Origin of the sequence: Amycolatopsis thermophila, assembly GCF_030814215.1 — a bacterium.
In the GTDB taxonomy this organism is placed as follows: domain Bacteria; phylum Actinomycetota; class Actinomycetes; order Mycobacteriales; family Pseudonocardiaceae; genus Amycolatopsis_E; species Amycolatopsis_E thermophila.
On sequence record NZ_JAUSUT010000001.1, the window covers coordinates 2088503 to 2145085 of the forward strand.

The window sequence follows — 56583 nt, forward strand, 5'->3', positions numbered from 1 at the left end:
GATGCCGAAGCGGTCCAGCAGACCGGTGAACCCGAAACCGCCGCTGATCACCCCGATCGAGCCCACCATCGAGGTGCGGTGCGCGTAGATCTCGTCCGCCGCGCAGGCCAGCCAGTAACCGCCGGAGGCGGCGACGTCCTCGCAGAACGCGAGCACCGGCACGCCCGGCTTCTTCGCCGCGAGCTGGCGGATGCGCTCGGCGACCAGGCCGGACTGGGTCGGCGCCCCGCCCGGCGAGTTGATCAGCAGCGCGACCGCCTTGAGCCGGTCGTGGTCGAACGCGCGGGTCAGCGCGGACTCGACGCCGGCGAGGTTGATGGTGCCGCGCGCCAGCGGCGAGGGCGTCGGCGTGATCACCCCGTGCAGCTTGACCACGGCCACCACGTCCGTGCGGTCGCCCCGGTCGCCGATGCGGGAGATCCTGCTGGTCAGCCTGTCCGTCACGCTGGTCATGGCGCCAGGTTACGGACTCCCCCGGTTTTGTGCAGACGACCGTTGCGGGCGGGCTCGGGTGGCGCCGCGGCGTAGTCGGGCAGGTCGGTGCGCACGCCCGGCGCGAACTTCGGCACCCGCAGCGTCACCTTCATCCCGGCGCCCGGTGCCGTCTCGACCATCAGCGCGTACTCGTCGCCGAAGAGCTGGCGCATGCGGGCGTTGATGTTGCCCAGGCCGACGTGCGCGCCGGTGCGGTGCGAGTTGCGCAGGTCCGCCAGCCGGGCCGGGTCCATGCCGATGCCGTCGTCCTCGACGCTGATCAACGCCTCGGTGCCGTAGTCCGACGCGGTCACCGTGACCATCCCGCCGGTCGGCTTGTTCGCCAGTCCGTGCTGGACCGCGTTCTCCACGAGCGGCTGGATGATCAGGAACGGCACCACGACCGACAGCACCTCGGGCGCGATCTTGAGCCGCACCTCGAGACGGCCGCCGAAGCGGGCCCGCTCGATCGTCAGGTAGCGGTCGATGTTGCGCAGCTCGTCGGCGAGCGTGGTGAACATGCCGGAGGTGCGGAACGAGTAGCGCGTGAAGTCGGCGAACTCCTGCAGCAGCTCGCGCGCCTCCTCCGGGTCGGTGCGGATCAGCGCGGACACCGTGTTCAGCGCGTTGTAGATGAAGTGCGGCGAGATCTGCGCCCGCAGCGCCTTGATCTCGGCCTGCTGCAGCTGGTGCTTGGACTCCTCGAACCGGGCCAGCTCGAACTGGGTGGTGACGAACTGGGCCACCGCGTCGGCCATCTGCACCAGGCGCTTGCCGGTGGAGCGGCCGACCACGATCAGCGCGGCCTCGACCTCGTCCTCCACCAGCAGCGGCACGATCACGGCGGTCTTCATCCGGCACGTGCCGCGGTGGTCGCACGGGACGTCGTCGTGCGAGACGACCTCGCGCCGCGCCTTCCGGATCGACGTCATCACCGCGCCGCTGAGGTCGAGGTAGTGGTCGTTGGCCTCGCCGTCCCACGAGACGAGGGTGCCCTCGCTGTCGGTGATGCCGACCGCGACGCACTTGAGCAGCTCGAGCAGCTGCGAGGTGATCCGGTCGGCGCTCGCCTGGTCGAAGCCCTCGCGGAGGTCCGGCGTGGCGCGCGACATGTGGTCGACGGCCTCGAGCACGGCGTCCTCGATGGTGCTGCTCGGCTTGCGGGACCGCACCAGCACGACGATCAACGCGATCAGCAGCACACCCGCAACGCTCCACGGGACGACTTGCGAGATCGGCAGACCGGGCACGGCGTCAATGCTCTGCGCTCGTGCAGCCGGGTGCAAGCTCTTCAGCGCACTTTCTGTGCTGACTTCGCCACCCTGTGGTGTGACGCGCTACTTGAGCAGCCGCGACAGCCTCCGGTCCGCCAGCGGCTTGCCCCCGGTCTGGCAGGTCGGGCAGTACTGGAACGACTTGTCGGCGAAGGACACCTCACGCACCGTGTCCCCGCACACCGGGCAAGGCAGGCCGGTGCGGGCGTGCACCCGCATGCCGGAGCGCTTCTCGCCCTTGAGGCGGGCCGCGTCCTGGCCCACCGACCGCTCGACGGCGCTGGTCAGGATCTCGTGCATCGCCGTGGCCAGCCGGTCCAGCGCCTCGTCGGGCAGCTTGCCCGCGGTCGCGAACGGCGACAGCTTCGCGGCGTGCAGGATCTCGTCGGAGTAGGCGTTGCCGATCCCGGCGATCACGGCCTGGTTCGTCAGCACCCACTTGAGCCGCTCGGTCTTGCCGGCCAGCAGCCCGGCGAGCGCCTCCCGGTCCAGCGACAGCGCGTCCGGGCCGAGCCGGGCGATGCCGGGCACCTCGTGCGGATCGCGGACGACCCACACCGCCAGGCCCTTCTTCGTGCCGGCCTCGGTCAGGTCGAACCCGCGGTCTCCGAAGTGGACGCGCAGCGCGATCGGGCCCTTGCCCGGCTTCGGCGGCGTGGGCGAGAGGTTGTCCGCCCAGCGCAGCCAGCCCGCACGCGCCAGGTGCACCACCAGGTGCAGGCCATCGCAGTCGAGGTCGAGGTGCTTGCCGAACCGGCCCGCGCCGGTGACCTCCCGCCCGTGCAGCTCGGTGTAGGGCGGGTCGAACGTCTTGAGCACGGCCAGCGACGCCACGTCGACGCGGCTGACCAGCCGCCCCACCGCGTGTTCGCGCAGGTGGTGCGCCAGCGCTTCGACCTCGGGCAACTCCGGCATCGCTACTCCATCGGCCGCAGCGGGCCCTCGAAGTCCGGGCCCGCCTCCCGCTGGATCGTCTTGGCGATCCTGGTCAGCTCACCGCGGACGCTGAACATGCCGGAGATGATGCCGACCCAGCGCTCCGGCGGGGGCTCTCCGGTGACGCCGCCGTCGGTCTCCGCGACCACCGTCCACGGCCGGTTCAGCACCCATCGCAGCGGGAAGAACACCACGATCAGCAGCAGGCCGTAGATCACCCACGGCGGCACCACGACGGAGTCGGGCAGCCAGGCCACGAGGATGACGGCCAGCAGGATGCACACGGCCAGCATCGCGATGCCCGGGCCGTAACTGCCGGAGATGTCCCGCTCGAAGTCCTCGGCGGTTGCCGGGCGGCGCCATTCCATCTGCGCCCGGACGACCCACTCGCGGCCGTCGCCTCCCCGCACCACGCGGTTCATCTTCGCTGCCTCCCGCTACGGTCGTTCGCCCGGACAACCGTAGCGTGATCGCGGGCCGGGGCGCGAGACGCGGAAAAAGATCGACTACTCGGAGGACCCCTGGCCGGAGCGGTCGTCACCGCGGCCCCGGTCCTGCTGAAGCCACCACCACCAGCCCGGCCCGTGGTCCGGCTCGGACGCCGTCGGCTTCTGCTTGTCGCGACCCCAGCCCTTGCCCGGCTTGTCGTCGGAGTCCGGCTTGTCCTTGGTCGTGTAGGTGGTGCCGTCCGTGGTCGGCAGGTCGTCGCGCGCGCTACCGCTGGAGGACGGCTCCGACGGCCGCGTGGGCTCGACCGGGTCCGACCGGCCGCTGCCCGTGCTCGTCCCCTCCGCCGTCCGATGCGCGGGCGGGTCGGCGGGCTTCGTCGGCTCGACGGGCGGCGGGGCCTGCTGGTGCTGCTGCACGGGCGCCTCGTCCGCGGGCGCGCCCGGATAGGGCACCGTCACCTCGTCCGGCGCGATCAGCACCGACGGCGGCGAGCTCAGCTGCGACTCCGGCTCCGCGATGCGCAGTTCGACCCCGCCCTGCGCGGGCAGGCCGATCGGCTGGGACTCGTCGACCACCGCCGGCCCGACCGCGAACCCGACGACACCCGCGGCGGTGGTCGAGGCCAGCACGACCCCGATCTTGAGCTTCGACACCAGCATCGTCTTGAGCGTCGTCAGCACCCCGCACGACGTGCCACCACCGGCCGCACCGCCCGCCACGGCCACCGACGCCGGCACCAGCATCGCGACCACACCGGCGTGCGCGCGCAGCGACGAGCACACGTCCCGCAGCTCGGCGTGCATCGCCCGGCACGACGCGCACCCCAGCAGGTGACCGCGGATCCGGCGGGCCTCCGCGCCGGTCACACTGCCGGCCGTGTAACCGCCCAGTTTTTCGATCACCCCGCGACAGCTGACGTCCGAAGTCCGGTTCATCGCCAGGTGCGCCTGCAGGTAGGCCGCGCGCAGACCCTGCCGGGCCCGCCGCGCCAGCGCCGCCGTGGCGTTCGCGCTCAACCCGAAGTTCGGCGCCACCACCGCGGGCTGCTCGCCCTCCACCTCGGTCTGCCACAACACCGTCCGCCAGCGCTCCGGCAGACTCGTGAACGCGGTCGTGATCAGGCTGTGCTCGGCCGTGCGGGCGTGCGCGTCGGCACCCGCGCCCGCGCGGTGCGTCAGCTCGTCATCGGTCACCGGCACATCGCGGCGCGCACCGTGCCACTCCCACGACACGCGGCGCGCCACCGTCAGCAGGTACGCGCGGATGTGCTCCTTGGGACCGTTCCCGCGGCGCAACGCCTGCAGCACGCGGAAGAACGTTTCGGCGGTGATGTCCTCCGCCTCGGACGAATCGGCGGCCAGACCCCGGGCCAGCCGGCGGACGGCGGAGGCATGCAGCTCGAACAGCTCCCGGAACGCGGCGTCCTCACCGGCACGAAGCCGGCCCAGAAGCGCGGCCTCGTCCTCCGATGCCGAGCGCTGTTCCGGCACCGCCGCGTCGTCCATCATGCGGCCAGCCACCTCCTCCCCCGCGGGACTAACCCGTTCGGTTGAATGGAGACACCATACGGAGCGAAACGCTCGGCGTCACCCCTTGTACTCCCGGAGTGACCAGGTTCCCTCCGACAGGCGACACGCCTCCCCACCACCCAAGATCACCCCCGAACGACCACCCCGTCAACCCGGCGAATCGCACCGGTATAGACTGGGCCTCGCCCCGCTCGACGGGGCATGCGGACGTAGCGCAGCTGGTAGCGCATCACCTTGCCAAGGTGAGGGTCGCGGGTTCGAATCCCGTCGTCCGCTCGCACCTGGCGCACCCCTGCTCGCGCTTCACGCTTCGCCGGGGGTGCTCGCCATCGCATTGGGGGTCGAACCCCCAAACCCCCGCCAGGGAGGGCTTCGCCCCCCTGGACCCCCCCGCGGTGCCGGTTTCGTTCGTTGGTGGCCTTGGTTGCCGAGCATCCCTGCCCGGGGCCCACCAGGATGGCTTCGCCCCTCGATTTCGCCGGGGTGCCGGTTTCGTCGTCGGTGGCCTTGGTCAACACCGGAAGGACCGCTTGCACGTCGCCGCGGTGCCGGGCCCGCCCGGGACGCCTTCCCCCTGGACCCCCCGCCGCGGTGCCGGTTTCGTTCGTTGGTGGCCTTGGTTGCCGGGCATCCATGCTCATGTACGCGCAGGGCCGGCCCCACCAGGATGGCTCCGCTACTCGATTTCGACGCGGTGCCGGTTTTCCGTCGTGGCTGGTCGAGTTCACCTCATCGTGTGGGTGGGCGGGTCTCCGGGCTAGGAATCGCGGCGGATCATTCGGCCGGCGCCGGCGGCGACGGTGGTGGCGAGGATCCAGCCCATCGCGGTGAAGCCGTTGCTCACCCACTTGTCCAGGTCGTGCATGTACCAGCGGCCCTTGTTGCCGAAATCCACGATCGGCACCAGCAGATCCGCCGTGTACAACACCGGGTTCCACTCCAGCCCCGTCTCCTGCTGGTCCACCGCGCACCGCGGGCCGCTGACCATGTACCGGCCCGGGTCGCTCGTGCACGGGTCGGTGCCGGCGCCGAAGTAGACGCTGCCGGCCGCGAGCAACGCGATCAGCCACGCCAGCGCCCGCACCGGGCGGTAGCCGTACCCGACCATCCACCGCTGCAGCCAGCTCCACAACCGCACGCCCGGCCCGAGGACGCGGTAGCCCCGGGCGAGGGCCTCGTAGCGGTACTGCTGCTTCTTGAACAGCACCGTCGAGGCGTGCTCCTCGTTGCCGCTGTTGCGCAACATCGCGGCGAGCTGGTCGTAGGGACCCGGCCGGTACCCGGCCATCGCGGTGCGCAGCCGCTCGATGCGGTCCCGCACCGCGGCGTCGTCCTTCATGTCGATCGGCCGCTTGAGGACGTCGTACCGGAAGTCCTCCAGCTCGATCCCGCCCTCCGCCTGCCAGAACGCGTCGTTGTCCTCCAGCGTCTGGCAGTGCGCGTGCCGCAGCACGACAGTGCCGCTGGCGGGCTCGCCGAAGTTGAGCAGGAACTCGTCGGCGCCCACATCGCTGGCGTCGAGCGCGATCGCGTGCTTGTTGAACGAACCCAGCACGGCGCCGGTGAAGTCGATGCGCCGGCCCGCGGTGGCGCCGTCCATGTTCACGCCGCCCTCGGCGTGGAACGGCTGCTCACCGGCGTTGGTGAGGGTGATGTCCCGGCCGACGCGCACCGTGCGCAGGTCCACCGAGAAACTGGTGCGGTTGCGCACCGCGGGTTTGGTGACGTCGGTGCCGTAGAGGTAAACGCTTCCGCCGACCTCGATGCCCTGCAACCGCAGCGTGCCCTCGACGGTCGCCTCGTGCAGGTGGAAGTTGCCGGCCACCTTCATCCGGCGCGCCGACACCACGTCCCGCTTGGCGTGGCTCAGGTGCGCCCGCCCGGCGAGCATGTTCCCGCGCACCGTCACGTCCGCCATGCGCAGCTGCCCCGACGGGATCTCCAGACCGGTCGCCTCCAGGTCACCGCTGATCTGGCAGCCGTCGAGGTGCAGCGCGCGGTCGTAGAACGGCTCGACAGCGCCGCGCGGCACCGTGATCCGGGCGCGGGCGAGCCGCAGGGTGCCGCCGATGCGGGCGTTGATCATGCGCAGCGTGCCGATCGCGGACAGGCCGTCGGACAGCTCCACGTTGCCGTCGACCTGCCAGCGGTCGCCGACCAGCGCCGGCCACGGGTCGACGTAGGGGTCGCTGGACTTCCACGCCTCGACCACGATCCGGCCCTGCTGGTCGCTTTCCAGCTCGGCGGCGCGCAGCACGATGTCGCCGTTGACGCGCATGCTCGGCAGGTGCAGCACGCCGTGCGCGGAGAACGGCTGGCGGGTGCTGGCCGCACCGTAGCTGTCGACCTCGCACAGGAGGCTGCCGCCGATGTGCGCGCCGTTGCCGTCGAGCGCGAAACCGTCCGGGTTGCGCAGGCGGGCGCCGGAGAAGTTGACGTTACCGCCGGTCAGCATGCCCGGGAGGCGGACCTCGCCGTCGGTCTGCATGCGGTAGGCCAGCAGCGCGCCGGCGATCTTGAGCCGGTCGGCCTGGATCGCGCGGCCCTGCGGGTAGTCGACCTCGGTGCGGGTCAGGACCACCGAGCCCTCCACCACGGCGTCGGTGAGGTTGATGGCCGCGTCCGGCACGCCGCGTTCACGGGTGTCGCCGCGCTGCACGGCCGTCTCGTGGTCGACGTTGTCCGGCAGGACCTGCACGACGCAACGGATGAGCCGGACGTCGTTGCGGCTGCGCAGGTTGCGGGCCTTGAGGCCGGGCAGCCAGCAGCGGCGGAAGACCAGCCCGAGGATCTTGGCCTCGCGCACGTCCGGCGGGTACTCGAAACGGCAGTTCTCGAACCGGAACAGGCAGTCCAGGTCCGCGCCGCGCAGATCGAGACGACCGGTGATGTAAGCGTTTTCCACCGCGACGATCGGGGCGTTGCTGGCCTGCCGCCGCCAGCGCAGGAGGCTGCCGCCGCTGCCGGGTTCGAGGAGCGGTTTGAGCAGCTCCTCGGCGGCGAGGTGGTAGCGCCGATCGGGAATTCCGCGGAACGGATCGAGGGCAGGCAGCTCGCGCTCGACCTGACCCGGCTGACCACCCGGCATCCGTGCACCCCTCCCCGCGACGATCGCCACCCGGCTTGGACGATCGTCGCGGACGAGGGGTTCCCGGCGCTACTACTCGTCCACGTGCGCGGGGTTCAGCACGCGCGAGAGGAACGCCTGCGTGCGTTCGTGTTGCGGGTCGCCGATCACCTGGTCCGGTGGGCCCTGCTCGACGACCACCCCGCCGTCCATGAACAGCACGACGTCGGCCACCTCGCGGGCGAACTGCATCTCGTGGGTGACCACGAGCATCGTCATGCCGTCGCGGGCCAGCTGGCGCATCACGGCGAGCACGTCGCCGACCAGTTCCGGGTCCAGCGCGGACGTCGGCTCGTCGAACAGCATCACGTCGGGGTTCATCGACAGCGCCCGCGCGATCGCGACGCGCTGCTGCTGGCCGCCGGACAGCTGTGTGGGCAGCGACCGTTCCTTGCCGGTCAGCCCGACCTTGCGCAGGTTCTCCAGCGCGACCCGCTCGGCCTCGGCCTTGTCCCGCCGGAGGACCTTGCGCTGCGCGATGGTCAGGTTGTCCAGCACCGACAGGTGGCTGAACAGGTTGAACGACTGGAACACCATGCCGATGCCCCGCCGCGCGCGGTCGATGTCGATGTCCGGGTCGGTCACCTCGAACCCGTTCACCACGACCGTGCCGCCGTTGGGCTCCTCCAGCAGGTTGACGCAGCGCAGCAGCGTCGACTTGCCGGAACCGGACGGCCCGATGATGCAGACGACCTGTCCCTGCCGCACCTCGAGGTCGATGCCCTTGAGCACCTCCAGCCTGCCGAACGCCTTGTGCAGCCCGGTCACCTGGACGATCACGTCGCCGCTCACGCCTCGACCTCCAGTCCCCGCTCGCTCTTGCGCCCGGTGCGGCGCTCCAGGTACCGCGACAGGTAACCCAGCGGCAGCGTGATGATCAGGTAGCACAGGCCGGCGAGCAGGATCGGCGTCAGCGACCCCGTCGCGTTGAGGCCCTCGCGGCCGAACTTCGTCAGCTCGTACTCGTCGCGGGCCAGGCCCAGCAGGTAGATCAGCGACGAGTCCTTGGTGAGCAGGATCAGCTCGTTCGTCAGCGGCGGCAGGATGATGCGGAACGCCTGCGGGATCACGATCGACATCATCGCCCGCCCCTGGGACATGCCCAGCGACCGCGCCGCCTCGCGCTGCCCGGCGGGCACCGCCTGGATGCCGGCCCGGATCGTCTCCGCCATGTAGGCGGAGCCGACCAGGCCGAGCGACAGCATGACGGTCGAGTAGATGTCGAACTTCAACCCGAACGCCAGCGGCACACCGAATCCGAGCGTGATGAACACCAGCAGCGCCGGCACACCGCGGAAGAACTCGATGTAGATCGTCGCGATCCAGCGGTACGGCCCGACCGACGACAGTTTCATCAGCGCCAGCACGAGACCGACGACCAGACCGAACACGAACCCCAGCGCCGTGTAGACGATGGTGTTGACCAGCGCCGTCGTGATGATGCCGGGGAACTGCTTGCTCGCGGCGTCCACGTTGAAGAACGCGCGCTGGATCTCGCCCCAGTCGGCCACGAAGACCAGCACCAGGATGACGATCACCAGCAGCGCGTACTGCGCGGCCCGGAACGCCTGGGCGCGCTTACGGCGAGACATCGCCACGGGAGAACTCCTCGCAGAAGCGGTGCGCGGTCACTTGCTTTCCGGCAGCCTGTTGAACCACTTCTGGTAGATCGCGTCGTAGCGGCCGTCCGCCTTGGCGGCGTTGATCACCTCGTTGACCTTGGCCAGGAGCGCACCGTTGCCCTTCCGGACCGCGACACCGTACTGCTCGCCGGTCTTGAACTCGGTGGTCACCTCGACGTCGGGGTTGGTCTTGAGGAACTCGTAGTGCACCGCGTTGTCGTTGATGCCGGCGTCGATCTGCCCGGTCTTGACGGCGCTCTGCTCGAGGGCCAGGTCCTCGAACTGGACCACCTCGTAGCCGTACTGGGCCTTGTTCTGGTTGGCGTAGTCCTCGCCGGTGGTGCCCTGCTGGACGCCGAGCTTCTTGCCGCGCAGCTTCTCCAGGCTGTCGATGCCGGAGCCCTTCTTGACCAGCAGCGCCTGGTTGGCGTCGAAGTAGCCGACCGAGAAGTCCATCACGGACTGCCGGGTCGGGGTGATGGTCATCGCCGCGGCGGCGACGTCGCACTGGCCGGTGTTCAGCGACTCACCGGACTCGATGCCCTCGAAGGGGGTGTCGAAGATCTTCTGCTGGACGCCCAGGTTCTGCGCGACGAGGTCCACGAGGTCCACGTCGAACCCGACGGTCTTGTCACCCTCGGTGAACTGGAACGGCGCGTACGGCAGGTGCGTACAGGTGGTGAGGAAACCGAACTCCTTGAAGGTGATCTGCCCGCCGGCCTGGGTGTCGCCGCCGGAGCCGACCTTCTCGGCGCAGGCAGTCGCGGTCGCGGCGACAGCCAGCGCGGCCGACAGAACAAGCGCATTGCGTAACGATCGACGCGACACGGTTTACTCCTAGTAGGTCATACTTATTGAGTGCACGCATCCTGCCACTACTCGGCGGTCACGGACAGCGTCGAGTGGTCACGGCCGCATTTCGGGTCCACCCGGTAACCGGCCGGTAACACACGGGTGACCAGGAGCGCGGCGGAGCGGCCGGGTCAGCCGCGGGCGTGCGCGTCCAGCATGTGCGCCACCGCTTCCGTCAGACGCTGGGCCTGCGGCAGGTGCAGCCACTCGTTGGGGACGTGGGCGTTCGAGTCGGGGCCGAGCGCACCGGTGACCAGGAACTGGGCCTCCGGGTACTTCTCGCCCAGCAGGCCCATGAACGGGATCGATCCGCCGAGTCCGACGCTGCGCCACGGGGCCCCGAACACCTCGTCGCTCACCTTCTCCAGCGCCGCGGCCAGCCACGGCGAAGCGTCCGGCGCGTTCCAGCCGTCCGCGGCCTCCACTCCGGACAGTTCCACCGCGGCGCCGTACGGGACGTCCGAGGTCAGCGCCTTCTCCACGGCGTTCAGCGCCGCCGCCGAATCCGCGGTCGGCGGGAGGCGGAAGCTCAGTGCCAGCGTCGTCGAGTCGCGCAGGACGTTGCCCGCGTTCGCCGGCTCCGGGAAGCCCGCCGCGCCGATCACGGACAGCGTGGGCCGCCACGACTGGTTCAGCAGCAGCTCCAGCTCGTCGTCCGACACCGGGCTCATGCCGGGCAGCAGCGGGAACGAGCCGCGGATCGCCCCGGGCGCCACCGCCACGGTCGCGGCCGCCTCCTCGCGGCGGTTCGCGGGGATCTCGACGTTGAGCTCGGCCAGCTTGATCGCACCCGTGGCCGCGTCCTCGATGCGGTCCAGCAACTGCCGCAGCACCCGGAACGAGCTCGGCACCACCCCGCTGGCCAGGCCGGAGTGCGCGGCCGCCTCCAGCACCCGCACCGTGACGTGCACCTGCGCGAGCCCGCGCAGGCTCGTCGTCAGCCACAGCCGCTCGTAGTCGTTGCCGCCCGAGTCCAGGCACACCACGAACGTCACGCGCCCCAGCCGCTCGGACAGGTGCTCGAGGTAGACCGGCAGGTCGGGACTGCCCGACTCCTCACCGGTCTCCAGCAGGATCACCGACCGCGCGTGCGCACCGCCGGCCGCGTGCACGGCCTCGAGCGCGGCGGTCGCCGTGTAGCCGGCGTACCCGTCGTCCGCCGAGCCGCGGCCGTACAGCCTGCCGTCCCGGACCACCGGCGTCCACGGGCCGAGCCCCTCGGCCCAGCCGCCGACCGGCGGCTGCTTGTCGAGGTGGCCGTACAGCAGGACCGTGCCGCGGTCCTCCGCGCCGGGCGTCGCCGGGACGTCGACCAGCAGCACCGGGCTGCGGCCGTCCACCTGCACGACGTCGAGCGTCGCGCCGGGCAGCCCGCGGCCGCTGATCCACTCCTGCACGTGCCGCACCGCGGCGGCGAGGTGCCCGTTGGCGGCCCAGTCCGGGTCGAACGCCTGTGACAGGGCGGGGATCTCCACCAGGCCGGACAGGCTCGGCAGAACCTCGTCGGCCCAGAGGCGCTGGACGGTTTCACGCACGGTCGTCTGCTCCACCCGCGTCATTCTGCCAGCCGGCCGCCGGTCGGACTGGCCACGCTCGAGGACAACGTCACGTCACCGGAGGCGCGGCGGTACCAGTTCACCACGGCCAACCCGCAACCGGGGCACGTGACGCAGGTCACCACGGCGAGGACGGCGGGCCGCCTCCGGAGCGCGTGGCGCGACGGAGGTGGCCGCAGGTCGGATCCGGGCAGGTGAGCGCGCGCCCGCACGGCCGAATATCGGTGGCTCGTCCGTCGGGCTTCCTAGCGTTTCCCCAGCTCAGGGGCCGCTTTACGGGCAACAAATCAGGCGCGGATCTGCACTGCGGGGCCGTCTTCGTGTCAGGATGTCCCCGTAAGCCGTCACGGCCGACGGCTGCCGAGCGCTTCGGACCCGAAACGCCGGTGGCCGCCGGTCACAGCCACCAGCGGCCGCCACAAGCGGCCTCGTGGCAGGACACCGAGGAGAACGCCATGCCGTCCCCCGAACAGTGGACGCACCCGGAGCCCGGCGAAGGACCGGCCGCACAGGCCGCCCAACCATCGCGGGAGCAGGTGATCGCCGGTTTGCGAAACACGGACGCGGGTGGTGCTGAGGTGACTCAGCTGCTCACCCCCGAAGGCGAGCGAATCGCCTCACCCCAGTTCGACCGCTACATCTCCGACATCGATCCGGAAGCACTGCGCGGGCTCTACCGCGACATGGTGCTGGTCCGCCGGGCCGACCGGGAAGCCAACGCGATGCAGCGCCAGGGCCAGCTGGGCATCTGGGTCCCGCTGCTGGGCCAGGAGGCCGCGCAGGTGGGCTCCGGCCGCGCGCTGAAGCCGCAGGACATGGCCTTCCCCAGCTACCGCGAACACGGCGTGGCCTACACCCGCGGTGTCGACTTCAAGGAACTGCTGGGCATCTTCCGGTGCACCGACCACAGTGGCTGGGACTTCAAGGCCCACGGCTTCCACCCGTACACCATCGTGATCGGCAACCAGGTGCTCAACGCCGCCGGTTACGCCATGGGACAGAAGTTCGAGGGGCGTGTCGGCAACACAGACGGCGACGGGAACCCGTCGAGCACCGATGAAGCGACGATCGTCTACTTCGGCGACGGCGCCACCTCGCAGGGCGACGTGCACGAGGGCTTCGTCTGGGCCGCGGTCTACGACGCGCCGCTGGTGTTCTTCTGCCAGAACAACCAGTGGGCCATCTCCGAGCCGACCGAGCGCCAGTCCCGGCTGCCGCTGTACCAGCGCGCCCGCGGCTACGGCTTCCCCGGCATCCGCGTCGACGGCAACGACGTGCTGGCCTGCCTCGCGGTGACGCGGTGGGCACTCGAGGAATGCCGCCACGGCAACGGCCCGGTGCTGATCGAGGCGTTCACCTACCGCATGGACGCGCACACCACCACCGACGACCCGACGCGCTACCGGCTCTCCGACGAGCTGGAGGTGTGGAAGCACAAGGACCCGATCGAGCGCGTGCGCGTGCACCTGGCGCGCAACGGTCACGCCGACCAGGCGTGGTTCGACCAGATCCAGTCCGAGGCCGACGCGTTCGCCGCGGACCTGCGCGAGTTCTGCTTCAACATGCCCGAACCCCCGCCGGAACGCGTGTTCGCGAACGTCTACGCCGAACCGTCCCCGGTGCTCGACGCCCAGCGCGACGAGTACCTGTCCTACCTCGCCGGTTTCGTGGAAGCGGGTGAGCGCTGATGGCCGCCCCGGTTCAGTCCCGAGTGGACAGCGCGGCTCCCACCGCGCAGAAGCTGACCATCGGCAAGGCCCTGAACATGGGTCTGCGCGCGGCGATGGAAGCCGACGACAAGGTCGTCATCCTCGGCGAGGACGTCGGCAAGCTCGGCGGCGTCTTCCGCATCACCGACGGGCTGCAGAAGGACTTCGGCGAGCAGCGCGTGCTGGACACCCCGCTGGCCGAGTCGGGCATCATCGGCACCGCGGTCGGCCTGGCCGTGCGCGGGTTCCGTCCGGTGTGCGAGATCCAGTTCGAAGGGTTCATCTTCCCCGGTTTCGACCAGATCTCCTCCCAGCTGGCGAAGCTGCACTACCGGACCCAGGGCAAGATCAAGGTCCCGGTGGTCGTGCGGGTGCCGTTCGGCGGCGGGATCGGTGCCGTCGAGCACCACTCCGAGTCGCCGGAGTCGCTGTTCGCGCACATCCCCGGCCTGAAGGTCGTGTCGTGCTCGAACCCCACCGACGCGTACTGGATGATCCAGCAGGCCATCGCGTGTGACGACCCGGTGCTGTTCTTCGAGCCCAAGCGGCTCTACCACAACGGCCAGCTCAAGTCCGAAGTGGACACCTCGCAGCCGGCCGGGCCGCTGTTCGCCTCGCGCGTGGTTCGGCAGGGCACCGACTGCACGCTGGTCGCGTACGGGCCGTCGGTGAAGGTGTGCCTCGACGCCGCGGCGGCGGCCGCCGACGAAGGCCGGTCGCTGGAGGTCATCGACCTGCGGACGATCTCGCCGCTCGACCTCGGGCCGGTGTTCGAGTCCGTGCGGCGCACCGGACGGCTGGTCGCCGTCAGCGAGGCCTCGGCGGAGTCGTCGGTCACCTCCGAGATCGCGGCGCGCGTGCAGCAGGAGTGCTTCTACTCGCTGGAGGCGCCGGTGCTGCGCGCCACCGGGTTCGACACCCCGTACCCGCCGTCCAAGCTCGAGGAGCACTTCCTCCCCGACCTGGACCGGGTGCTGCACACCGTCGACCGCGCGATGGGCTGGTGAGGCGGGGTGCCCGAGTACAAGCAGTTCCTGCTCGCCGACACCGCCGAAGGCCTGACCGAGGCCGAGATCCTGAACATCCGCGTCCAGCCCGGTGACGAGGTCACGGTCAACCAGATCGTGGCGGAGGTGGAGACCGCCAAGGCCGCGGTCGAGCTGCCGATCCCGTGGGCCGGCGTGGTCACCGAGGTGCTCGCCGAGCCCGGGGCGACCGTCGAGGTCGGGGCGCCGCTGCTGACCGTCGACGTCGACCCCGCCGGCGCTTCGTCCGCTCCGGAGTCCGCGGCGGCCGTGAACGGTTCGGCCGCCGCGCCCGCCGAGGAGGAGATGAAGCCGCTGGTCGGCTACGGGTCGAAGATCACCGAGGCCCGGCGCCGGCCGCGGCGGGCTCCGCAGGCCGCACCCGCCGCCGCGGCGGCACAGGCGTCGCCGACCACACCCGCCCCGCCCGCGCGGGGCGGGTACGTGCCGTTGGCGAAGCCGCCGGTGCGCAAGCTCGCCAAGGACCTCGGTGTCGACCTGTCGACATTGACCGGGTCGGCGGAAGGCGGTGTCATCACGCGCGAGGACGTGGAGCGGGCCGCCCGACCGGCCGCGCCGGAACCGTCCGCCGGGGTCCGCGAGCGCCGGGTGCCCATCAAGGGCGTTCGCAAGGCGACCGCGCAGGCGATGGTGTCCAGCGCGTTCACCGCGCCGCACGTGACGGAGTTCCTGACCGTCGACGTCACGCCGATGATGGAGCTGCGCGAGCGGCTGAAGAAGCACCCGGACTTCGCCGGGGTGCGGCTGACGCCGCTGGCGTTCGCCGCCAAGGCGGTCTGCATGGCGGTGAAGCGGACGCCGGACGTGAACGCGTCGTGGGACGAGGCGGCCGGCGAGATCGTCTACAAGGACTACGTGCACCTGGGCATCGCCGCGGCGACGCCCCGCGGGCTCGTGGTGCCGAAGATCCGGGACGCGGACGCGATGTCGCTGCCCGAGCTGGCGCGGGCGCTGGACGAGCTGACCACGACCGCGCGCGAGGGCAAGACGCCGCCCGCGGACATGCTGGACGGGACGATCACGATCACCAACGTGGGCGTGTTCGGCGTCGACACCGGCACGCCGATCATCAACCCGGGCGAGGCCGCGATCCTGGCCTTCGGCGCGATCAAGGACGCGCCGTGGGTGGTGGACGGACAGCTCGCGGTGCGGAAGGTGCTGCAGCTCTCGCTCAGCTTCGACCACCGGCTGGTCGACGGGCAGCAGGGCTCGCAGTTCCTCGCCGACGTCGGCGCGCTGCTGGCCGATCCGGCGATGGCGATCACGTACTGAGTTCCGCCGGGGCCGCGCCGTGGCCGGCGCGGCCCCCTTGTCATCCCCTTGACGGAGTGAGTGCTCACTCCGCACACTGGGCGGCATGACCGCTCCCCCCAGACGCCGAGCACCCGGCATGAGCCCCGAGGACCGGCGCCGGATGATCGTGCAGGCCGTGCTGCCGCTCGTCGTCGAGCACGGCGCGGCCGTCACCACCGCGCAGATCGCCCGCGCCGCCGGGATCGGCGAGGGCACGATCTTCCGCGCGTTCCAGGACAAGGACGAGCTGATCGACGCCTGCGTGGCCGAGGCGCTCAAACCGGACAGCGCGCTGGCGGCGATCGCCGAAATCCCGCTCGACCAGCCGCTGCCCGGCCGGCTCACCGAAGCCGCGGAGGCGCTGTCGGCGCACCTGGAGCGGATGGGCGCGCTGATGTCGGCGCTGCACTCGTCCGGCCGGCTCAAGCGCGGCGAGCCGCGGAAGGGCTCGCGGACGGCGTCGTTCGCCGCCATGCGCGAGGCCATCGCCGAGCTGTTCACCCCCGAAGACCGGCTGCGGCTGCCCGCCGAACAGCTGGCCGGGGTCTTCATGTCGTTGCTGTTCTCGCGCCGTCGCGACGACCAGACGGGATTGTCCACGGCGGAGCTGATCGACGTGTTCCTGCACGGGGCGGTGAGCGCATGATGCACGGGGGCGGGGCGCCGATCGGGGTGCGCCGGATGCTGCGGAAGGCAAGCAGCTCGGTCGCGCAGAGCGGGCTGACCGGTCCGGTCGACATCCCGGATCCGGTGCGCGAGGACGAGCCGAAGGACCTGCGGTCACGGTGGCAGCGCTTCCGGCGGTCCGCGGGCGGGACGGTCCGCGGACTGCCGCGGGTGATCAAGCTGGCCTGGGAGGCCGGCCCGGTGATGACCGTCCTGATCGCACTGTCCGCATTGGTCAGCGGCCTGATGCCGACGGGCACCGCCTACGTGGCGAAACTGCTGCTGGACGCGGTGGTCGCCGCCGTGCAGGGGCGCAGCGGTACCGGGCGGATCGTCGAACTGGCCGCACTGGAGTTCGGCGTGTTCACGGCGACCGCGATCAGCACGGCCCTGACGAACGCGGCCCAGCAACTGCTGCAGGAACGGATGACGCTGTCGATCCGGCACCGGGTCATGGCCCACGCGAGCCGGCTGGACCTGCAGTTCTTCGAGGACTCGGAGTCCTACGACCAGCTGCGGCAGGCGTCGCAGGAGGCGCCGCAGCGGCCGGTGTCGATGCTGACGTCGGCGCTCGGGCTGATCCGGACGTCGATCACGTTCGCGAGCATGGTGGCGCTGCTGGTGTCGGTGAGCCCGCTGCTGGCGGCGGTGGCGCTCCTCGCGCCGGTTCCGGCGTTCATCTCGCAGTCGAAGTACGGGTCGCGGGCGTTCCTGCTGACGCTGTTCATGTCACCGATCCGGCGGCGCATGGACTACCTGAACTCGCTGGTCACCACCGACACCTACGCCAAGGAGACCAAGCTGTACGGGCTGGGGCCCTACCTGGTGGACCGGTTCCGGCGGCTGGGGCAGAACTACTACGCGCGCGAACGCAGGCTGACGATGCGGCGGAACTTCGTGGGAACGGCCTGGAGCCTGCTGTCCACCTTGGCCGGTTCGGGGATCGCGCTGTACATCGCGCTGGAGGCGGTGGCCGGGCGGCTGACGATCGGGGACCTGGCGTTGTACACGGCGGCCGCGGCGGCGGTGCAGACGTCGGTGCAGGGGTTGTTCAACGGGTTTTCCGGCATGTACGAGAACAACCTCTACCTGGACACGCTGTACCAGTTCCTGGCGACGTCGCCGCGGATCGCGCCGCCACCGGACCCGGTGCCGCTGCCGGAGCCGGTGCGGGGGCACATCGAGTTCCAGGACGTGTCGTTCAGCTATCCGGGTTCCGACGAGCGGGCGCTGGACGGGGTTTCGTTCGAGATCCGGCCCGGTGAGACGGTCGCCGTCGTGGGGCGGAACGGGGCCGGCAAGTCGACGCTGATCAAGCTGCTGTGCCGGCTGTACGACCCGACGGCGGGGCGGATCCTGCTGGACGGGGTGGATCTGCGGGCGTTCGACCCGGACGAGCTGCGGACGCGGATGTCGGCGATGTTCCAGGACCACGTGACCTACCAGGGCACGGCGGCGGAGAACATCGGGCTGGGGCAGCTGTCCGCACTGGACGACCGCGCGCGGATCGAGGATTCCGCGGCCAGAGCGGGGGTCGGGGAGCGGATCTCACGGCTGCCACGCGGGTTCGACAGCCCGCTGGGCCGGTGGTTCGACCAGGGGGTGTCGCTGTCCGGCGGGGAGTGGCAGAAGATCGCCCTGGCGCGGGCCTTCATGCGGGACGCGCCGATCCTGGTGCTGGACGAGCCGACGTCGGCACTGGACGCCGCCGCGGAACACGACCTGTTCGCGCGGCTGCGCACGCTGTCCCGGGGCCGGACGACGCTGTACATCTCGCACCGGTTCTCGACGGTGCGGCAGGCCGAGAAGATCCTGCTGTTCGACCGGGGCAAGCTGGCGGAGGAGGGAACGCACGAGGAGCTGATGTCGTCGGGCGGCGAGTACGCCGCGCTGTTCACCCTCCAGGCGGCGGCCTACCTGGAGGAAGCGGTGTAGCTCTCTGCGACCGGTCACATCGAAGCTGTGACAGGGCGGCACCTCACACGCTACGGTTTCATCGGTGCGAGGCGAGGACCATGACCGAGAACGATCTGGCAGCGCAGGTAGCGGACGTCTTCGGTGGAGAGGACCAGCTGAACGTGCTTGGGCGGTGGACGAGGAGACCGGAACGCACCTGCGGCGCGCCGTCGAGCAGATGCAGCAGCGCTTGAGCGATATCAGCCCGAGGATCTACATGCTGCAACAAGCGCCGACATTTGGAAATGACAAGTACGCTAGACAGGCTGCCGCGCACTTTCTCTTCGCCATGGACTCCGACAGTCGATCACTTGTCAAAGTGTACTTCGCGGCCTTGGATTTGCTCCGCACCCTTCACCAGGCGATCGACGTAGCAATCAGTAAGTACGACGCTTCGGACGAAGCGGCACGCGAAACTCTCTCCACCTTCAGAAACCTGGATCGTCAGTGAAAACCCATCTCCGCATTGCCCGAGCTTTCGTGGGCTTTGCCAGCCTTGCGCTGACGGTGAGCGCCTGCGCCACCACTGTGACCGGAACGGCGTCCCCCGCACCCGTTACGAGTAGCAGTTCCCCCTCCGCGGATGTGTTCGCCAATCTCAATGCTTGCCGGCTTATCGATCAACTCAATGCGGGACAGGGGTTCAACCCCGGCGAGAACAAAAGTGCTCGAAACCAGTGCGTAGCTGTGAAACCGAGTTTCGGATCGTATGCCTTGGCGTGGGACTCCGCGCAAGGCCTCAGCGACTTCGCCAGGACGAACAACGGAGTGGTGAACATCTCCATCAATGGACGCGCGGCAATGCAGGCAGACACCGGACTCGGCGGGTGCGCAGTCGCGATCGGGGTGAGCGAACACGCTCGAGCGCTGGTCATCGCGACGTTGCCGAACGTCGCCGATCAGGCCCAACTCTGTTCGAGCGCACGTGCCTTCGCCGAACGCGTCGAACCGTTGCTGCCGAAGGTTCAGTGAACTTCGCGTTGATTTCCGAATCCCGAACGCGGCGGAGGCTGTGACAGCGCGTCAGGGGTCACGCTACGGTGCTGATGAGCGAGGGAGGGACGATGACCGACGACGCGAACGGCGTAGCCGCCCAGGTAGCGGACGTCTTCGGCGGCGAACAGCAGCTGAACACCATGAACGCCGACGCGAAACGCATGCCCTCGTCCGGGTGTTCGAAGCAGCCGGCAAAACCCTGGCCACCCTTGTCCGGGCCATCGACACCGCCATCAGCAAATACGACGCCTCGGACGAGGCTGCGACCGACGCTCTCAGCACGTTCAAGGACCAGGAATCTCGGTGAGGATCAACATTCTCGTCGCCACGGCCGTGACGGGCGTCTTCGGCATCGCTCTGTCCCTGTCCGCGTGCACCAGCACGGTCACCGGCACCGCTTCACCAGCCGCCAGTGCGAGCACCGGCACGACCCCGACGAACTCCGACGTGTTCGCCGGTCTCAACGCGTGCCAGGTGCTGGATCAGCTCAACGCCGGGCAGGGATTCGAACCTGGGCGGAACATCAGCGCGCGCAACCAGTGCAACGCCACGAAGCCCGGCTTCGGGTCGTACGCTCTGGCGCTGGATTCCGTTCAAGGCCTTTCCGGTTCGCTGCTGCGAACGCCGGCGCGGTGAACATCTCGATCAACGGGCGCGAGGCGATGCAGGCGAACACCTCCACCGGTGGGTGCGCGGTCGCGGTTGAGGTCACCGAACACGCTCGCGCGCTGGTCGTCGCCACGATGTCGGATGCGGGCCAGGACGCACAAGCGTGTCCGAACGCCCGAACCTTCGCCGAACGGCTCGAGCCGATGCTGCCGAAGATCCGGTGACGGTCCAGTTTTAGGAGTTCAATGGAAAAGCAAGCTCGTACTGCTGGGGCGTTTGCCGGCATCGCGTGCATTGCTTCGTTGCTGACCGGTTGCACCAGCATGGTAACGGGTACGGCGTCACCTGCGACGACAACCAACGCGACAACCGAAGCGGATGCATTCGCGGGTCTCAAGGCGTGCCAGCTCCTGGAGCAACTCAACGCCGGACAGGGATTCAACCCTGGCGAGAACAAAACTCGGCGCAACGAGTGCGGCGCTCTGAAACCTGGCTTCGCGTCGTACAGCCTCGTGCTGGATCCCGTACAGGGACTGGAAGAATTCGCCGCCACAAACACAGGCGTAGTGAACACCTCGATCAACGGTCGGGATGCCATGCAGGCAGATATTCCGACCGGAGGCTGCGCGGTCGCGATCAAGGTGGCAGAGCATGCGCGAGCCATGGCACTGGTGACAATGGTGCGAGCCAGCGAAGACGCTCAAGCGTGTCCCAATGCCCGGGCCTTGGCCGAGAGGGTCGAGCCGTTGCTTCCGAAAACCCGGTGACGGTCCAGTTTTAGGAGTTCAATGGAAAAGCAAGCTCGTACTGCTGGGGCGTTCGCCGGCATCGCGTGCATTGCTTCGTTGCTGACCGGTTGCACCAGCACGGTAGCGGGTACGGCGTCACCTGCGACGACAACCAAAGCGACAACCGAAGTGGATGCATTCGCGGGTCTCAACGCGTGCCAGCTCCTCGATCAACTCACCGCCGGACAGGGATTCAACGCCGGTGAAAACAAGAGTGCACGCAACCAATGCGTCGCTCTCAAGTCCGGCTTCGCGACGTTGGCCTTGGCGTTCGATTCCACACAAGGGCTCAGTGAATTTGCGGTGACGAACACCGGGGTGGTGAACAGTTCGATCAACGGACGCGACGCCATGCAAGCGAACACTTCGGCCAGCGGATGCGCGATCGCCATCGGGATCGGGGAGCACGCTCGCGCCCTCGTTGTGGCGACAATGGTGCGCTTCGAGGACAACGCACAGGCCTGTCCGACCGCCAAGGCATTCGCCGAACGTGTCGAGCCAATCTTGCCGAGAACGCGGTGACGGCCGACATTTTCCGGGACGGAACGGAGCATGCGTGCGCGGATCAGCAGTGCGGTCCGAATGACCGAACCCCTGGCAAGAGGGTCGATATCGCGCTAGCGAGGGGCCAATGAAGGCCGGCTCGTTCGTGGCCTGCCTCGCGTTGGTCGCGACCGCTTGTACGAGCACGGTCGCCGGCACGGCATCGCCTGCACCTACCACGAGCACGACCAAGCAGGCGGATGTGTTCGCCAATCTCAATGCTTGCCGGCTTCTCGATCAACTCAATGCGGGACAGGGGTTCAACCCGGGAGAGAACAAGAGCAACCGCAACCAGTGCATCGCCACGAAGCCGGAATTCGCCACATACGGCTTGGTGCTGGACTCGGTACAAGGCCTCACCGAGTTCGCCGTGACGAACGCCGGCGTGGTGAACACGTCGATCAACGGGCGGAACGCCATGCAGGCGGGAATCCCCACCGGCGGATGCGTTGTCGCGATGGAGGTCGGGGAGCACGCCAGCGCACTGGTGCTCGTCACGATGTCCGATGCCGGCCAGGACGCGCAGGGCTGCCCTAACGCCGAATCGTTCGCTGAACGAGTGGAGCCGTTGCTGCCGAAGCTTCAGCGAGCGTCCCGTTGATTTCCGAAATCCGACGCGGCGGACGCTGTGACAGCGCGTCAGGGGTCACGCTACGGTGCTGATGAGCGAGGGAGGGACGATGACCGACGACGCGAACGGCGTAGCCGCCCAGGTAGCGGACGTCTTCGGCGGCGAGCAGCAGCTGAACACCATGAACGCCGACGCGAAACGCATGCTGGCCGAGGCGCAGGCCGGAAACTGGGCGGTGGACGAAGAGACCGGTTCCCACCTGCGGCGGGCCGTCGAGCAGATGCGGACCGAACTGGGCAGGATCAGCCCGAAGATCTACCGCCTCCAGCAAGCCCCAAAACTGGGCAACGACTCGTACGCCAAGCAGGTCGCCGTGCATTTTCTCACGGCGATGGATTCTGACGACCAATCTCTCGTCCAGGTCTACCGAGCGGCCCGGGAGATGTTGGAAACTCTACACGAAGCCATCGACATCGCGATCAGCAAATACGACGCCTCTAACGAAGCCGCTACCGACGCTCTGTCAAGGTTCAAGAACCAGGAAACCCGTTGAGCACTCACCTTCGAGTCGGCTGGACACTCGCCGGGCTGGCCTGCCTCGGCCTCGCCACAACCGCTTGTACCAGCACGGTGAGTGGCACAGCCTCACCGGCTTCGAGCGCGCCCAGCTCGAGCACTGACGTTTTCGCCGGTCTGAACGCGTGTCGGATAGTGGAGCAGCTCACCGCGGATCAAGGATTCGGCCCCGGGGAGAACATCAGCAGCCGCAACGAGTGCGATGTCACGAAATACGATTTCGCCACGTACGGGCTGGCACTGGATCCCGTGCAAGGGCTGCCGGAGTTCGCCGCGGCGAACGAGGGCGAGGTGAGCCTCTCGGTAAACGGCCGTGACGCCCTGCAGGCGAACATCCCGACTGGCGGGTGTGCGATCGCGATCGCGGTCACAGAACACGCTCGCGCGATGGTGACGGTTTCGATGGCGCGCTACAGCCAGGACTCGGAGGCCTGCCCCAACGCGAAGGCGTTCGCCGAGAAGGTCGAGCCACTGCTCCCCAAGGCACGGTGATGGTGGATCGGGCACATCCGCACCCATCGGGGGCTTGATCGCGCTATCTTTTCGGTGACGTCCACCTGCGCGCAAGTTACCGAGGAGCCCCTGGATGAGTTGGCAGGATGAGCTGCGCCGTCTGGACGCCGAGCTCGCCAACGGCACCATCACCCAGCACCAGCACCGCAAGATGCGTGACGAGCTGCTCGCCGCGGCGTCGGGTGGGGGTGCGCCTGCGCCGGTTTCATCGCCGCTCGGGCGGGTTGATGGGGGCCAGCCGCAGTGGCAGAGCGCCAATCCCGCTCAGGCGGGGCCGTACCCGGGGTACGGCTACCCGGCGCAGGGGGCCGAGCCGGGGGCTCCGCAGGGTTACCAGGCGCCGGGCGCGTCGCAGGGTTACCAGGCCCTGGGGGCTCCGCAGCCTCACTTCGCACCGGGGCAGCCCTGGCCGCCTCAAGGCGGTCAGTGGCACGGTGAGCCGCAGGGCCAGCCGCAATCCGACACGCAGCAGCAAGGCGGTCAGTGGCACGGTGAGCCGCAGGGCCAGCCGCAATCCGACACGCAGCAGCAAGGCGGTCAGTGGCAGGGCGGGCCCCAGGGCCAGCCGCAACCCGACACGCAGCAGGGCGCGCAGCCGGCGGCGTCGCAGGATCAGGCGCCCACCGGCGCGGAAGCCACCACGCAAGCCGCGCAGGCCCCACAGGCCGCGCACGCCCCGCAGGCTGATCCGCAGCACGGCGTCCAGCAGGCCGCCCCCCGGGATGGGTCGCAGCAAGCGACGGGGCCGACCACCCAGCCGCAGGCGGAGGGGCCGGAACAACCGGCGAGTCCGTTCGACACCGAGGGCCCCACGCAGAGCGTCTCGGCCGCCTTGCTCGCCACCAGCCGCCCCACCAGTGCGCCCAGCCCGGCCGACGAGCGGGCCACCGACTCGATGCGCTTCCCCTCCATCGAGGACGCCCCGACGGTCATCACGAACCCCGTGCCGCCGCCGTCGCGGCGCTTGCCCGCCATGGCGCCGCCCCCGATGAACACCGGGCCGGTCCCCCAGATGCCCTTCGACCCGGCACCACGGCTGCAGACACCGCCCAAGCGCAAGCCGACGTGGCTCTTCGTCACGCTCGGCGTCGTCCTCGTCGTCGCGCTCGTCGCGGCCGGCGTCTGGTTCCTGCGCGACCCCGGCGGCACCAAGACCGCCGCGACCAGGCCCACCACCTCGGCCACCTCACCGGAGGCCGTCGAGGCGCGGCTGCCCACCCTCCCGGGCACGCCGAACCCCCACAACTCCATCATGACCGTCGACCAGGGCGTCGACCTCAAGCTGTACTCCCGCGAGGAGGGACAGCTGATGAAGACCAACGGCGCCACCCAGGTCGTCTTCCGCGGCTCCTCCCAAGGCCCCCAGGGCTACCTCGTCCTGGTCATCCCCGCCGGCACCCCCGAACACGCCGCCACCATCACCAAGGGCCTCTACGACCACGCCCTCACCGCCGGCCTGCAGACCGTCCCCGGCGGCTCCACCGACGCCAAGACCGTGACCGGCAGCAACGCCACCGGCCAGATGAGCGGCACCTGGTACACCTCCGGCCAGTACGCGGTCGCGATCTGGGTCTCCCAGAGCCTCGACGGCGACCCCAACGCCCTCACCGAACGCCTCGCCCAGACCAAGACCTCCCTGGGCACCGCGCTCCCGCCGAGCTAGGGCACCTGCCCCGGCCGCAGCACGTCACCGCAGCGGCCGGTCACCTGCCCGGCCCGCGCCTGCTCCACCGCGGGCACCGTGGCGCGGGCGTACGCGCGCAGCCGCACCAGGTCGTCGCCGTCGAGGGCGTCCAGCCGCACCCAGTCGCCGTTCCGACCGGTCCCGTCGAGCACCACCGCCACGTAGTCCCGCGCCAGCCGCGGGTCCGCGGTGATCCCCGTCAGCCCGCTCCACGGCACGTGCGAATGGATGAACGTCGGCCGCAGCTCGTCGAACACGTGGTCCCGCAGCCCGGCGAAGTCACCCGACGACACCAGATCCGCGATCCGCGCGTCCGCCAGACCGACCGAGTCCACCACCCGCAACCGGCTCGTCAGCGCCGTCCCGCCGATGTCCGGCAACAACACCGACCCCTCCCGCAGGCCGATCACGTCCGCGTACCCGTTGAACAGCCGCCCGTACCGCTCGACGATCTGGCACAACGGCACCACCGGACCACTCGCGAACCCGCGTCCGGAATCGGCCAGGGCCGGTGCGCTCGGCAGCGTCGCCGCCACCAGCACCGCCCCGAGCACCGCGCGCCACCGCACCGACAGCGCCCGCATCACCTCGACCGCGCACACCGCCGCGACCAGCGCCGCCATCGTCCACAACGGAGTCGCGAACCGGAACTCGCCGCCCGGCTCGGGGTTGAGCACGCAGTACGCGGCCAGTGCCAGCACCAGCGGCACCAGCCACCCCACCAACGGCCGTCGCAACGCCGGGACCAGCCAGAACGCCAACCCCACCGCCAGCAACCCGGCCAGCACGACCGGCCAGCCCAGGTACTCCACCGGCTCCGCCACGCGCGCCAGATCCGCCACCGAGGGCGGCTGCTGGTTCTTGGCCACCGCCGTGTTCGCCACCCAGCGCCCGAACTCCGCGTGCCGCCACAGCAGATATCCGCCGTAGGGCGCGGCGAACGCCAGTAGCGACACCCCGACCCCGGCCAGCGCACGCACCCGCCGCAGGAACACCAGCGCGACCAGCGGATACGCCGCCGCGAAGATCATCCCATCCGGCCTGGTCAGCGCCGCGAGCGCGGCCAGGAGCCCGGCGATCAGTCCGATCCGGACCGCGTGCACCCGCCCGTCCGCCACAGCCGATAACAGCAGCGCGGCCAGCCACGCGACGGCCAGCGCGTACAGCGGGTTCTCCAGACCGGACAGGCACCAGACCACGAACGACGGGATCGCGGCGAGCAGCCCGCCGGCGAACAACGTCACCAGCCAGGCCCACCTCGTGAGGCGTTTCACGGCGAAGTGGCACGCGGCGAGAATTCCCGCGCAGCACAGCAATCCGAGCGCCTTGGGAAAAACGACGTAATCGGGCACACCGAAGATCGCGCCCGTATCGAACAGACGCAGCACTTTCCCCAGCACCAGCAGCACGAGCCAGGCCGGGTTCGAAAACCCCTCGACCGGTTCCGCGCCGGGCTGGAGCACCGGACCGGCGCCCTCGACCAGGTCACGGGCGTACGCGAAGGTGATCCCCGCGTCGTCGTTGATCCAGTTCCCGTAGGCCCACCCGTGCAGGCCGATCAGCGCCGTGCCACCGGCGACCGCGGCCACGGCAGGCCAGCGTGCCGCCATTTCGCCCCCCTCGTGATCACACCCAACCAGAGCAAGGTCACGAATCGACCCTCACCGGCGATGAGCAGGGTAGGCGTGCACAATGTGCGTCGTCACCGTAGCGCTATCCGGCGGACGCGTTCCGCCTCGTCATGAGCAGATTAGGGGGCTACCGGGTGTCCTGGCAGGAGGAGTTGCGCAAGCTGGACGAGGAGCTTGCCTCGGGACGTCTCTCCGCGGACGACTACCGCGTCCGCCGGGACCAGGTGCTTTCGTCCGCCGTCTCCTACAGCGAGAACACACCCCAGCCGCAGCAGCCGGCGCCGCCCCAGCCGCCCGCGCAACCGGCTCAGCCCCAGTCGCAGCCGGCGGACAACTCCGCGGACTCGACGCAGGTGATCGCGCCCATCAGCCCGCCGCAGGGCACGCCGCAGCCGCAGAACTTCTCGGCCGAACCCACCCAGGCCGTGACCCCCAACTGGCAGGCCCGCCCGCCGGCCGACCCGGAGCGCACCCAGTACGTCGCCAACCCCTCCCCGCCGCAGGGGTTCCCGCAGGTGCCTGCCTCCCCGCCGCAGGGGTTCCCGCAGTCCGGCCCGCAGCCGTGGAACGCGCCCGAGTCCGACGCGACCCCGCCGTGGGGCGGCTCGGACTTCCCGCCGATCAGCCCGGTCGGCGGCTTCGCGCAGGGCCCGGAGGCCTTCGACGACAAGCCGTCCAAGGGCGGCAAGGGCAAGATCGCGTGGATCTCGGTCGCGGTCGTGGTGGTGCTCGTCGCCGCCGGGCTGACGATCTTCCTGACCACTTCCGGCGGCGACGACGAGCAGGCCGGGCCGACGACGAACCCGGCGCCCGCGCCGACCAGCGTCAACAGCAACGACCCGTACCAGCCGCTGCTGGACAAGATCCCGCCGACCGAGGGCACGCCGGACGGCCAGAGCGGTCTGCTGGCCACGAGCAGGCTGGTCGACCTGGGCATCATGGACTCCGGTGAGGCCGCGCTGCTGAGCACCCGCTCGGTGCAGGAGGTCGCGTGGCGCGGGTCGCAGCGCCAGCCGGACGCCAGCGGCCCGGGCAACGAGAAGATCTCGGTCATGGTCATCCCGCTGGACAGCAACGGGACGGCGACCGCGCTGGCCGGCCAGCTGCGCCAGTACTACGTGCGCAACGGCCTGGTGCTGATCAGCGACCAGCTGCCGAGCATCCCGTCGCAGGTGGTGTTCCACAAGCTGGTCGCCTCGCCGATCGTGTACCGCGGCACCTGGGTGTCGGGCAACAACCTGATCCGCGTCAACGTCACCCAGGGCGATCTGGCCGACGAGGCCGCGCTGTCGGGTGCCTACCAGCGGACCGTCCGCTCGATGCTGCTGCCCTATCCGGTGGGCTGATCGTGAGCGACCTGGTCGCCGAGATCATCCGCAACGCCGCCGACCACTCCGCGCTGTCCGACGAGCTGCACTTCGCGGCGCTGGCCCCGGCCGAACGGGACCAGCTGGACCACGGCCGGGCCAACGTGCTGCGGGCGCTCCGGCTACCGCCCGGTGCGCGCGTACTCGAAGTCGGCGCGGGCTACGGCGCGGTGACGCGGTACCTCGGGGAACGGGTGGCGCGGGTCGACGCGATAGAGCCGGACCCGGCACGAGCCGAGGCCGTCGCCGCGCGCACCGCGGACCTGCCCGGGGTCCGGGTGCTGGACGCGGTGCCGGACGAGTCCTACGACCTGGTCGTCGCGCCCGGGGCACAGCATGCGAACCGGCTCGAACCGGGCGGGGTGCTCTGCCTCGCGGTGCCGAACCGGCTGGGCGTGAACCGGCCGGGCGGGCAGTCGCGCCGCGCGTGGGAACGGGAACTGAGCGCGGCCGGGCTGACCGTCCACAAGGTCCTCGGCTGCCTGCCCGACCACCGGGTCACGCGCGCGGTGTTCACCCCGGAACTGCTCGAGGAGCACCCGCGGCTGGCGATCGAACTGGCCGGGCGGGACGAGCGCTGGGCCGAGCTGGTCGAGGGCGGCCTCGGCCTGGACACCGTGGACGGCCTGCTCTTCCTCGCCTCGAACGGGGAACCCGCCGCGCGCCTGTGGCCGGACGGCGTGCTCGCCACCTACTTCAACACCGACCGCGCGGCCCGCTGGTGCACGCGGGCGGACGTGGTCGGCGACGAGATCCGCCGCACTCCCCTGCTGCCGCAGGAACCCGGCCCGGTCACTGTGCGCGAGTGGACGGACGTCGTGGTCGACGCCCCGACGCTGCCCGAGGTCCTGGCCGAACAGCCGTGGCGCGCGGCGGAACTGCTGACCGCGTGGGCGGACCTGGTGCGCGCCGGTGTCTCCTGGGACCTCGTCCCCGCCAACGTGCTGGTCGCCGGCGAACTGCGCGCCATCGACCTGGAGTGGGAGCGCGCCGGCACGACCGCCGACGAGGTGCTCGACCGCGGCCTGCTGCTGCTCGCCGACCAGCTGGCGGCGCGGGGCTGGACCGGTGCCGCGCCCGGCACGAGCGTCCGTGACCTGGCCGCGTGGCTCGGTGTCCTGCTCGGCCGGCCCGCGGGTTTCGTGGAGGCGGCCGCCGAGCGCGAGGCGGAGTTCCAGGCGATCCGCCGCTGCGGCACCACCGCGGGCCCCGGTCTGGACCACGAGCGGGACGCGATGCGCCTGGCCTGGCGCCGGCGCCTGGCCGAGGAGACCGGCCACCGGCCCGCCGGGCCGACCGAACTGGACGCGCGGGTCGCGCGCACCATGGCCCGCGTCGACCGGATCATCGCGCCGGGCGATTCGATGTTCCGCGGCAACACCGAGCACTACTTCGCCGTGGCCGGTCAGGCCTTGCGCGCGTGCCTGCACGGGCTGGAGGCCGCCGGGCGCCCGGCGCCGCAGCGGGTGCTGGACTTCGGCTGCGGGTACGGCCGGGTGCTGCGCGCGTTCCGCGTCGCGTTCCCCGCCGCCGAGCTGATCGCCTCCGACATCGAGCTGGACGGCGTCGACCACTGCGTGCGGTTCTTCGGCGCGACCGGGCTGCCGGCGTCCGTGCGCATCGACGAGATCCCGCAGGTCAGCGACATCGACCTGATCTGGTCCGGCTCGGTGCTGACCCACCTGGACATCGAGGCGTGGGACGCGCTGCTGGGCTACTTCGAGCGCGCGCTGGCGCCGGGCGGCGTCGCGGTCGTGACCACGCACGGCCGCCGCGTCGCGTGGCGGATGGCCAACGGCGGCGAGTACGGCCTCACGGCGGAAGATCACGACCGCGTGCTGGCGGACTACCGATCGCGGGGTTTCGGCTACGCCGACTACCCGGGCCAGCCGGGGTACGGCATTTCGCTGAGCACGCCGGCGTGGGTGACCGGGCACGTCCTCACCGCGCGGTTACGCCTCGCCGGGTACATCGAAGCGGGGTGGGACGGCCACCAGGACGTGCTGATCCTGGTCAAGGACGCCGAAGAGACGTTGAAGGCGGGACGATGAACGCAGCGGCCGGGTTGGTGCGGCCGGGACGGCCGGTGGGGCACCTGTTCGAGCTCCGCGGCTGGGTGACCGCGGGCGAGACCGTGACCGTCCACATCGGACCGCGTGCGGCCGAGGTGCGGCCGTCGGCGACCGGCACCGAACCGCCGGGCACGACCGGTCTGCTGATCCGCACGCCCGATCCGGTGCCCAGCGGACGGCACGAGGTCGTCGTCCGCGCCGCGAACGGGGACGTGCTGACCAGCGCGGTCGTCGAGGTCGGCAGGTTCGCCGACGAGGAACCGCTGCGCCTGTACGAGATCGACACCCCGAAACACGGTGACAGCCCGGACGGCGACGTCGTGTTCGCGCACGGCTGGGTGCTGCTCGACTCGCGTGCCCCGTCGGTGGTGGAGGTGCTGGTCGACGGCGCCGAGCCGGTGCGCGCGCGCACGCGCCTGCCGCGGCCGGACGTGGCCGACCACCTGCCGGACTTCCCGGACGCCGGGGTCAGCGGGTTCGAGGCGCGCGTCCCGGTGGACCTGCCCCCGGGCGAGGACCGCACCCTGTCCGTCCGCGTGCGCGTCCGCGGCGAACTGTCCGGCGAGTGGATCTCCGAGGCCCGCGACATCGTGTTGTCCAACCCGGCGGCCGAGGACGAGGACGTGGCCCTCGCCGCGCACCTCGCCGAGCGCACGCGCAAGGCGCTGACCCGCCCGCGCGGCGGCACCGATCCGCGGCACGTGCTGGTCTTCACGCACAGCCTCGCCGTCGGTGGCGGGCAGTTGTGGTTGCAGGAGCTGCTGAACCGGCTCGCGACGCGGCACGGGTGGCGGATCACCGTCGTCACGCAGCTCGACGGCGAACTGCGCGAGGACTGCGCGGCACACGGCATCGACGTGCACCTGACCTCGCCGTACCGCGTGCGCGACGTCGCCTCCTACGAGGGCCACATCGCCGAGCTGGCCCAGTTCGCGCGGGGCACGGACGCCTCCGTCGCGCTGGTCAACACCCTCGGCGCGTTCCCGGCCGCGGACGCCGCGATCCGCGCCGGGCTGCCGACCGCGTGGGTGCTGCACGAGAGCTTCGACCTGGCCGACTTCTCGTTCCAGAACTGGGGTCCGGCCGGGTTGCTGCCGCCGGTGCGCGACCGCTGGGTGGCGACGCTCCGGGAGGCCGACCGGCTGCTGTTCGTCGCCGACGCCACGCGCGAGATGTTCCTGCCGTTCTCCACGCCGGCGCGGTGCCGCACGATCCGCTACGGCACGCCGATGGTGTCCTACGGCGGGCAGGTGTCCGAACGCGACCGTCGCGCCGCGCGGCGGAAGCTGGGGATCCCGGAGGACACCACGCTGCTGCTCAACGTCGGCGTGCTCGAACCGCGCAAGGGACAGGGCCTGCTGATCAGCGCGATGGACCGGGTGCGGCGGGCGCATCCCGGCATCCGGCTGAGCATCGTCGGCCACCACCCCTCGCCGTACGGGCTGGCGCTGGCCGAGTTCACCGAACGCGCCGGGCTGGCGGACCTGGTCGAGCTGGTGCCGATCCAGCGCGACCCGGCGCCCTGGTTCGAGGCGGCGGACCTGTTCGTCAACAGCTCCGATGTGGAGTCGCTGCCGCGGTCGATCCTGGAAGCGGTGTGCTGCGGCCTGCCGGTCGTGGCCAGCGACGTGTTCGGCGCGCGGGAGATGATCACCGACGGGCACAGCGGCTGGCTGTTCGAGCCCAACGACGCCGACGCGCTGACCGTCGCGCTGCTGCGCGCGCTGGACACCCCGGTGGACCGGCGGCGCGCGATCGCCGCGAACGCCTACGACAAGCTGCACGGCTGGCTGGACCCGGCGGGTTACGCCGCCGAGTACGCCGATGTGCTCACCGAGCTGGTGAAGGAGCGGGGATGACCGACGAGCTGCCGGGCGCGGTGCGAGCCGAACTGACCCGGTTGCGGGCCGAGCGGGTCGCGTTCACCGAGGAGCGCGAACGGTTGCGCACCGAGCTGCGCGAGGCCGAGCTGCAGATCCGCGAGCTGACGAAACACCGGGACAGCCTGGTCCGGGACGTCGAGAAGCTGTCCGGCGTCACCGAGCGCGCCGAGCAGGCCGACGCGCTGGCGAAGGACGTGCTGGTCGCCCGCACCGAACGCGACGCGCTGCGCACCGAACTGGCCGAGACCCGCACCGAGCGCGACCGGCTGCGCCTGCGGCTGCTGGACGCCGAACTTCAGCTCTCCGGTGCCGCGCCGGCCGAGGTCCCGCTCGCCGAGAGCGGCACGGTCGCCGCCGAGCAGCGCGCCGCCGAACTGGCGCGGGAGCTGGAGGCGACGCGGGCGACGGTGAGCTGGCGGGTCACCGCGCCGCTGCGGGCCGTGCGGCGGCGGACGTCATGACCGCTCAGCTTTGCTTCGTGTCCGCGACCGGTGGCTCCGGCTTCATGGCCGAGCTGCTGGAGGTCGTGGCAGACGCGGTGCGCCGGGCCGGGTTCCGCGCCACCACGGCGACCGGGCGCTACCCGGACGCGGACGCCGACACCGTGTACGTGGTCGTGCCGCACGAGTACTTCGTGGTCACGCCGGAGGCCGACCAGCCGACCGGGGAACAGCGCCGCCGCACCATCGCCTTCTGCGTCGAACACCCGGGCACGGCCACGTTCGAACGCAGCGCGGCGCTGGTGCCCACCCTGGCCGGCGCGGTGGACATCAACCACGATTCAACCGCCGAGCTGCGCCGCCGCGGCATCCCGGCCGAGCACTTCCAGCTCGGGTACAGCCCGCTGTGGGACGGCTGGGGCGGTGACCCGGACAGCGCCCGCGAGATCGACGTGACCTACCTGGGCACCGCCGAGCGCCGCCGGTCGAAGCTGCTCGCGTCCTACGCCGGCGACCTCGCCGACCTGCGCGTCCGCCTGCTCACGCCGCCGCACGAGCCGATGGGCCCGCAGCGGGTCGACTTCCTGCCGGGCGAGGCGAAGTTCGCGCACCTGGCGAACTCGCGGTTCCTGCTCAACCTGCACCGCGAGCGGTCGCGGGCCCTGGAGTGGGTGCGGGTGCTGGAGGCGCTGTGCAACGGCTGCGTCGTGCTGACCGAGCCGTCGACGGACCTCGCGCCGCTCGTGTCAGGCACGCACCTGGTGGTCGCGCGGCCGGAGTCGCTGGGCGCGGCGGCCGCCGCGCTGGCCGCGGACCCGCAGCGGGAACGCGATCTGCGGATGGCCGGGTACGAGTTCGTCCGCACCGCCCTGGACCCGCTGGCGTCCGCGAAAACCCTGGTGGAGCTGGCCGAGAGCGTCCTGGCGGCCGCGCCCGGCGTACCCGCTGGTGCACCGCGCTCCCAGACGTCCACGGTGCCCGGGCCGCGGCCGATGGCGATCGACACCCCGTCGTGGGACGTCCGGTTCGCCGGGACCCGCTCGCTCGGCGCCCCGGCCGAGAACCCGCCGCTGGCCACCCGGATCGGGCAGCAGACCGCGGACGCCCGTGGCACGTCCGGGGTCGAGTGGCTGCCTTCGCCGGTGCCCCCGGTGTTCCCCGACGCCGAACGGGCGGATGTGGACGTGCTGCTGGTCCGCCGTCCGGGTGAAGGCGACCCGGACCCGCTGGTGCGCGATCTGCTCGCCGGCACCGTGCTGCCACGCCGGATCCTCCTCGGCGAGGACGGCGTCGCGCCCCGGCCCCGCCCGCGCCCGGCGGACCTGCTGCGCCACGAGCTTCCCCTCGGCCGCGGCTACACCCGCAACCGGCTGCTGGAGCGCTCGTCCGCCGGGTGGCTGCTGGTGCTCGACGGCGGGATGCGGGCGTCCCGGCGGCTGCTGGAACGGTTCGTCGAAGCCGCCGACGGCGTCGACGTCGTGCACTGCCCGGTCGCCGACCCGGTCGAGGGCCTGGTCGCCGCGCTGCCGCCGGAGGAACGCCGGCTGGCCGAGCTGCCCTACCTCGGCAGCGGGTACCTGGTGCGCCGCAGCGTGCTCGACGCGTTCGGCGGCTGGACCACGGATCCGCTGGCCGACGGCCTGGAGGACCACGTCTTCTGGCGGCGGCTGGCCACCCAGGGCCGCCCGAGCGCCCTGGTCCAGCAGGTGCTGCTGAGCCGGCTGCGGCCCGATCCGGCCCCGCGCCCGGTGGACCTCGACCCGCACCGCGTCTGGTCCCTGACGCGCATCCTCGCCGGTGAACCCGTCGCCTCCAACGGGTGAGTTCGGCGTGTCACGCAACCTCCTCCCACCCTCGCGCGCCTACCGAGCACAGCATCGGGGGCGGGAAGGAGGCCCGCATGTGGGTGCAGATCGGCCTCGTCGGCCTGATCGGCGTGGTGTTCCTGGTGCGGCTCGTCGTGGTGTTGCGTCACGGCCGTGAGCCGCGGGGCGTGACCAAGCCGGACTCGTAGGCGAGCACGACGAGCTGGGCCCGGTCACGCGCGCCGAGTTTCGTCATGATGCGGCTGACGTGCGTGCGCGCGGTGGCCGTGGAGATGACCAGCTGCGCGGCGATCTCGTCGTTGGACAGCCCGCCGGCGACCAGCGCCAGCACCTCGCGCTCGCGGTCGGTGATCTGGCGGACGGCCGCGGTGTCGATGCGCCGGTTCTCCGGGCGGCCGACGAACTCGCTGATCAGCCGCCGGGTCACGGTCGGCGCGAGCAGTGCCTCGCCGGAGGCGACCACCCGCAGCGCGCGCAGCAGTTCGACCGGCTCGGTGTCCTTGAGCAGGAACCCGCTGGCGCCCGACCGCAGCGCCTGGAAGACGTACTCGTCGACGTCGAACGTGGTCAGGACCAGCACCTTCACGTCGGCCAGCTCGGGGTCGCCGGTGATCTCGCGGGTCGCGGTGAGCCCGTCGACCCCGGGCATGCGGATGTCCATCACCACGACGTCCGGGCGGTGTTCCCGGGCGAGCGCGAGCGCTTGCGCGCCGTCCGCGGCCTCACCGCACACCTCGAACCCGTCCTCGGTGTCCAGCAGCACGCGGAACCCGGCGCGCACCAGCGCCTGGTCGTCGGCGAGCACGACCCGGATCATGTCTCCTCCAGGGGTAGTTCGGCGCGCACCTCGAAGCCGCCGTCGACGGCGCGCGCCTCCGCCTTGCCGCCGAGGGTCGCGGCTCGTTCCTGCATGCCGCGCAGGCCGTTGCCGGCGGTCGGGGTCCCGGCGCCGCGGCCGTCGTCCCGCACCACGAGCCGGAACCGGCCGTCCTGCCGGGCGAAGCGGATGTCCACCGTGCGTGGCTGGTTGGCGTGGCGGACCACGTTGGTCAGCGACTCCTGCAGGATGCGGTAGGCCGCGCCGTCGACCGGGGCGGGCAGGTCGCCGGGCGAGCCGTGCACCCGGACGGTGAGTCCGGTGGCGCGGGTGTGGTCGAGCAGTTCGTCGAGCCGGCGCAGGCTGGGCGCCGGGCCGAGCCCCTGGCCGGACCGCAGGACGGCGACGGTGGCGCGCAGGTCGGCCAGTGCCGCGGCACTGGCTCCCTTGATCGCCTGCAAGGCGGCGACCGCCTGGTCCGGGCGGCGGTCCGCGACGTGCAGCGCGACACCGGCCTGCACGTTGATCATGGCGAGGCTGTGGGCGACGACGTCGTGCACCTCGCGGGCGATGCGCAGGCGTTCCTGTTCCGCGAGCCGGGACTGCCGCTCCGCCGCTTCCTGCTCCGCGGCCTGCTTGGCGGCGCCGCGGTTGCGCACCGCGGTCCCGATGCCGAGGACGGCGGCGAGCCAGACCAGGACCAGCCCGGCGCGCGCGTCGAGCACGAGCGTGCCGCCGGTGACCAGGTAGGCGAGGAGCCCGGCCAGGACGACCGCGCCCCCGACGATGCCCGCGACGAGCGGTCCCCGCGTGCGGGTGAGCACGAAGAGCGCGATGGTCGGCACCACGATCGCGGGGCCGCCGGGCTGGTCCGATACGTAATAACCCCAGGTCAGGCCGGCGGTGACGACGAAGACGGGCAGCGGAGCCGGACGCACCGCGAGCAACGGCAGTGCCGCGCCGGCGAGCCACAGGTAGCCCGGCAGGTCGAGCCGGTCGTCCTGGAACCGGCCGGCCGCGGTGGTCGCCCCGAGGACGAACACCATCGGCACGAGGGTGAGCACCAGGTCCACCGGGCCCGGCCACCTGCGGGGAACACGCACGTCCCCGAAGCTACGGCAGACGGCCGCCGCGCGCGTCCGTCCAAAAGCGGCTCTTGGGTTACGACGGCGGCAGTACGCCGGCGTGCAGCTTCGCCGCCGTCTCGCTGTCGGCCGGGGTGTAGGTGGTCAGCCGGACCTCGGACCGGCGGCCGAACCACAGGTGCGTGTAGTCGAAGCTCAGCATGCCGGCCTCGGGGTGCACGAAGACCTTCGTCAGGTTGCGCATCGGCTGGACGTCGTGCCGGTTCCACTGCGCCTCGAACTCCGGCGACTCCCGCCGCAGGCGCTTGACCAGCTCCTTCCAGCCCGGCTCGGCGATGTGCTCGGCCATCGAGGCGCGGAACTGCGCGACCGTGCGCGGCATGCCGTCCTCCCAGTCGCGCAGCCGCGAGCGCCACCGCTGGTTGGTGAAGCAGAGCAGCATCGAGTTGCGCTCCTCGAACGGCACGCTGTCGACGTCCATCAGCCAGTTGTAGGCGCGGTTGTAGGCGAGGATGTCGGTGCGCGCGTTCTGCACCGCCGCGGGGAACGGCTCCAGCTGGCCGAGGATCGCGCGGATCTGCGGTGACACCGCGCTGCAGTCCTTCTCCATCGGCGGCTCGGGCGCGCCGGCGAGCGTGAACAGGTGGCTGCGCTCGTGCGGGTCCAGCTGCAGGGTCCGTGCGATCGCGTTCAGCACCTGCTCGGAGGCGTGGATGTCGCGGCCCTGCTCGAGCCACGTGTACCAGGTCACCCCCACCCCGGCCAGTTGAGCGACCTCCTCGCGACGCAGCCCCGGCGTGCGGCGGCGGCCGCCGGAGGGCAGACCGACCTGCTCGGGCGAGATCCGTTCCCGGCGGCTGCGCAGGAAGGCGGCCAGCTCGGTGCGGCGGATCTCGTCGGCGGACAGGCGCAGAGCGGTGGTCATGCTCCCAGCTTGGCACCCTCCCGATCCTGTTACCAGGTAGTCCTGGTACCAGGATGAACACTTACTGGTACCAGGTTGCGGCGGGGTCGAACGTGGGTGTCATGACGACAACCCTGGCGCCGGCCGAGACCCGGCAGGCACTCACCCGCGGTGGGCTCGCCACCGTCCTCCTGGGGGCGGCGCTGGCACCCATCGACCTGTTCATCGTCAACGTCGCACTGCCCACCATCAACTCCGACCTGCACACGACCACCGCCACCCTGGAGTGGATCGTCGCGGGCTACGGCCTCACGTTCGCGCTGCTGCTGGTCATCGGCGGGCGGCTCGGGGACGCGCTCGGCCACCGCCGCGTGTTCTCGCTCGGACTGGCCGCGTTCACCCTGACCTCGCTGATCTGCGGGCTCGCCCCGACCGCGACCGTGCTCGTCGTGGCCCGCGTGGCGCAGGGCGCGGCGGCCGCGCTGATGGTGCCGCAGGTGCTCTCGATCATCCAGGCCACCACGACCGGCGAGCTGCGGTCGCGCACGATCGGCTACTACGGCGCGACCGGCGGCATCGCGATGGTCGTCGGCCAGCTCCTCGGGGGCGTCCTGGTGTCCGCCGACCTGGCCGGCACCGGCTGGCGGCCGATCTTCCTGGTCAACGTGCCGATCGGGCTGCTCGGCCTGGTTCTGGCCCGGCGGCTGCTGCCGGAGACCCGGGCGCACGACCCACTGGGCGTCGACTTCTGGGGCACCGGCCTGCTCGGCCTGACCCTGCTCACCCTGCTCGTGCCGCTGATGGAGGGCCGCGCACTGGGCTGGCCCGCGTGGTGCTGGGCGCTGCTGGTCGCGTTCCCGTTCGCCGCGGCCGCGTTCGTGACCGTGGAACGCCGGCTCGAGGCGCGGGGCGTGACGCCGCTGCTGCCGCCGTCGGTGGTGCGGATGCCGAGCATGCGACGCGGGCTGACCGTGGCCGTGCCGTTCTTCGCCGGCTTCGGCGGGTTCCTGTTCGTCTACGCACTCGTGCTGCAGGACGGGCTGCGCCTCGGGCCGCTGTCCTCGGGCCTCGCGCTCACCCCGATGGCGGTGGCGTTCCTGGTGATGTCCCTGGTCAGCAGCCGCCTGGTCGCCCGGATCGGGCGCAACGTCGTCGTGGTCGGCACGACCGTGCAGGTGATCGGGCTGCTCGCGCTGATCGGCGCGGTGCTGCTGGCCTGGCCGGACGTCACCGTCCTCACCCTCACCCCGGGCATGCTGGTGACCGGCGCCGGGCAGGGGCTGACCGGCCCGACGTTGTTCCGGGTCGTCCTGTCGCGGGTGCCGGCGGAGAGCGCCGGTGCCGGCAGCGGGATGCTCACCACGACCCAGCAGAGCTCGCTCGCGCTCGGGGTCGCGACCCTGGGCACGCTGTTCGCGGCGCTGACCGGCACCTGGGGCATGGAGGGCGCGTTGCTGCTGGTCACCGGCCTGCAGGCGATCATGATGGTGGGCGTCGCGCTCGCCGCGCGCCGGCTGCCGGACCCGCGGGGCTGAAAATCCGCGCGAAGGGCGTCGGAGAACCGCTCCCCCGGACGACGATGGGGATGTGAGCGAACCGCGGGTACGACCGGACCCGGCCTTCGCGTTGCTCGAGATCTACTCGTCGGCGCTGCCGGAGGTGTACGGCTACCTGCTCGCGCGCTGCGGTGACCGGGGCGTCGCCGAGGAGCTGACCTCGGAGACGTTCCTCGGTGCCGTCAGCGCGTGCCGGAGCCCGGGCGCCGCGCCGGTGAGCACGCCGTGGCTCATCGGCGTCGCCCGGCACAAGCTGGTCGACCACTGGCGGCGCCGGGAACGCGAGGAGCGGGGACTGCGCGTGGTGCACGAGTCCGAACCGGAGTCGGTGGACCCGTGGGACGCCGAACTCGACGCACTGCTGGCCCGCGAGGTGCTCGAGTCGCTGGGCCCCCACCACCGGGCCGCGCTGACGCTGCGGTACCTGGACGGGCTGCGCGTCCCCGAGGTCGCCCACGTGCTGGGCAGAACCGTGCACGCCACGGAAGCGCTGCTGGTCCGGGCGCGTGCCGCGTTCCGGGCCGCCTACCGGGAGAAGGAGGTGCGTGATGACTGACCCCTTCGACTCCCTCCGCGCCCCGGTCCAGCCCGTCGACCCCGATCCGCGGTTCGCCGCCGAGCTGCGCGAGCGCCTGCGTCGCGCTGTGTTGAACGGAGGAGACATGACCGGCACAGAAGCGCCCGCACGGGCGGAACTGCACTCGCTGACCCCGTACCTCGCCGTGTCCGACGCGCGGCGGGCACTGGACTTCTACGTCGAGGTGTTCGGCGCGCAGCGCCGCGGTGATCCGATCCTGATGCCGGACGGCCGGATCGGGCACGCCGAACTCGCGATCGGCGACAGCGTCCTCATGCTGGCCGAGGAGTTCGCGGAGATCGGGCACGTCGCCGCCGCGGGCGGCGCGAGCATCCGGATCGAACTATCCGATGTGGACGATGCGGTGCGCCGCGCGGTGGAGCGGGGCGCGGAGCTGCTGAACCCGGTCGAGGACCGCGGCCACGGCCGGTCCGGCTCGATCCGCGACCCGTTCGGCCAGCGGTGGCTGGTCTCCCAGGCACCGGTCCGGGCGAGCGGCCAGGACACCGCGCGGCACGGCGAGGCCATGTACTTCACCTTCCAGGTCCCCGACGACGAGGCCGCGAAGGCGTTCTACGGCGCGGTGCTGGGCTGGCAGTTCGCGCCGGGCAGCGTCGAGGGCGCGTGGCGCTTCGAGGGACCGGGCCTGGAGGGCGGCCTGTGGGGCGGCCCGGGACGGCAGGTCGGCTGGAAGCTGATGTACGCGGTGGACGACGTGAACGCCGCGGTGGACCGGGTCCGCGCGGCCGGCGGCCGGGTCACCGAGGTCGACCGCAAGCCCTACGGGCTCACCGCCGACTGCGTGGACGACCAGGGCATCGAGTTCTGGCTCTGGCAGCCGTGACTCAGCCCGGCAGGGCGACGCGGGCCGGGCGCGGGCGGCCGAGGCCCACATAGGACAGTCCGGCGTCCACGATGACCCGTGGTTCCAGCAGGTTCCGCGTGTCGACAACCCCGTCGCCCTGCATCAGGTCCGCGGTGTACCCCCAGTCGAGCTTGGTGAACTCCGCCCACTCGGTGAGCACGACGACCGCGTCGGCGTCCTTGGCCACCTGGTACGGGTCGTCGACGACGGTCATACCGGGCAGGGCCTCGCGCACCGCCGGGTCGTAGGCCGTGACCTCGGCGCCGTGCGCGGCCAGCATCGCGGCCACCGAGAGGGCGGGCGAGTCGCGGAGGTCGTTGGTACCGGCCTTGAACGCCAGGCCGAGCACGCCGATCCGGGAACCGGCGAGGCTGCCGCCGACGGCACCGGCGATCTTCGCGACGATCCGGTCGCGCTGGGCGATGTTCTCCACGATCGCGGCGGTGAGGAGCGAGAAGTCGAACCCGACGGACTCGGCGACCTGCACCAGGGCGTGCGTGTCCTTGGGCAGGCACGAGCCGCCCCAGCCGGGGCCGGGCTTGAGGAACGCGCGGCCGATGCGGCGGTCGTAGCCCATCCCCTCGGTCACCGACACGATGTCCGCGCCGAGCCGGTCGCACAGCTCGGCGATCGCGTTGACGTAGGACAGCTTCATCGCCAGGAAGCAGTTCGCCGCGTACTTGACCAGTTCGGCGCTGGCCGCGTCGGTGACCACGCTCGGGGCGGACAGGTCGCGGTAGAGGCCGGCGATGCGCCGGGCGGCGGCCTGGTCGTCGGAGCCGACGACAATGCGGTCGGGGTGCATGAAGTCGGCGACGGCGGTGCCCTCCCGCAGGAACTCGGGGTTGGCGACCACGGCGACGTCGTCGCGGCCGAGGAGGGCGCGGATGCGCTGGGCGGTGCCGACCGGGACGGTCGACTTGGTGACCACCGCGCAGCCGGCGGGCAGGACATCGGCGATCTCGGCGATCACCGCTTCGACGGCACGCAGGTCGGCCGCGCCGCCAGCGCCCATCGGGGTCGGCACGCACAGGTAGACCGCGTCGGCGCCGGCGACCGCCTGGCGGGATCCGACGACGAACCGCAGCCTTCTGGCCGCGAGCCCGCGCGTGACCAGTTCCTCCAGGCCGGGTTCCAGGATGTCCACCCGTCCCGCGGCGAGCCGGGCCACCTTCACGTCGTCCACGTCCACGCAGGTCACCTGGTGTCCGAGGGCGGCGAGGCAGGCCCCGGTGGTCAGTCCGACGTATCCGGTGCCGATCACGACGATGCGAGCTCCGCTCATGAGCCGACGGTGACAGCCGGAGTTGACCGCAGTCCTAACGGAAGTCGTCCGCGCCGAATACGTCGAGCTACGGGTGAGGAGGGCCACGCCGAACCCAAGCGAACGCCCGTTAACCTCGTGGGCAGAGCAGAGTGGCCGGCCACGGAAGGACCTATTCATGCAGATCAAGGACACGGCGGCGATCGTCACCGGTGGCGCGTCGGGCCTCGGCGGCGCGACGGCGAGGGCACTGGCCGCGCGGGGTGCGCACGTGTTCGCGCTCGACCTCGCCGCCGGGATCGAGAAGGCCGAGAAGGTCGAAGGCATCACCTACGTCGAGGCCGACGTGACCGACGGTGACCAGGTCGCGGCCGCGGTGGAGCAGGCCGCCGGCTCGTCGGTACCGCTGCGGATCGTGGTGAACTGCGCCGGCATCGGGCCGTCCGCACGGATCCTGTCCAAGAAGGGCACCCACGACCTCGGCCTGTTCCGCAAGGTCATCGAGGTCAACCTGATCGGCACCTTCAACGTGGTGACCCTGGCCGCCGAGGCGATCGCTCGCACCGAGCCCGTCGAGGACGGCGCGCGCGGCGTCATCGTCAACACCGCGTCGGTCGCCGCCTTCGACGGGCAGATCGGGCAGGTGGCGTACTCGGCTTCGAAGGGCGGCGTCGCCGGGATGACGCTGCCCGCCGCGCGCGACCTGGCGTCGCAGGGCATCCGCGTCATGACGATCGCGCCGGGCATCATCGACACCCCGATGCTCGCGACGGTCTCCGACGAGTTCCGCGCCGGGCTCGCCGCCGGTGTGCCGTTCCCGAAGCGCCTCGGCCGTCCCGACGAGTACGCGCAGCTGGCCGTGAACATCGTCGAGCACGACTACCTGAACGGCGAGGTCATCCGCATGGACGGCTCGCTGCGCATGGCGCCGCGCTGACGCAGCGACAGGGCCTGCATGTCCGTGCCCGCACGGACGTGCAGGACCGCGTCGGCGCCGTCGACCGTCTCCTGGTCGAGCGGGAAGTAGCCCTGCATGGGGTCGGTGTCGGTGCGCGTTTCGCCCGGCACGACGTCGCTCGCCGCGATCAGGTCCCAGGTGCCGACGCGGCGCTGCAGCAGGCCCTCGAACGTCTCCGGCCGGGGCTCGCCGAGCTCGATCGCCTTGCTGCTGCCCAGGCTGCCGACGATCAGCCGGTACCGGTCGCCGACGAGCGCGGACACGATGGACCCGGCGCCCGCCCAGTCCATCTCCATCGGCCCCATCCGCATGTGGCTGCGGTTGCGCTGGAGGTGGCGGTTCGAGGCGAACACGAACGTCGGGCCGCGCCCGGAGTCGGCCTCCCGGACGTCCAGGAGGTTCCGGGCCATCATGGCGTCGCGGAAGGCGCACATGCGGTTCCAGCGCGTGCTCTGGTCGGTGCGCTCCGCCGCCTGCCGGTGGTGGCGCAGGAGACCGAGCCCCGCGGTGAGGTGGGCCTTCGCCCGGAACCAGGCGTCCCGTGAGGTTTTCGCGATCAACGCGGGCGCGTCGGCGTAGAGGGCGGTGAGCATGTCGTCGGCGATCGCCCGGAGCCGGGCGGCCTCGGGGGTGGCGCCGGGCGACTGGGCCGGGTCCATGATCGCTTCGGTGCGGTTCCACCGCTCGTCGTCGCCCGCGAGGGCCGCGACGTCGTGGTCGAGCCCGAGGTAGTCGCGGGCGTGTTCGAGGTAAGCGCGCGGGCTGGGCGCCTCCATCGTCTCGCTCGACGTGTCGAAGCCGTGGAAGGCGAGTCGCTGCGCGGCCGGACGGCCTTCGTTGTATTCCCGCATCCACGCGACGAGCTCGCGGTTGGTGTCGAGTTCGCCGAAGCGGTGCGAGAAACCTTCGCGCATCACGGCGTCGAGGGTGCCGGTGCCGCGCTGGACGAAGTCGTTCACGGCGAGCGCCCTGACGCGGTCGGTTTCCAGTGCGATCGAGGTGAACCCGAGACCGGCCAGCTGGGCGAACAGGTCGTTGCGGATCCGCGCGATGGCGGGTTCCAGGTGCGCGGGCTCGCCCAGTGCGAGGAAATCGACGGGCGGGGTGACGAGTTCTCGAACATCCATGAGCTTTGATCGTATCGTTGAAAGCACGGTTGAAACTTTTCTCGGATTCACCAGGACGAGAGGCGGTGAAGTCTCCAACCGTGGTCACCCTGAAACCCGCCGACCTCGCGCGCGAGCACGGCATCTCGACCCAGGCGGTCCGCAACTACGAGCGGGACGGGTTCCTCCCGCCCGCCGACCGCACGCCCAGCGGGTACCGGATCTACACGGACCTGCACGCGGCGGCGCTGCGCGCCTTCCTCGCGCTCGTCCCCGCGTACGGGCACGCCACGGCCGGCCGGATCATGAACGCGGTCAACGAGGGCCGGCTCGACTCCGCGTTGACGCTCGTCGACCGCGGCCACGCCCAGCTGCTGCGCGACCGGGAAACCCTCGGCGCGGTGCGGAACGCGGTCGGTCACCTGACGACCGGCGCCCCGGTTCCCGCGCACGAGCCGGCACGGACGATCGGCGAGCTGGCGCGACGGCTCGACGTCACACCGGCGACCCTGCGCAAGTGGGAGGAGGCCGGGATCCTCACGCCCGCCCGGAACCCGGCGACCGGCTACCGGATCTACCGCCCTGGCGACGTGCGGGACGCCGAACTCGCGCACCTGCTCCGGCGCGGTGGCTACCTGCTGGACCACATCGCGGGGGTGGTGCGGCAGATCCGCGACGCGGGCGGCACGGAAGGGCTGGCCGATGCTCTGCGGGCGTGGCAGGGGAAACTCACCGCGCAGGGCGTCGCGATGCTGGACGCGGCCGCGCACCTGGGTCGGTACCTGCGCCTGGTGCCTACAGATCGCCCATGAACGGGATGCTGTTCGCGGTGTCCGTCATCCAGTGCCGGAGCGCGTGGGTGGCGCGCACGTCGTCCTCGTTGTAGCGCAGGATCCGCTCCCGCTGGGTCTGGTCCGGCTCGTCACCGTCCATGCCCACCGCCAGCCGGTACCAGCGCATCGACGCCTCGCCACCGGCTTCCGGATCGCGCCAGGTGAAGCCGGCGACCGGCGCGACGACCTTCAGGCCCTTGCCCCGCGAGCACAGGAACTGCTCGGACACGCTCCGGAACAGGTCCACCCACTCCTCGGAGTCCACAAAGGACCGGATTTCGTCCTTGGGCGGCATCCCCGGGTACTGGCCGAAGCGCTCGACCGAGCCGAACAGCCACCGGTTCTCGGCCATCGCGTTGTAGCAGTAGGCCCGGAAGGTCAGGCCCGCCGCCAGCGTGCGGGCACGCACCTCCCGCAGCCAGGACCAGAACTCCGCGAACGAGCGGGCCTCGTCGGCCGTGGGCAGCGGCTGCCACGTCACGAACGCGCGGTAGCCCTGCTCCAGCCCGATGTCGGCGCCGCTGAGCAGGCAGCCCCACAGGTAGGCGCCCGACTCGCCGAAGGACTCCATGTCGATGTCGACCTCGACGTCCGCGCGCGGCACCTCGACGCGCTCGACGCGGCGCACCACGGTGAGGTCCGCCAACCAGGCACGGGCCAGCGCGACCGCGTCGGCGAACGGGCCGGACGTCCACACGATCGGCGGCTCGTCGTCCGGGTCGAGCGCCGCCAGCTTGTCCACAGTGGATACGCCGGCGCGGCGCAGCTCCATCGCGTCCTCGCCGCGGACGACCAGGCTCACGTCGCGCATCGCGGTCAGCTCGCCCTCGCACGTCGGCCACCACGGGCACGAGCGGCACTCCAGGACGCGGGACGGCTCGGCCAGCGCGGGCCCGCCGCTGCGGGCCGACTCGGCGATGGCCAGGCGGTCGGCGAACCGCTGGTCGTACTCCGTCAGCGCGGTGCGGCCGTTCGGCCAGGTGGCCGCGGCCAGGTCGTGCCACAGCACCACGTCGGCGTCCAGCCCGATGACGCCGCCGACGAGCCGCCCGGCGGCCAGCCCGTGCGCCTCCAGCATCCGGCGCAGGTGCGCCAGCCGCATCTGGTCGCGGGGGTGGGAGCGGACCTTGCGCGACGGGTCCGGGATCGCGTGACGCGGGTCGAGGTCGTGCGGCGGCGTGGTGACCGCCCCCGCGCCCGGGTCGGTGATGCGGTGACGCACCACCAGCACCGGCAGGTAGCCGCCCCCGTCCCGCACCAGCAGCTCGGCCCCGCCACGGCGGTGACCGGCGCGGTCGGCCGGCAGCAGCGCACCCCAGATGTAGTCGACGCGCTGCTCGAACGCCTGCTGGGTGGCCGCCACGCGTTCGGCGGGCGGCAGCTCGCGGTCGACCACCACCCAGCTCGCGCCCGGGTTGGCCGCGATCAGCCGCTGCCGGATCTCCGCCCGGTGGGCCGCCGCGTCGGCGATGCGCTGCTCGGCCGACGGGTCGGGCGGGGCCAGCACCGTGTCACGCATCGCCGGGTCGTGCTCGAGGTGCACACGACGACGGCAGCGGCTCACCGCACCGGCTTCGAGCAGCACCTCAGCATCCACACCACCACTTTAGAGAGCCCCTCCGACAATTCCGCGCCGAGTGTGACCGGCGCATTACGTGTCGGACATGCCCGAGCTCGTCCGTGCCGCTACATTCAGCCCATGGCTCGCAAGAAGACCAAGACGCCGGCCGAGACGGGCATCACGCCGAAGAAGGCCAAGAACGCGGTCGCCGTGGCGAAGATCGTGGTCCCCGCGGTCGTGCCCGCGCTGGCCCCGCTCGCGGTCAAGGCGGCCAGCGCGGTCCGCGACGCCTACGACCACTACCAGGCCCGGCGCCTCGGCGTGCCGCTCGACCAGCTGTCGGAGTTCACCGGCCGCGGCGCGCACCTGCTCGCGCGCATCGCCGGGACCTCGGAGGCGCTGAGCGAGGTCCGCCAGGCCGAGCGCGCTACCGACGACGACGTGCGGTTCGCCAAGGACTCGCAGGCCACGCTCGAGCAGCTGACGGCCGCGGTCCGCGCGGCGGAACGCATGCCGGCGTCCCGCCGCAAGGCCGCGCACCAGGCCGTGGCGAAGGAGCTGGAGCAGATCGAGGCCAAGGTCCTCAAACGGCTCGGCGTCTAGCGCCCCGGCCCGCCGCTTCGTCAGCGCGAGGTGCCGGCCACCCGCGGCGCACGAAGCGGCTGTAGTCGGCCGAGTACGGAACCCAGGAAACGCCCCGACCCACGCCGATCGCCGTGAGCGGCTGGGTGACGGCGGTGACCTTGTCGGCCCCGGTGGCCGTCTGTGGAACTCGGCCGGTTCCGCCCGCCGTCCGCGGGCGCCACGAACGCGAACACGTCACCGACCTGGCCCCCGTCCACGTCGATCACGTGGACCAGGTCCCCCGCCGCCACGCGCACGGCACGAAACCCCGGGGTGACGGCCCTACTTGATGAAGCCCTTCGAGATCATCCAGTCCCTGGCGACCTCACCGGCGTCCCGGCCGTCGACGTCGACCTGCTTGCACAGTTCGATCATCTGCTGGTTGTCCAGCGCCTTGGACACCGGCTCGAGCACCTCGCGGACCGCCGGGTGGGCCTGCAGGAACTCCTGCTTCATCGTCACCGCCGCGTTGTACTGCGGGAAGAACCGCTTGTCGTCGGCCAGGACGCGCAGGTTCAGGCCGGCGATGCGCCCGTCGGTCGTGAAGATCTCGCCGAAGTTGCACGTGCCGCTCGCGACCGCCGAGTAGATCGCGCCGGTGCCGAACGTCTTGACGTCCGCGGCCGGGAACCCGTAGGTGCGCTGCACGCCCGGGAACCCGTCCTGACGGCTCGCGAACTCCGTCTCCACGCAGAAGATCCCCTGCTCGGGGTGCTGCTTGAGGAACTCCGTCATGTCCGAATTGGACCGCAGGTTGTGCTGCTGCGCGTACGCCTCGGTGGTGGCGAAGGCGTAGGTGTCGTTGACCGGCGAGTAGTCCAGCCACGTGATGCCGAACTTCTGTTCGTCGGCCGCCTTCGTCGCGTCGTACTGGCCCTTCTCGTCCGGGATCGGGTCGGTGTTGCCCTGGTAGGAGATCCAGGCCGTGCCGGTGTACTCCCACGAGAGGTCGATCTGCCCGTTGATCAGCGCCTGCCGCGCGGAGTTCGACCCGCTGATGTTCGTCAGGTCCGTGATGTGCGCGCCCGCCGCCGACAGCGCCAGCTCCGCCATGTAACCGAGCAGGATGTTCTCGGTGAAGTCCTTCGACCCGACCGCGATGTTCACGCCCTCCAGGCTCGGCACCGGGCGGATCGAGCCGGGCTGCACCTCGTAGGGCAGCGCCGCGTTGACGTCGAGGCCGCACGCGGTCAGCGAGGTCGTCAGCAGCGCGGCCCCGAAGACCGCCTTCAGCCGGTGCTTCACGTCAGCCCCCTGGGTCCGAAGATGCGTTCCATGACCGCGCCCAGCCAGTCGATCAGCAGCGCGAGGCCGACCGCCAGGATCGCGCCGGTGACCAGCACCGGGACGCGGTTGAGCTTGTACCCGGTGTCGATCAGCTCGCCGAGCCCGCCGCCGTTGACGAAGAACGCCAGCGTCGCCGTGCCGACCGCCAGCACCAGGGACGTCCGCAGGCCGGCCAGGATCAGCGGCACCGCGAGCGGCAGCTCGATGCGGAACAGCACCGCGCGGCCGGACATGCCGATCCCGCGGCCGGCGTCGGTGAGCGCCGGGTCGACCGCGTTGATGCCGACGATCGTGTTCCGCAGCACCGGCAGCAGCGAGTAGAACGCGATCGGCAGGACCGCGCACCAGAACCCTTCCCAGCTGGTCCACAGGAAGAACAGCACGATCACGCCGAGCGCGGGCGCGGCCTGCCCGATGTTGGCGATCGCCAGGAAGACCGGCGCGACCGGCCGCGCCCAGGTGCGGGTCAGCACGGCGCCCAGCGGCACCGCGACCGCGACCACGATGACCGCGACGGCGATCGTGATCAGCAGGTGCTGCCAGGTCGCCTCCAGCAGGCGGGCCGGGTTCAGGTTCTGCGCCTCGATGGCGTCGTTGTCCCTGGTCAGGGCCCAGATCACGACCGCACCGACGACCACCACGACGACCGCGGGCTGCACCAGCAGCCGGGCCCGCTCGGCGCGGCGCGAACCGGATTCGGTGGTGAACCCCTTGTCGACGGTGGTGCTCACGCCGGCCCCCCGTCGTCGGAGTGCTCCTCGCGCAGGCGCTGGATCGTGCCCATCACCGTGTCCAGTTCGATCATGCCCGCGTACTCGCCGCGGGCACCGGTGACCGGCACCCCGCCGCCCTCGACCAGCATCGCCTCCAGCGCGTCCTGCAGCGTCGACTGCAGGCTGACGAAGTCGCCGATCGGCTTGCCCGCGCGCTCCAGCGAGGTGGCGGCACCGAGGTCGCGCACGTGCACCCAGCGCACCGGGCGGCGGCGGTGGTCGAGCACCAGCGCGTAGGTGCGGCGCTGCTCGGTCATCTTCTGCCGCAGGTCGGCCGGCGAATCGGTGGTCGACGCGGTCACCGTGTCCTGCTTCAGCTCGACGTCGCGCACCCGCAGCAGGGTGAGCTGCTTGAGCGAGGCGCCGGCGCCGACGAACCCGGCGACCGTGTCGTCGGCCGGGTTGGCCAGGATCGCGTCCGGGGTGTCGTACTGCAGGATCTTCGACTGGTTGCCCAGGACCGCGATCTTGTCGCCGAGCTTCACGGCCTCGTCGAAGTCGTGCGTCACGAACACGATCGTCTTGCCCAGCTCGGCCTGCAGCCGCAGCAGCTCGTCCTGCAGGTTGCCGCGGGTGATCGGGTCGACCGCGCCGAACGGCTCGTCCATCAGCAGCACCGGCGGGTCGGCGGCGAGCGCGCGGGCCACGCCGACGCGTTGCTGCTGGCCGCCGGAGAGCTGGCGGGGGAAGCGGTCGTGGAACTGCGCGGGATCGAGCCCGACGAGGTCGAGCATCTCGTCGACGCGGTCGGCGATCTTCTTCTTGTCCCAGCCGAGCAGGCCCGGCACGACCGCGATGTTCTGCGCGACGGTGAAGTGCGGGAAGAGGCCGGCCTGCTGGATCGCGTAGCCGACCTTGCGGCGCAGCCGGTCCGGGTTGAGCCTCAGCGCGTCCTCGCCGCCGATGGTGATCCGGCCCGAGGTGGGCTCGATCAGCCGGTTGATCATGCGCATCGTGGTCGTCTTGCCGCAGCCGGACGGTCCGACCAGGATCACGATCTGGCCGGCCGGGATCGTCATCGTGACGTCCTTGACCGCCGGTTCCCGCGATCCGGGGTAGCGCTTGGTGACGTTCTCCAGCTGGATCTCGACGCCGGACACCGCACCGGAGTCCGTCTTGCCGGGAGATTCGATGGTTTCAGACACGGACACCCCTGGGAACGGTGAAGCGGGCGATCAGGACGTAGATGCCGTCGAGGATCAGCGCGAGGATGACCACGCCGATCGTGCCGGTGAGGGCCTGGTTCATGGAGTTCGTGCTGCCGGCGTTGGTCAGCCCGGCGAACACCTCGGACCCCAGGCCGGGCCCCTTGGCGTAGGCGGCGATGACCGCGATGCCCATCAGCATCTGGGTCGCCACCCGCATCCCGGTGAGGATCGCGGGCCAGGCCAGGCGCAGCTCGACGCGGGTGAGCACGCCGAACCGGCTCATCCCGATGCCCTTGGCGGCATCGGTCACCGCGGGATCCACACCGGCCAGCCCGACGATGGTGTTGCGCACGATCGGCAGCAGCGCGTACAGCACGAGCGGGATGACGCTGGGCGCGACACCGAGGCCGACGACCGGGATCAGCAGCCCGATCAGCGCGAACGAGGGGATGGTCAGGACGGTGCTGGCCAGCGCGGTGGCCAGGGCCGATCCGATGGGGCTGCGGTAGACGGCGATTCCGATCAGCACACCGATGACGGCGGCGACGATGGTGCACTGCACCACGGCACTCACGTGGAGCCAGGCCTGCAGCCCGAGCCTGCTCCAGCGGTCGGCCACGTACTCGAACAGGTTCATCCCCTGCGGCCCGCCTCCTCCCGATCCGGTCACTCGTCCGGCCTACAACCCGTACACCGTTACCGAAAAACGTGAAAGTCTCAACCACCGACACCGCTTGACAAGTCGATCAAAACACGATCCGGCTGTTCACACCGCGTTCACCACACGGGACACCGTCGCCAAGATCACCGGTGTTCTCCTACCCTGTTCCGGTGAGGACGCGACAGGATCGGCACGCTGCGTTACGCGGCGTGCGCGGGATCCTGCTCGCCGTCACCTCCGGCGGCCTGGCGATCAGCGCGCACGCGCTGGCCCACGGCGGCCTCCCGGACACCGCGCTGACGCTGCTGCTCGTGGCGCTCGTCGGGTGGACCGGGACCGCGCTCGCCGACCGGACCCGCGGACCGCTCGGCGTGCTCGCCGTGCTCGGGTCCGCGCAACTGCTGATGCACGTCGTGCTCGACGAGCTGATGCCGCACCCCGGCTCGATGCCCGCCGCGATGCTCGCCGCGCACGCGGGCGCGACCGTGGTGACCGCGCTGCTGCTGGCCCACGCCGAAGCGCTGCTGCAGGTCGCCGCGACGCGCCTGGCCCTTCTCCTGCCGGTCCTCTTCGGACCGGCCCCCGCACCCCCTCCGCCGCACGCCGCGCCCGCTCCGGCGCCGGGCGTGCCGCAGGTGTCGGTGCTGCTGACGCGCATCAACGCCAGGCGCGGCCCGCCGGTGCGCGGGACGCAAGCAGCCCTTCACCTCAGCGAAATCCGCTGACCACCACTTACCCAGGAGCATTTCCCACCATGAACCCTGCGTTCATCCGTCGTGGCGCGGTACTGGCGGGCACGGTCGGCGTCGCCGGCCTGCTCGGCGCCGGCATCGCCTCCGCCCACGTCACCGCCGACGTCCTCGGCTCGCAGCCGCAGCAGGGCGGCTACGGGGCGATCACCGTTCGCGTGCCGAACGAGGAAGAGGACGCCGCCACCGTCAAACTGGAGATCGACTTCAAGCCGGAGTACGCGATCAGCTCCGTGCGCTACCAGCCGATCCCGGGCTGGACGGCGGAGGTCACCAAGACCCCGCTGCCCACGCCGGTCAAGAACGGCAAGAACCTGGACGTCACCGAGGCGGTCACCAAGGTTGTCTTCACCGCCCAGCCGGGCGCGAAGATCGGCCCGGGCGAGACCCAGTACCAGGACTTCAACATCACCGCAGGCTCCCTGCCCGCGGTCGACGAACTGGTGCTGCCCGCGATCCAGACCTACGACAACGGCGAGACCGTGAGCTGGGACCAGGTCGCGGCCGACGGCGCGGCCGAGCCGGACCACCCGGCCCCGACGGTCGAACTGGCCGCGGCGTCGGCCGATGGTCATTCGCACGACGCGACGACCACCTCCGCCACGACCGCGTCCGGCGACTCCACCGACGACACCGCCCGGTGGCTCGGCGGCGCCGGCCTGGTCGTCGGCGCGCTCGGCCTCGGCGCCGGCGCCGGTGCGGTCCTGCGCGGGCGGAAGGCGGCGAAGTGATGCGCCGCCTGCTCGTCACGGTCACCGCGGCGCTGGTGGCGATGGTCGTCACGGCGACCCCGGCACTGGCGCACAACGTGCTCGTCTCCTCCGACCCGGCCAAGGACGCCTCGCTCGAGACCGGTCCGTCGAAGGTCACGCTGACCTTCGACGCGCCGGTGCAGGGTGGCGACGTCAACCAGGTCTCGGTCGTCGGTCCGGGCAACACCCAGTGGGCCGAGGGCGACGTGGAGATCAGCAGCAACGTCGTGTCGGTCGCGGTCCGGCCGCTCGGCCCGGCCGGTCAGTACACCGTCGGCTTCCGGATCCTGTCCGCCGACGGGCACCCGGTGACCGGTGAGATCCCGTTCACCCTCACCAAGACCGGCACCGGCACCCCGGCGTCGGCCAGTGCCGCGACCGGTGCCGACACGGCCCAGCCCGCCGCGTCCGCCGGCGGCGGTGTCCCGGTGTGGGTGTGGATCCTCGGCGCGGTGGTCCTGCTGGCCATCGGGCTGACGCTGGCTCTCCGGATGGGCAGGGACAAGGCGTGACCCCGCGACACCGACGCACGAGCATCGCGGGGCCGGCCGCGGTCCACGGAGCGCAGTGGGGAGGCGTCGCGGCATGACCACGGCGGCCGGGGCCACCTCACAGGTCCGTTACCAGGCGATCGTCGCCCTCGTCACCGCCGCACTGGCCGGTGCGCTGATCGGCGTCGCCCTGACCACGACCGCCCGGGTACCGGGTGTGGCGGAGGTCAGCGAGGTGGTCTCGGTCGCCATCCCGATCGTCCGGGTGCTGCTCGACCTGTCCGCCGTGACGACGATCGGGATCGCGCTGCTGTCCGTGCTGGCCGGCTACGACCGGCCCAAACTGACCGAGCCGATCATGCGGCGCGCCCGGCCGATCGCGCTGGCCGCGTCCCTGGTCTGGACGATGACGGCGCTGGTCACGCTCGTCCTGCAGACGGCCGAGTACCGGCCGCGGGCGACCACCGTCAGCTTCGCCGACATCTGGGACTACGTCGTGCACATCGGCGCGGGCAAGGCGCTGCTCGTCACCGCCGCGCTCGCGCTGGTCCAGGTCGGGCTGGGGGTGCTGACCCTGCGGCACGGCGAGAAGGTGCCGGCCGAGGTGCGCGTCGGGCTCGGCCTGTTCGCCCTGCTCCCGCTGCCGGTCACCGGGCACGCGGCGAACTGGGACTACCACGACTACACGATGATCTCGATGGAGCTGCACGTCATGGGCGCGGTCGCGTGGACCGGCGGTCTCGGCGCGATGGTCGTGCTGCTCACCGGCAACCGGACGCTGCTCGCGCACGCCCTGCCGCGGTTCTCCAAGCTGGCCACCCTGTGCCTGGCGCTGACCGTCGCGACCGGGCTGTTCAACGCGGTCGTGGAACTGCTGCTCAACCCGACGATCGACCTGGTCAGCGCCCTGTTCACCACGCCGTACGGCCAGCTCGTGGTGCTCAAGGTGCTGTGCGCCGCCGGCATCGGGGTGCTCGGCGGGATGGTCCGCTGGAAGCTGATGCCGCGGATCGTCCGGCACGAGTGGACCGCCCTGGCGACCTGGGCGACGTTCGAGCTGACCGTCATGGGGCTGGCCTTCGGCTTCGCCGTCGTCCTCACCCGGGCGCCGGTCAGTTAACCGTCAGTAGCTGCAACTTGCACGCGTGGGCGAAGGATTAATCCGGCCGGGGTGACTAGCGGAACCGAATTTCCTACGGTCCGCATGCGCGACCACGCATACGACGAGCGGTCTCCTGCGGTCGGTAAATGTCCGGCGTGCTCCCACTATGTGGGCTACCGGTAGCGGGCCCAGCCGGTGTCCACGCGGCCAGACCGGAGGTCGCCCAGCCGACGCCGGAGCTCGCCGCGCACGTGCGGGTGGCTGCGCAGGATCGGCAGGACGCTGGTGACGAGCTTGAGCTCGCGGGCGGCCCGCAGGACCGCGAACCCCTCCCAGCGGGTCACGTCGAAGCCGTAGACGTCGGCGAGCATGCGGTACCGCCCGGCCGGGTCCCCGAACCGCTCCCGGCCCACCGCCAGGGGCGTGAGGTCCCACTCCGGCGGGCCGACGCACGCGGAGTCGAAGTCGCACAGCACCGGACCGTCCGGGCCGACGATCACGTTGCCGGGGTGAGCGTCGCCGTGGATCAGGCACCGCTCCAGCGGGAAGTCCAGCGCGTCGAGCGCGGCCTCGACCTCGGCGCAGCGCCGCAGCAGGAACCGCCGGTCGTCCGGGTCGAGCTCCTCGGCGTCGGCCACCCGGGCCCGGACGTCCGCGAGGGGCGCCCACTCGCCGACACCCTCCGGTGCGGGCAGGGCGTGCACCCGGCGCAGGAGTTTGCCCAGGTCGGCGGCGGTCGCGCGGCGCTCGCCCGCGGGCACCCGCACCCAGGCGGTGACGACGTGCGCGCCGACGTGGATCGGCTGGCCGACCCCGGGCAGCAGGCGGATCGCGGGCACGTCGTGGGCCTCGAAGTGCCGGGCGACCTCGACGACCTTCGACACGCGGTGCCGCAGCGCCCGCGACCCGACGATCCGCATCACCACCGGCGCGCCGGCCAGCTCGTAGACGGCGTTGTTGGTGAACCGCAGCAGCTTCGCGCCGCGGTGGTCCAGACCGAGCAGGGCGCAGGCCTCGGCCAGCGCGGCGGCCAGCTTCTCCTTCGTGAACCGGCCGTCCAGTTCGCCGTCCGCAACCGCGTGCATGGTCCTAGGCGGCGAAGAACGAGCTGATGCGCTCGTCGAGGTCGCGGGCGTCCGGGTTGTTGCGCCGCTTGGCGGCTTCCTCCTTCATCGGCACCATCCGGTCCTTGACCCGGGCGGACTTGATGCCGTCCGCGGACTCCAGCGCCAGCCTGCCGATGCGCGCGCCGTGGTCGATGTCACCCTCGATGAGGTGGTTGGTGGCCAGCGCGGCCTGGTTGAACACCTTGCTGCGCTGCATGTCCTCGCCGTAGGCATCGATGGCCCTGGTCAGCGCCGGGATCGCGTACTGCGTGTGCTTCGTGTCGACGCCGCGCGCCAGTACCGTGTGGACGGTGCCGATCATCGCGTAGACGTCGGTCTCGTTGAAGAACTTGACCCAGTCCTCGGCCTCGGCCACGTTGGCGCGGGCGAACTCGTCCTTGGCCAGGCCGAGCAGCTTGAGCGACTGGTCCTCGTTGCCCATCATCGCGTAGGCCCACGCCTGGTTCGCCGCCAGCACGGAGATCGCCAGCTCGGAACCGGATTCCTGCGCCGCGATCTGTCCCAGCTGGAACAGCTTGAGCGCGTCGTTGGGCGCTTCCTGGTGCAGGTAGACGCGGCCCATCCGGTACAGGATGTTGGCCACCAGGTGGTCGTTGTTGCCCTGCTTGGCCAGCTCCAGCGCGTTGGCGAAGTGCCCGCGCGCGGAGTCCATCAGTCCACTGTCGAACGACGTCCAGCCGGCCAGGCTGTGCAGGTCCGCGAGCGCCACGAACAGGCGCGAGCGGACCGGGGTGGCCGCGGAGGAGTCGAGCATCTGCTGTCCCCAGGACAGCTGCGCCACCACGGCGTCCCGGCAGAACCCGCCGCCGTACTGGTAGTCGAGCGCGCGCAGCGCTCTGGTCGCAGCCTCGACCTGGCGCACGTCGGTCATGCCGATGTGGCCGGGTGCCGGCGTCCTCGCGGGGCTCGCCGCCCACGCCCTGGGCGAGGAACCCAGGATCGCCGCCCCCATCGTGACCTGGGCGGCGTGCGCGAGGAAGTTCCGCCGCTTCACGGACTCGTCCTCCTCAGCCTGCTGCTCGTCGGCCGCGCCGACGACCTGAATCTCGGTGGCCTCGTCGTAGGCGAGGCCCATGTATCCACGGGGGACACCCAAGCCGTCGGCGATCCGGGCGAGCACGTCGTAGGCCATGACCTGGCGGCCCTTGAGGATCTCCGAGACCTCCGACTGGGACTGACCGGTGAGCGCGGCTATCTGGCGCTGGGAGATGCCCTCCTTGCGCAGGTTCCGGTACACCGCACTGATGTCCCGGGAGGCCAGGGCCTCCCGCATCTCCCGCTTCTCCCAGGCATCCGAACTGATCGGGTGTCCCTGGCGGGCATCAGCGTTGTCACCGGCGTCCATTGCGCCCCCTCACCGTCCTGTCGGGCGTCGATTCGCAGCGTAGGCATACCCATTGAACCCTGGGAAACGTCGTTGCGGCAGTCCTGATCGGTCGGGGTGAACTCCGGCGACCGTTCACCGGCTCGCCCGCACCGGTCGCCGCTGTGGGGCCCGTTCGTCTTCTCTTCGGCTGCGGTTCATCGCAATCTAGTTCTCGAGTTCGGTGTGACCGAGCGGATACGCCCCGCGATCACGCAGAGCTACGACGAACACGGACAGCGAGCCCGACCGACAGAGCGGAGAAGACGCGGTGGAGTTCATGAACTCGATCTCGGCACCACGCGCCCAGGTCCACCGGCGTTCCTTCGCCCCGGCCGGTGCGCCGGTCACGAGCCGGCCGGCGATGCCCGCCCCGGACCCGCGTGCCGCGCAGCTGCGCCGCTACGAGGGCGGCCAGCTGGTGTGGCGGGTGCAGTGCGGCGACATGATCAACCGCGACCGCTGCGTCACCGTGCTCGTCCAGGACAACCAGGTGGTCCTCGTCGGACCTCCGGGGGAAACGGCCCGCCTGACCGCGGGCCAGCTCGGCCAGCTCCAGGCGGCCTTGAACGAAGCCGCCAAACTGGCGGAAAGGTGACGGTGAGATTTCCATGGATCAGATCCTTGGGCAGGTCCTCCGCAACGCGGTGTGGGAACGCCTCGACATGCTCGCCGATCTCGCCACCAGGGCGGACGCGCAGTCCCTGGTCTCGGTGGCCCGGTCCGAACTGCCGCGGCTGACCGAGGGCTGGCGCGCGATGCTGACCGCCCACGAGCCCGACGAGCGTGGCGACTGCCCGACGTGCTCCACCCGCTGGCACCGCTGCAAGGCGCCGTGCTCGGTGTGGCAGGTCGCGCACGAGCACCTCGTCGCCGGTGGCCTCGCCCCGCAGAAGGACCTGCGGCGGCCGTGGCGGCGGAAGCCGAGCCTGCCTGCCCAATCACGGGGTGCCGCGCCGGGCGAGTCGACGGGGCGGCACGCGCTGATCCC

The 56583-nt window shown here is 71.2% G+C and carries 56 protein-coding genes and 1 tRNA gene (2 of these 57 only partly in view); 34 read left to right on the forward strand and 23 right to left on the reverse strand.

Going from position 1 to position 56583, the window contains the following annotated elements; genetic code table 11:
• The 5 genes from FB470_RS10335 to FB470_RS10355 all read right to left on the reverse strand — a co-directional run.
• Positions 1–453 carry the 5' portion of a S49 family peptidase gene (locus tag FB470_RS10335; RefSeq protein WP_306990674.1) on the reverse strand. 399 nt of this gene lie to the left of the window's left edge, so 453 of the gene's 852 nt are visible here — the first part of the coding sequence; its start codon is at positions 451–453; its stop codon lies off the left edge, out of view.
• Positions 450–1733: a sensor histidine kinase gene (locus tag FB470_RS10340; protein WP_306999172.1), complete on the reverse strand. Its 1284-nt coding sequence runs from the start codon at positions 1731–1733 to the stop codon at positions 450–452. Before FB470_RS10340 ends, FB470_RS10335 begins: the two co-directional genes overlap by 4 nt.
• A gap of 78 nt (positions 1734–1811) precedes the next feature.
• The gene (locus FB470_RS10345) at positions 1812–2663 is read right to left on the reverse strand and encodes an Fpg/Nei family DNA glycosylase (protein ID WP_306990675.1); all 852 of its coding nucleotides are present in this window, start codon (positions 2661–2663) and stop codon (positions 1812–1814) included.
• A 2-nt stretch (positions 2664–2665) separates the two neighbouring features.
• Positions 2666–3106 carry a DUF983 domain-containing protein gene (locus tag FB470_RS10350; protein ID WP_306990676.1) on the reverse strand — a complete coding sequence of 147 codons (441 nt, stop codon included), beginning with the start codon at positions 3104–3106 and terminating at the stop codon, positions 2666–2668.
• Positions 3107–3190: 84 nt separating this feature from the next.
• A complete protein-coding gene (locus FB470_RS10355) occupies positions 3191–4642 on the reverse strand; it encodes a sigma-70 family RNA polymerase sigma factor (RefSeq protein ID WP_306990677.1) in 1452 nt (483 codons plus the stop codon).
• A gap of 224 nt (positions 4643–4866) precedes the next feature.
• On the opposite strand from FB470_RS10355, the gene FB470_RS10360 reads away from it, so the two are divergent.
• Positions 4867–4939 (forward strand) — tRNA-Gly (locus tag FB470_RS10360).
• Positions 4940–5420: 481 nt separating this feature from the next.
• Here FB470_RS10360 and FB470_RS10365 read toward each other — a convergent pair.
• From FB470_RS10365 to FB470_RS10385, 5 genes are all read right to left on the reverse strand, one after another.
• Complete coding sequence (locus tag FB470_RS10365) at positions 5421–7751, reverse strand: oxidoreductase (protein WP_306990678.1); 2331 nt, start codon at positions 7749–7751, stop codon at positions 5421–5423.
• 72 nt (positions 7752–7823) lie between these two features.
• Positions 7824–8582, reverse strand: a complete 759-nt coding sequence (locus tag FB470_RS10370) for an amino acid ABC transporter ATP-binding protein (RefSeq protein WP_306990679.1) — start codon at positions 8580–8582, stop codon at positions 7824–7826.
• Positions 8579–9388 carry an amino acid ABC transporter permease gene (locus tag FB470_RS10375; RefSeq protein ID WP_306990680.1) on the reverse strand — a complete coding sequence of 270 codons (810 nt, stop codon included), beginning with the start codon at positions 9386–9388 and terminating at the stop codon, positions 8579–8581. The genes FB470_RS10370 and FB470_RS10375 overlap by 4 nt, the downstream gene beginning before the upstream one ends.
• Before the next feature lie 30 nt (positions 9389–9418).
• Positions 9419–10240: an ABC transporter substrate-binding protein gene (locus FB470_RS10380; RefSeq protein ID WP_306990681.1), complete on the reverse strand. Its 822-nt coding sequence runs from the start codon at positions 10238–10240 to the stop codon at positions 9419–9421.
• Positions 10241–10395: 155 nt separating this feature from the next.
• Positions 10396–11823, reverse strand: coding sequence for a M20/M25/M40 family metallo-hydrolase (locus FB470_RS10385; RefSeq protein WP_306990682.1), 1428 nt, complete (start codon positions 11821–11823; stop codon positions 10396–10398).
• Positions 11824–12275: 452 nt separating this feature from the next.
• On the opposite strand from FB470_RS10385, the gene pdhA reads away from it, so the two are divergent.
• The 16 genes from pdhA to FB470_RS10465 all read left to right on the forward strand — a co-directional run bounded on the left by pdhA (position 12276) and on the right by FB470_RS10465 (position 24749).
• Complete coding sequence (pdhA, locus tag FB470_RS10390) at positions 12276–13508, forward strand: pyruvate dehydrogenase (acetyl-transferring) E1 component subunit alpha (protein WP_306990683.1); 1233 nt, start codon at positions 12276–12278, stop codon at positions 13506–13508.
• A complete protein-coding gene (locus tag FB470_RS10395) occupies positions 13508–14536 on the forward strand; it encodes an alpha-ketoacid dehydrogenase subunit beta (RefSeq protein WP_306990684.1) in 1029 nt (342 codons plus the stop codon). Before pdhA ends, FB470_RS10395 begins: the two co-directional genes overlap by 1 nt.
• A 6-nt stretch (positions 14537–14542) precedes the next feature.
• Positions 14543–15847 carry a dihydrolipoamide acetyltransferase family protein gene (locus FB470_RS10400; RefSeq protein ID WP_306990685.1) on the forward strand — a complete coding sequence of 435 codons (1305 nt, stop codon included), beginning with the start codon at positions 14543–14545 and terminating at the stop codon, positions 15845–15847.
• Between the two features lie 118 nt (positions 15848–15965).
• Entirely contained in the window at positions 15966–16514 is a 549-nt protein-coding gene (locus FB470_RS10405) for a TetR/AcrR family transcriptional regulator (RefSeq protein ID WP_306999174.1), read from the forward strand.
• A gap of 35 nt (positions 16515–16549) precedes the next feature.
• Positions 16550–18469 (forward strand): ABC transporter ATP-binding protein, encoded by a 1920-nt coding sequence (locus FB470_RS10410; protein WP_306990686.1) that lies wholly within the window; start codon positions 16550–16552, stop codon positions 18467–18469.
• A gap of 154 nt (positions 18470–18623) precedes the next feature.
• Entirely contained in the window at positions 18624–18941 is a 318-nt protein-coding gene (locus tag FB470_RS10415; protein WP_306990687.1) for a hypothetical protein, read from the forward strand.
• Positions 18938–19462, forward strand: coding sequence for a DUF3558 domain-containing protein (locus FB470_RS10420; protein WP_306990688.1), 525 nt, complete (start codon positions 18938–18940; stop codon positions 19460–19462). The genes FB470_RS10415 and FB470_RS10420 overlap by 4 nt, the downstream gene beginning before the upstream one ends.
• A gap of 199 nt (positions 19463–19661) precedes the next feature.
• Positions 19662–19793 carry a hypothetical protein gene (locus FB470_RS10425; RefSeq protein ID WP_306990689.1) on the forward strand — a complete coding sequence of 44 codons (132 nt, stop codon included), beginning with the start codon at positions 19662–19664 and terminating at the stop codon, positions 19791–19793.
• Entirely contained in the window at positions 19790–20122 is a 333-nt protein-coding gene (locus FB470_RS10430) for a hypothetical protein (protein WP_306990690.1), read from the forward strand. Before FB470_RS10425 ends, FB470_RS10430 begins: the two co-directional genes overlap by 4 nt.
• The gene (locus FB470_RS10435) at positions 20119–20319 is read left to right on the forward strand and encodes a DUF3558 domain-containing protein (RefSeq protein ID WP_306990691.1); all 201 of its coding nucleotides are present in this window, start codon (positions 20119–20121) and stop codon (positions 20317–20319) included. The genes FB470_RS10430 and FB470_RS10435 overlap by 4 nt, the downstream gene beginning before the upstream one ends.
• Positions 20320–20340: 21 nt before the next feature.
• The gene (locus FB470_RS10440) at positions 20341–20862 is read left to right on the forward strand and encodes a DUF3558 domain-containing protein (RefSeq protein WP_306990692.1); all 522 of its coding nucleotides are present in this window, start codon (positions 20341–20343) and stop codon (positions 20860–20862) included.
• A 21-nt stretch (positions 20863–20883) separates the two neighbouring features.
• A complete protein-coding gene (locus FB470_RS10445) occupies positions 20884–21405 on the forward strand; it encodes a DUF3558 domain-containing protein (RefSeq protein ID WP_306990693.1) in 522 nt (173 codons plus the stop codon).
• Between the two features lie 109 nt (positions 21406–21514).
• Positions 21515–22027 carry a DUF3558 domain-containing protein gene (locus FB470_RS10450; RefSeq protein ID WP_306990694.1) on the forward strand — a complete coding sequence of 171 codons (513 nt, stop codon included), beginning with the start codon at positions 21515–21517 and terminating at the stop codon, positions 22025–22027.
• Between the two features lie 79 nt (positions 22028–22106).
• On the forward strand, positions 22107–22550 hold the full coding sequence (locus FB470_RS10455; protein ID WP_306990695.1) for a hypothetical protein: 444 nt from the start codon (positions 22107–22109) through the stop codon (positions 22548–22550).
• A gap of 158 nt (positions 22551–22708) precedes the next feature.
• Positions 22709–23065 (forward strand): DUF3558 domain-containing protein, encoded by a 357-nt coding sequence (locus FB470_RS10460; protein WP_306990696.1) that lies wholly within the window; start codon positions 22709–22711, stop codon positions 23063–23065.
• A 94-nt stretch (positions 23066–23159) separates the two neighbouring features.
• Complete coding sequence (locus FB470_RS10465) at positions 23160–24749, forward strand: hypothetical protein (protein WP_306990697.1); 1590 nt, start codon at positions 23160–23162, stop codon at positions 24747–24749.
• Here the strand turns inward: FB470_RS10465 and FB470_RS10470 are convergent.
• Positions 24746–26380 (reverse strand): hypothetical protein, encoded by a 1635-nt coding sequence (locus FB470_RS10470; RefSeq protein WP_306990698.1) that lies wholly within the window; start codon positions 26378–26380, stop codon positions 24746–24748. The genes FB470_RS10465 and FB470_RS10470 overlap by 4 nt on opposite strands.
• A 131-nt stretch (positions 26381–26511) precedes the next feature.
• Between FB470_RS10470 and FB470_RS10475 the strand changes: the two genes are divergently transcribed.
• Genes FB470_RS10475 through FB470_RS10495 form a run of 5 tightly spaced genes read left to right on the forward strand, consistent with a single transcriptional unit; the run spans position 26512 to position 33986 of the window.
• Entirely contained in the window at positions 26512–27747 is a 1236-nt protein-coding gene (locus FB470_RS10475) for a hypothetical protein (RefSeq protein ID WP_306990699.1), read from the forward strand.
• A 2-nt stretch (positions 27748–27749) separates the two neighbouring features.
• Positions 27750–29819, forward strand: coding sequence for a methyltransferase domain-containing protein (locus FB470_RS10480; protein WP_306990700.1), 2070 nt, complete (start codon positions 27750–27752; stop codon positions 29817–29819).
• The gene (locus tag FB470_RS10485) at positions 29816–31699 is read left to right on the forward strand and encodes a glycosyltransferase family 4 protein (RefSeq protein ID WP_306990701.1); all 1884 of its coding nucleotides are present in this window, start codon (positions 29816–29818) and stop codon (positions 31697–31699) included. Before FB470_RS10480 ends, FB470_RS10485 begins: the two co-directional genes overlap by 4 nt.
• Positions 31696–32184 (forward strand): hypothetical protein, encoded by a 489-nt coding sequence (locus FB470_RS10490; RefSeq protein ID WP_306990702.1) that lies wholly within the window; start codon positions 31696–31698, stop codon positions 32182–32184. Before FB470_RS10485 ends, FB470_RS10490 begins: the two co-directional genes overlap by 4 nt.
• A gap of 17 nt (positions 32185–32201) precedes the next feature.
• Positions 32202–33986, forward strand: a complete 1785-nt coding sequence (locus FB470_RS10495; RefSeq protein WP_306990703.1) for a glycosyltransferase family protein — start codon at positions 32202–32204, stop codon at positions 33984–33986.
• A 148-nt stretch (positions 33987–34134) separates the two neighbouring features.
• On the opposite strand, the gene FB470_RS10500 is transcribed toward FB470_RS10495, so the two are convergent.
• From FB470_RS10500 to FB470_RS10510, 3 genes are all read right to left on the reverse strand, one after another.
• A complete protein-coding gene (locus tag FB470_RS10500) occupies positions 34135–34806 on the reverse strand; it encodes a response regulator (protein WP_306990704.1) in 672 nt (223 codons plus the stop codon).
• Positions 34803–35879, reverse strand: coding sequence for a sensor histidine kinase (locus tag FB470_RS10505; RefSeq protein ID WP_306999176.1), 1077 nt, complete (start codon positions 35877–35879; stop codon positions 34803–34805). Before FB470_RS10505 ends, FB470_RS10500 begins: the two co-directional genes overlap by 4 nt.
• 88 nt (positions 35880–35967) lie before the next feature.
• Complete coding sequence (locus tag FB470_RS10510; protein WP_306990705.1) at positions 35968–36816, reverse strand: helix-turn-helix transcriptional regulator; 849 nt, start codon at positions 36814–36816, stop codon at positions 35968–35970.
• 101 nt (positions 36817–36917) lie between these two features.
• Here FB470_RS10510 and FB470_RS10515 point away from each other — a divergent pair, with 101 nt between their 5' ends.
• Genes FB470_RS10515 through FB470_RS10525 form a run of 3 tightly spaced genes read left to right on the forward strand, consistent with a single transcriptional unit; the run spans position 36918 to position 39772 of the window.
• A complete protein-coding gene (locus FB470_RS10515) occupies positions 36918–38330 on the forward strand; it encodes an MFS transporter (RefSeq protein ID WP_306990706.1) in 1413 nt (470 codons plus the stop codon).
• A 52-nt stretch (positions 38331–38382) separates the two neighbouring features.
• Positions 38383–38907: an RNA polymerase sigma factor gene (locus FB470_RS10520; protein ID WP_306990707.1), complete on the forward strand. Its 525-nt coding sequence runs from the start codon at positions 38383–38385 to the stop codon at positions 38905–38907.
• A complete protein-coding gene (locus FB470_RS10525) occupies positions 38900–39772 on the forward strand; it encodes a VOC family protein (RefSeq protein WP_306990708.1) in 873 nt (290 codons plus the stop codon). Before FB470_RS10520 ends, FB470_RS10525 begins: the two co-directional genes overlap by 8 nt.
• Before the next feature lies 1 nt (position 39773).
• Here FB470_RS10525 and FB470_RS10530 read toward each other — a convergent pair whose 3' ends face one another.
• Positions 39774–41078: a UDP-glucose dehydrogenase family protein gene (locus FB470_RS10530; protein WP_306990709.1), complete on the reverse strand. Its 1305-nt coding sequence runs from the start codon at positions 41076–41078 to the stop codon at positions 39774–39776.
• Positions 41079–41235: 157 nt separating this feature from the next.
• Between FB470_RS10530 and FB470_RS10535 the strand changes: the two genes are divergently transcribed.
• Complete coding sequence (locus tag FB470_RS10535; RefSeq protein WP_306990710.1) at positions 41236–41994, forward strand: SDR family NAD(P)-dependent oxidoreductase; 759 nt, start codon at positions 41236–41238, stop codon at positions 41992–41994.
• Here the strand turns inward: FB470_RS10535 and FB470_RS10540 are convergent.
• Positions 41937–43142 (reverse strand): erythromycin esterase family protein, encoded by a 1206-nt coding sequence (locus tag FB470_RS10540; RefSeq protein ID WP_306990711.1) that lies wholly within the window; start codon positions 43140–43142, stop codon positions 41937–41939. The genes FB470_RS10535 and FB470_RS10540 overlap by 58 nt on opposite strands.
• A gap of 80 nt (positions 43143–43222) precedes the next feature.
• On the opposite strand from FB470_RS10540, the gene FB470_RS10545 reads away from it, so the two are divergent.
• The gene (locus FB470_RS10545) at positions 43223–43933 is read left to right on the forward strand and encodes a TioE family transcriptional regulator (RefSeq protein ID WP_306999178.1); all 711 of its coding nucleotides are present in this window, start codon (positions 43223–43225) and stop codon (positions 43931–43933) included.
• On the opposite strand, the gene FB470_RS10550 is transcribed toward FB470_RS10545, so the two are convergent.
• Positions 43917–45551, reverse strand: coding sequence for a TM0106 family RecB-like putative nuclease (locus FB470_RS10550; RefSeq protein ID WP_306990712.1), 1635 nt, complete (start codon positions 45549–45551; stop codon positions 43917–43919). The two genes, FB470_RS10545 and FB470_RS10550, sit on opposite strands and share 17 nt — an antisense overlap.
• Positions 45552–45653: 102 nt before the next feature.
• Between FB470_RS10550 and FB470_RS10555 the strand changes: the two genes are divergently transcribed.
• Positions 45654–46118 (forward strand): DUF6474 family protein, encoded by a 465-nt coding sequence (locus FB470_RS10555; RefSeq protein WP_306990713.1) that lies wholly within the window; start codon positions 45654–45656, stop codon positions 46116–46118.
• Between the two features lie 303 nt (positions 46119–46421).
• On the opposite strand, the gene FB470_RS10560 is transcribed toward FB470_RS10555, so the two are convergent.
• Genes FB470_RS10560 through FB470_RS10575 form a run of 4 tightly spaced genes read right to left on the reverse strand, consistent with a single transcriptional unit; the run spans position 46422 to position 49984 of the window.
• Positions 46422–47384 carry a glycine betaine ABC transporter substrate-binding protein gene (locus FB470_RS10560; RefSeq protein ID WP_306990714.1) on the reverse strand — a complete coding sequence of 321 codons (963 nt, stop codon included), beginning with the start codon at positions 47382–47384 and terminating at the stop codon, positions 46422–46424.
• On the reverse strand, positions 47381–48157 hold the full coding sequence (locus FB470_RS10565) for an ABC transporter permease (protein ID WP_306990715.1): 777 nt from the start codon (positions 48155–48157) through the stop codon (positions 47381–47383). Before FB470_RS10565 ends, FB470_RS10560 begins: the two co-directional genes overlap by 4 nt.
• On the reverse strand, positions 48154–49299 hold the full coding sequence (locus FB470_RS10570; protein WP_306999180.1) for a betaine/proline/choline family ABC transporter ATP-binding protein: 1146 nt from the start codon (positions 49297–49299) through the stop codon (positions 48154–48156). Before FB470_RS10570 ends, FB470_RS10565 begins: the two co-directional genes overlap by 4 nt.
• A 37-nt stretch (positions 49300–49336) precedes the next feature.
• Complete coding sequence (locus tag FB470_RS10575; protein WP_306990716.1) at positions 49337–49984, reverse strand: ABC transporter permease; 648 nt, start codon at positions 49982–49984, stop codon at positions 49337–49339.
• Between the two features lie 194 nt (positions 49985–50178).
• On the opposite strand from FB470_RS10575, the gene FB470_RS10580 reads away from it, so the two are divergent.
• The 4 genes from FB470_RS10580 to FB470_RS10595 all read left to right on the forward strand — a co-directional run bounded on the left by FB470_RS10580 (position 50179) and on the right by FB470_RS10595 (position 53120).
• Entirely contained in the window at positions 50179–50733 is a 555-nt protein-coding gene (locus tag FB470_RS10580; RefSeq protein WP_442320128.1) for a hypothetical protein, read from the forward strand.
• Positions 50734–50762: 29 nt separating this feature from the next.
• A complete protein-coding gene (locus FB470_RS10585; protein WP_306990717.1) occupies positions 50763–51488 on the forward strand; it encodes a YcnI family copper-binding membrane protein in 726 nt (241 codons plus the stop codon).
• Positions 51488–52021 (forward strand): copper resistance CopC family protein, encoded by a 534-nt coding sequence (locus FB470_RS10590; RefSeq protein WP_306990718.1) that lies wholly within the window; start codon positions 51488–51490, stop codon positions 52019–52021. Before FB470_RS10585 ends, FB470_RS10590 begins: the two co-directional genes overlap by 1 nt.
• 73 nt (positions 52022–52094) lie before the next feature.
• Positions 52095–53120: a copper resistance D family protein gene (locus FB470_RS10595; RefSeq protein WP_306990719.1), complete on the forward strand. Its 1026-nt coding sequence runs from the start codon at positions 52095–52097 to the stop codon at positions 53118–53120.
• Positions 53121–53275: 155 nt separating this feature from the next.
• Here the strand turns inward: FB470_RS10595 and FB470_RS10600 are convergent, their stop codons facing one another.
• Together FB470_RS10600 and FB470_RS10605 are read right to left on the reverse strand one after the other, a co-directional pair.
• Positions 53276–54187: a phosphotransferase family protein gene (locus FB470_RS10600; protein ID WP_306990721.1), complete on the reverse strand. Its 912-nt coding sequence runs from the start codon at positions 54185–54187 to the stop codon at positions 53276–53278.
• A 4-nt stretch (positions 54188–54191) separates the two neighbouring features.
• A complete protein-coding gene (locus tag FB470_RS10605; RefSeq protein WP_306990722.1) occupies positions 54192–55574 on the reverse strand; it encodes a helix-turn-helix domain-containing protein in 1383 nt (460 codons plus the stop codon).
• A gap of 289 nt (positions 55575–55863) precedes the next feature.
• Here FB470_RS10605 and FB470_RS10610 point away from each other — a divergent pair, with 289 nt between their 5' ends.
• Both FB470_RS10610 and FB470_RS10615 read left to right on the forward strand, forming a co-directional pair.
• Positions 55864–56190: a hypothetical protein gene (locus FB470_RS10610; RefSeq protein ID WP_370876459.1), complete on the forward strand. Its 327-nt coding sequence runs from the start codon at positions 55864–55866 to the stop codon at positions 56188–56190.
• A 13-nt stretch (positions 56191–56203) separates the two neighbouring features.
• Positions 56204–56583 carry the 5' portion of a hypothetical protein gene (locus FB470_RS10615; RefSeq protein ID WP_306990724.1) on the forward strand. It continues 19 nt past the right edge of the window, so 380 of the gene's 399 nt are visible here — the first part of the coding sequence; the start codon lies at positions 56204–56206; its stop codon lies off the right edge, out of view.

What these genes read in the sequence shown, in the direction of transcription:
- FB470_RS10345 (WP_306990675.1), bottom strand. Translation starts at nt 2,663, where the DNA reads ATGCCGGAGTTGCCCGAGGTCGAAGCGCTGGCGCACCACCTGCGCGAA.
- FB470_RS10350 (WP_306990676.1), bottom strand. Translation starts at nt 3,106, where the DNA reads ATGAACCGCGTGGTGCGGGGAGGCGACGGCCGCGAGTGGGTCGTCCGG.
- FB470_RS10355 (WP_306990677.1), bottom strand. Translation starts at nt 4,642, where the DNA reads ATGATGGACGACGCGGCGGTGCCGGAACAGCGCTCGGCATCGGAGGAC.
- FB470_RS10365 (WP_306990678.1), bottom strand. Translation starts at nt 7,751, where the DNA reads ATGCCGGGTGGTCAGCCGGGTCAGGTCGAGCGCGAGCTGCCTGCCCTC.
- FB470_RS10385 (WP_306990682.1), bottom strand. Translation starts at nt 11,823, where the DNA reads ATGACGCGGGTGGAGCAGACGACCGTGCGTGAAACCGTCCAGCGCCTC.
- pdhA (WP_306990683.1), top strand. Translation starts at nt 12,276, where the DNA reads ATGCCGTCCCCCGAACAGTGGACGCACCCGGAGCCCGGCGAAGGACCG.
- FB470_RS10395 (WP_306990684.1), top strand. Translation starts at nt 13,508, where the DNA reads ATGGCCGCCCCGGTTCAGTCCCGAGTGGACAGCGCGGCTCCCACCGCG.
- FB470_RS10405 (WP_306999174.1), top strand. Translation starts at nt 15,966, where the DNA reads ATGAGCCCCGAGGACCGGCGCCGGATGATCGTGCAGGCCGTGCTGCCG.
- FB470_RS10410 (WP_306990686.1), top strand. Translation starts at nt 16,550, where the DNA reads ATGCTGCGGAAGGCAAGCAGCTCGGTCGCGCAGAGCGGGCTGACCGGT.
- FB470_RS10440 (WP_306990692.1), top strand. Translation starts at nt 20,341, where the DNA reads ATGGAAAAGCAAGCTCGTACTGCTGGGGCGTTTGCCGGCATCGCGTGC.
- FB470_RS10445 (WP_306990693.1), top strand. Translation starts at nt 20,884, where the DNA reads ATGGAAAAGCAAGCTCGTACTGCTGGGGCGTTCGCCGGCATCGCGTGC.
- FB470_RS10450 (WP_306990694.1), top strand. Translation starts at nt 21,515, where the DNA reads ATGAAGGCCGGCTCGTTCGTGGCCTGCCTCGCGTTGGTCGCGACCGCT.
- FB470_RS10455 (WP_306990695.1), top strand. Translation starts at nt 22,107, where the DNA reads ATGACCGACGACGCGAACGGCGTAGCCGCCCAGGTAGCGGACGTCTTC.
- FB470_RS10465 (WP_306990697.1), top strand. Translation starts at nt 23,160, where the DNA reads ATGAGTTGGCAGGATGAGCTGCGCCGTCTGGACGCCGAGCTCGCCAAC.
- FB470_RS10470 (WP_306990698.1), bottom strand. Translation starts at nt 26,380, where the DNA reads ATGGCGGCACGCTGGCCTGCCGTGGCCGCGGTCGCCGGTGGCACGGCG.
- FB470_RS10475 (WP_306990699.1), top strand. Translation starts at nt 26,512, where the DNA reads ATGAGCAGATTAGGGGGCTACCGGGTGTCCTGGCAGGAGGAGTTGCGC.
- FB470_RS10485 (WP_306990701.1), top strand. Translation starts at nt 29,816, where the DNA reads ATGAACGCAGCGGCCGGGTTGGTGCGGCCGGGACGGCCGGTGGGGCAC.
- FB470_RS10490 (WP_306990702.1), top strand. Translation starts at nt 31,696, where the DNA reads ATGACCGACGAGCTGCCGGGCGCGGTGCGAGCCGAACTGACCCGGTTG.
- FB470_RS10500 (WP_306990704.1), bottom strand. Translation starts at nt 34,806, where the DNA reads ATGATCCGGGTCGTGCTCGCCGACGACCAGGCGCTGGTGCGCGCCGGG.
- FB470_RS10510 (WP_306990705.1), bottom strand. Translation starts at nt 36,816, where the DNA reads ATGACCACCGCTCTGCGCCTGTCCGCCGACGAGATCCGCCGCACCGAG.
- FB470_RS10515 (WP_306990706.1), top strand. Translation starts at nt 36,918, where the DNA reads ATGACGACAACCCTGGCGCCGGCCGAGACCCGGCAGGCACTCACCCGC.
- FB470_RS10525 (WP_306990708.1), top strand. Translation starts at nt 38,900, where the DNA reads ATGACTGACCCCTTCGACTCCCTCCGCGCCCCGGTCCAGCCCGTCGAC.
- FB470_RS10530 (WP_306990709.1), bottom strand. Translation starts at nt 41,078, where the DNA reads ATGAGCGGAGCTCGCATCGTCGTGATCGGCACCGGATACGTCGGACTG.
- FB470_RS10535 (WP_306990710.1), top strand. Translation starts at nt 41,236, where the DNA reads ATGCAGATCAAGGACACGGCGGCGATCGTCACCGGTGGCGCGTCGGGC.
- FB470_RS10540 (WP_306990711.1), bottom strand. Translation starts at nt 43,142, where the DNA reads ATGGATGTTCGAGAACTCGTCACCCCGCCCGTCGATTTCCTCGCACTG.
- FB470_RS10555 (WP_306990713.1), top strand. Translation starts at nt 45,654, where the DNA reads ATGGCTCGCAAGAAGACCAAGACGCCGGCCGAGACGGGCATCACGCCG.
- FB470_RS10575 (WP_306990716.1), bottom strand. Translation starts at nt 49,984, where the DNA reads ATGAACCTGTTCGAGTACGTGGCCGACCGCTGGAGCAGGCTCGGGCTG.
- FB470_RS10585 (WP_306990717.1), top strand. Translation starts at nt 50,763, where the DNA reads ATGAACCCTGCGTTCATCCGTCGTGGCGCGGTACTGGCGGGCACGGTC.
- FB470_RS10590 (WP_306990718.1), top strand. Translation starts at nt 51,488, where the DNA reads ATGCGCCGCCTGCTCGTCACGGTCACCGCGGCGCTGGTGGCGATGGTC.
- FB470_RS10595 (WP_306990719.1), top strand. Translation starts at nt 52,095, where the DNA reads ATGACCACGGCGGCCGGGGCCACCTCACAGGTCCGTTACCAGGCGATC.
- FB470_RS10600 (WP_306990721.1), bottom strand. Translation starts at nt 54,187, where the DNA reads ATGCACGCGGTTGCGGACGGCGAACTGGACGGCCGGTTCACGAAGGAG.
- FB470_RS10605 (WP_306990722.1), bottom strand. Translation starts at nt 55,574, where the DNA reads ATGGACGCCGGTGACAACGCTGATGCCCGCCAGGGACACCCGATCAGT.